The organism is Anaerobacillus sp. (genome assembly GCF_046314235.1).
In the GTDB taxonomy this organism is placed as follows: domain Bacteria; phylum Bacillota; class Bacilli; order Bacillales; family Anaerobacillaceae; genus Anaerobacillus.
The window spans coordinates 230,686-288,356 of sequence record NZ_JBKBWN010000005.1 but is presented as its reverse complement, the minus strand read 5'-3'; the positions used below and the strand labels follow the sequence as shown (position 1 = coordinate 288,356).

58 protein-coding genes (2 of these 58 only partly in view) are annotated in these 57,671 nt (G+C 36.0%); 52 read left to right on the top strand and 6 right to left on the bottom strand.

Annotated elements, in window-relative coordinates; genetic code table 11:
• The 4 genes from ACK4M9_RS09370 to pyc all read left to right on the top strand — a co-directional run.
• Window positions 1-520, top strand: partial view of a PhoH family protein gene (locus ACK4M9_RS09370; protein ID WP_409849689.1) — the end only. The gene continues 809 nt to the left of window position 1, outside the view; only the last 520 of its 1,329 coding nucleotides appear in the window; its start codon lies beyond the left edge, outside the window; the stop codon is at window positions 518-520.
• A gap of 149 nt (window positions 521-669) precedes the next feature.
• Window positions 670-1,602, top strand: coding sequence for a glutaminase A (gene glsA / locus ACK4M9_RS09365; protein WP_409849687.1), 933 nt, complete (start codon window positions 670-672; stop codon window positions 1,600-1,602).
• Window positions 1,603-1,814: 212 nt separating this feature from the next.
• Entirely contained in the window at window positions 1,815-2,099 is a 285-nt protein-coding gene (locus ACK4M9_RS09360) for an Fpa/YlaN family protein (protein WP_409849685.1), read from the top strand.
• A 316-nt stretch (window positions 2,100-2,415) separates the two neighbouring features.
• Complete coding sequence (pyc, locus tag ACK4M9_RS09355; RefSeq protein ID WP_409849683.1) at window positions 2,416-5,868, top strand: pyruvate carboxylase; 3,453 nt, start codon at window positions 2,416-2,418, stop codon at window positions 5,866-5,868.
• Window positions 5,869-6,046: 178 nt separating this feature from the next.
• Here pyc and ACK4M9_RS09350 read toward each other — a convergent pair whose 3' ends face one another.
• Window positions 6,047-6,952 carry a COX15/CtaA family protein gene (locus ACK4M9_RS09350; protein WP_409849681.1) on the bottom strand — a complete coding sequence of 302 codons (906 nt, stop codon included), beginning with the start codon at window positions 6,950-6,952 and terminating at the stop codon, window positions 6,047-6,049.
• Window positions 6,953-7,252: 300 nt separating this feature from the next.
• On the opposite strand from ACK4M9_RS09350, the gene cyoE reads away from it, so the two are divergent.
• The 6 genes from cyoE to ACK4M9_RS09320 all read left to right on the top strand — a co-directional run bounded on the left by cyoE (window position 7,253) and on the right by ACK4M9_RS09320 (window position 12,749).
• Entirely contained in the window at window positions 7,253-8,221 is a 969-nt protein-coding gene (gene cyoE, locus ACK4M9_RS09345; RefSeq protein WP_409849866.1) for a heme o synthase, read from the top strand.
• 46 nt (window positions 8,222-8,267) lie between these two features.
• Window positions 8,268-9,275: a cytochrome c oxidase subunit II gene (gene coxB, locus ACK4M9_RS09340; RefSeq protein ID WP_409849864.1), complete on the top strand. Its 1,008-nt coding sequence runs from the start codon at window positions 8,268-8,270 to the stop codon at window positions 9,273-9,275.
• 24 nt (window positions 9,276-9,299) lie between these two features.
• Window positions 9,300-11,132, top strand: coding sequence for a cytochrome c oxidase subunit I (gene ctaD / locus ACK4M9_RS09335; RefSeq protein WP_409849679.1), 1,833 nt, complete (start codon window positions 9,300-9,302; stop codon window positions 11,130-11,132).
• A 1-nt stretch (window position 11,133) separates the two neighbouring features.
• Window positions 11,134-11,751: a cytochrome (ubi)quinol oxidase subunit III gene (locus tag ACK4M9_RS09330; RefSeq protein ID WP_409849677.1), complete on the top strand. Its 618-nt coding sequence runs from the start codon at window positions 11,134-11,136 to the stop codon at window positions 11,749-11,751.
• Between the two features lie 4 nt (window positions 11,752-11,755).
• On the top strand, window positions 11,756-12,100 hold the full coding sequence (locus ACK4M9_RS09325) for a cytochrome C oxidase subunit IV family protein (RefSeq protein WP_409849675.1): 345 nt from the start codon (window positions 11,756-11,758) through the stop codon (window positions 12,098-12,100).
• A gap of 199 nt (window positions 12,101-12,299) precedes the next feature.
• On the top strand, window positions 12,300-12,749 hold the full coding sequence (locus ACK4M9_RS09320; RefSeq protein ID WP_409849673.1) for a DUF420 domain-containing protein: 450 nt from the start codon (window positions 12,300-12,302) through the stop codon (window positions 12,747-12,749).
• Window positions 12,750-12,855: 106 nt separating this feature from the next.
• Here the strand turns inward: ACK4M9_RS09320 and ytvI are convergent, their stop codons facing one another.
• Window positions 12,856-13,914 carry a sporulation integral membrane protein YtvI gene (gene ytvI, locus ACK4M9_RS09315; RefSeq protein ID WP_409849671.1) on the bottom strand — a complete coding sequence of 353 codons (1,059 nt, stop codon included), beginning with the start codon at window positions 13,912-13,914 and terminating at the stop codon, window positions 12,856-12,858.
• Window positions 13,915-14,028: 114 nt separating this feature from the next.
• Between ytvI and ACK4M9_RS09310 the strand changes: the two genes are divergently transcribed.
• On the top strand, window positions 14,029-14,370 hold the full coding sequence (locus ACK4M9_RS09310) for an Asp23/Gls24 family envelope stress response protein (RefSeq protein ID WP_409849669.1): 342 nt from the start codon (window positions 14,029-14,031) through the stop codon (window positions 14,368-14,370).
• Between the two features lie 92 nt (window positions 14,371-14,462).
• Here the strand turns inward: ACK4M9_RS09310 and ACK4M9_RS09305 are convergent, their stop codons facing one another.
• Window positions 14,463-14,813, bottom strand: coding sequence for a YugN family protein (locus tag ACK4M9_RS09305; protein ID WP_409849667.1), 351 nt, complete (start codon window positions 14,811-14,813; stop codon window positions 14,463-14,465).
• Between the two features lie 115 nt (window positions 14,814-14,928).
• Here ACK4M9_RS09305 and ACK4M9_RS09300 point away from each other — a divergent pair, with 115 nt between their 5' ends.
• The 14 genes from ACK4M9_RS09300 to coaD all read left to right on the top strand — a co-directional run bounded on the left by ACK4M9_RS09300 (window position 14,929) and on the right by coaD (window position 26,541).
• Entirely contained in the window at window positions 14,929-16,095 is a 1,167-nt protein-coding gene (locus ACK4M9_RS09300) for an alanyl-tRNA editing protein (RefSeq protein WP_409849665.1), read from the top strand.
• A gap of 170 nt (window positions 16,096-16,265) precedes the next feature.
• Window positions 16,266-16,694 carry a CBS domain-containing protein gene (locus ACK4M9_RS09295; protein WP_409849663.1) on the top strand — a complete coding sequence of 143 codons (429 nt, stop codon included), beginning with the start codon at window positions 16,266-16,268 and terminating at the stop codon, window positions 16,692-16,694.
• A gap of 389 nt (window positions 16,695-17,083) precedes the next feature.
• Complete coding sequence (locus ACK4M9_RS09290; protein WP_409849661.1) at window positions 17,084-18,157, top strand: CAP domain-containing protein; 1,074 nt, start codon at window positions 17,084-17,086, stop codon at window positions 18,155-18,157.
• A 249-nt stretch (window positions 18,158-18,406) separates the two neighbouring features.
• Entirely contained in the window at window positions 18,407-18,853 is a 447-nt protein-coding gene (gene ylbD / locus ACK4M9_RS09285; protein ID WP_409849659.1) for a spore coat protein YlbD, read from the top strand.
• 52 nt (window positions 18,854-18,905) lie between these two features.
• Complete coding sequence (locus tag ACK4M9_RS09280) at window positions 18,906-19,145, top strand: YlbE-like family protein (protein ID WP_409849657.1); 240 nt, start codon at window positions 18,906-18,908, stop codon at window positions 19,143-19,145.
• A gap of 179 nt (window positions 19,146-19,324) precedes the next feature.
• On the top strand, window positions 19,325-19,753 hold the full coding sequence (locus tag ACK4M9_RS09275; RefSeq protein WP_409849655.1) for a hypothetical protein: 429 nt from the start codon (window positions 19,325-19,327) through the stop codon (window positions 19,751-19,753).
• Between the two features lie 25 nt (window positions 19,754-19,778).
• On the top strand, window positions 19,779-21,428 hold the full coding sequence (locus ACK4M9_RS09270) for a DNA repair helicase XPB (protein ID WP_409849653.1): 1,650 nt from the start codon (window positions 19,779-19,781) through the stop codon (window positions 21,426-21,428).
• Complete coding sequence (locus ACK4M9_RS09265; protein ID WP_409849651.1) at window positions 21,416-23,104, top strand: hypothetical protein; 1,689 nt, start codon at window positions 21,416-21,418, stop codon at window positions 23,102-23,104. Before ACK4M9_RS09270 ends, ACK4M9_RS09265 begins: the two co-directional genes overlap by 13 nt.
• A 27-nt stretch (window positions 23,105-23,131) precedes the next feature.
• Complete coding sequence (gene uvsE, locus ACK4M9_RS09260) at window positions 23,132-24,103, top strand: UV DNA damage repair endonuclease UvsE (protein ID WP_409849649.1); 972 nt, start codon at window positions 23,132-23,134, stop codon at window positions 24,101-24,103.
• 58 nt (window positions 24,104-24,161) lie between these two features.
• Window positions 24,162-24,602 carry a YlbF/YmcA family competence regulator gene (locus ACK4M9_RS09255; protein ID WP_409849647.1) on the top strand — a complete coding sequence of 147 codons (441 nt, stop codon included), beginning with the start codon at window positions 24,162-24,164 and terminating at the stop codon, window positions 24,600-24,602.
• Between the two features lie 153 nt (window positions 24,603-24,755).
• Window positions 24,756-25,031, top strand: a complete 276-nt coding sequence (locus ACK4M9_RS09250; RefSeq protein WP_409849645.1) for a YlbG family protein — start codon at window positions 24,756-24,758, stop codon at window positions 25,029-25,031.
• 171 nt (window positions 25,032-25,202) lie between these two features.
• Window positions 25,203-25,325, top strand: a complete 123-nt coding sequence (locus tag ACK4M9_RS09245) for a hypothetical protein (RefSeq protein ID WP_409849643.1) — start codon at window positions 25,203-25,205, stop codon at window positions 25,323-25,325.
• Window positions 25,326-25,448: 123 nt separating this feature from the next.
• Entirely contained in the window at window positions 25,449-26,006 is a 558-nt protein-coding gene (gene rsmD, locus ACK4M9_RS09240; protein ID WP_409849641.1) for a 16S rRNA (guanine(966)-N(2))-methyltransferase RsmD, read from the top strand.
• Window positions 26,007-26,058: 52 nt separating this feature from the next.
• Window positions 26,059-26,541 (top strand): pantetheine-phosphate adenylyltransferase, encoded by a 483-nt coding sequence (coaD, locus tag ACK4M9_RS09235; RefSeq protein ID WP_409849639.1) that lies wholly within the window; start codon window positions 26,059-26,061, stop codon window positions 26,539-26,541.
• Window positions 26,542-26,582: 41 nt separating this feature from the next.
• Here coaD and ylbJ read toward each other — a convergent pair whose 3' ends face one another.
• Complete coding sequence (gene ylbJ / locus ACK4M9_RS09230; RefSeq protein WP_409849638.1) at window positions 26,583-27,800, bottom strand: sporulation integral membrane protein YlbJ; 1,218 nt, start codon at window positions 27,798-27,800, stop codon at window positions 26,583-26,585.
• Window positions 27,801-28,053: 253 nt separating this feature from the next.
• Here ylbJ and ACK4M9_RS09225 point away from each other — a divergent pair, with 253 nt between their 5' ends.
• Together ACK4M9_RS09225 and ACK4M9_RS09220 are read left to right on the top strand one after the other, a co-directional pair.
• Complete coding sequence (locus ACK4M9_RS09225) at window positions 28,054-28,836, top strand: patatin-like phospholipase family protein (protein WP_409849636.1); 783 nt, start codon at window positions 28,054-28,056, stop codon at window positions 28,834-28,836.
• Window position 28,837: 1 nt separating this feature from the next.
• The gene (locus ACK4M9_RS09220) at window positions 28,838-29,884 is read left to right on the top strand and encodes a SepM family pheromone-processing serine protease (protein ID WP_409849634.1); all 1,047 of its coding nucleotides are present in this window, start codon (window positions 28,838-28,840) and stop codon (window positions 29,882-29,884) included.
• A gap of 63 nt (window positions 29,885-29,947) precedes the next feature.
• Here the strand turns inward: ACK4M9_RS09220 and ACK4M9_RS09215 are convergent, their stop codons facing one another.
• The gene (locus ACK4M9_RS09215) at window positions 29,948-31,159 is read right to left on the bottom strand and encodes a nucleotidyltransferase (protein ID WP_409849632.1); all 1,212 of its coding nucleotides are present in this window, start codon (window positions 31,157-31,159) and stop codon (window positions 29,948-29,950) included.
• 275 nt (window positions 31,160-31,434) lie between these two features.
• On the opposite strand from ACK4M9_RS09215, the gene ACK4M9_RS09210 reads away from it, so the two are divergent.
• The 4 genes from ACK4M9_RS09210 to ACK4M9_RS09195 all read left to right on the top strand — a co-directional run bounded on the left by ACK4M9_RS09210 (window position 31,435) and on the right by ACK4M9_RS09195 (window position 33,766).
• Complete coding sequence (locus tag ACK4M9_RS09210) at window positions 31,435-31,944, top strand: YceD family protein (RefSeq protein ID WP_409849630.1); 510 nt, start codon at window positions 31,435-31,437, stop codon at window positions 31,942-31,944.
• Window positions 31,945-32,020: 76 nt separating this feature from the next.
• Entirely contained in the window at window positions 32,021-32,194 is a 174-nt protein-coding gene (gene rpmF, locus ACK4M9_RS09205; RefSeq protein WP_071316558.1) for a 50S ribosomal protein L32, read from the top strand.
• Between the two features lie 95 nt (window positions 32,195-32,289).
• Window positions 32,290-33,036, top strand: a complete 747-nt coding sequence (locus tag ACK4M9_RS09200) for an enoyl-CoA hydratase/isomerase family protein (RefSeq protein ID WP_409849627.1) — start codon at window positions 32,290-32,292, stop codon at window positions 33,034-33,036.
• Between the two features lie 136 nt (window positions 33,037-33,172).
• Window positions 33,173-33,766 (top strand): RsfA family transcriptional regulator, encoded by a 594-nt coding sequence (locus tag ACK4M9_RS09195; protein WP_409849625.1) that lies wholly within the window; start codon window positions 33,173-33,175, stop codon window positions 33,764-33,766.
• Between the two features lie 107 nt (window positions 33,767-33,873).
• Here ACK4M9_RS09195 and ACK4M9_RS09190 read toward each other — a convergent pair whose 3' ends face one another.
• Entirely contained in the window at window positions 33,874-34,347 is a 474-nt protein-coding gene (locus ACK4M9_RS09190) for an N-acetyltransferase (protein ID WP_409849623.1), read from the bottom strand.
• A gap of 248 nt (window positions 34,348-34,595) precedes the next feature.
• On the opposite strand from ACK4M9_RS09190, the gene ACK4M9_RS09185 reads away from it, so the two are divergent.
• The 21 genes from ACK4M9_RS09185 to ftsZ form a co-directional block, all read left to right on the top strand.
• On the top strand, window positions 34,596-35,516 hold the full coding sequence (locus tag ACK4M9_RS09185; RefSeq protein WP_409849621.1) for a 2-dehydropantoate 2-reductase: 921 nt from the start codon (window positions 34,596-34,598) through the stop codon (window positions 35,514-35,516).
• Entirely contained in the window at window positions 35,509-35,895 is a 387-nt protein-coding gene (locus tag ACK4M9_RS09180) for a DUF3397 domain-containing protein (RefSeq protein WP_409849619.1), read from the top strand. Before ACK4M9_RS09185 ends, ACK4M9_RS09180 begins: the two co-directional genes overlap by 8 nt.
• Before the next feature lie 89 nt (window positions 35,896-35,984).
• Entirely contained in the window at window positions 35,985-37,610 is a 1,626-nt protein-coding gene (gene bshC / locus ACK4M9_RS09175; RefSeq protein WP_409849617.1) for a bacillithiol biosynthesis cysteine-adding enzyme BshC, read from the top strand.
• A gap of 155 nt (window positions 37,611-37,765) precedes the next feature.
• Window positions 37,766-38,197, top strand: a complete 432-nt coding sequence (gene mraZ / locus ACK4M9_RS09170) for a division/cell wall cluster transcriptional repressor MraZ (RefSeq protein WP_409849615.1) — start codon at window positions 37,766-37,768, stop codon at window positions 38,195-38,197.
• A gap of 86 nt (window positions 38,198-38,283) precedes the next feature.
• Complete coding sequence (gene rsmH, locus ACK4M9_RS09165; protein WP_409849613.1) at window positions 38,284-39,237, top strand: 16S rRNA (cytosine(1402)-N(4))-methyltransferase RsmH; 954 nt, start codon at window positions 38,284-38,286, stop codon at window positions 39,235-39,237.
• Complete coding sequence (ftsL, locus tag ACK4M9_RS09160) at window positions 39,230-39,592, top strand: cell division protein FtsL (RefSeq protein ID WP_409849611.1); 363 nt, start codon at window positions 39,230-39,232, stop codon at window positions 39,590-39,592. Before rsmH ends, ftsL begins: the two co-directional genes overlap by 8 nt.
• A 42-nt stretch (window positions 39,593-39,634) precedes the next feature.
• Window positions 39,635-41,824: a penicillin-binding protein gene (locus ACK4M9_RS09155; RefSeq protein ID WP_409849609.1), complete on the top strand. Its 2,190-nt coding sequence runs from the start codon at window positions 39,635-39,637 to the stop codon at window positions 41,822-41,824.
• A gap of 86 nt (window positions 41,825-41,910) precedes the next feature.
• Window positions 41,911-43,845 carry a stage V sporulation protein D gene (locus ACK4M9_RS09150; RefSeq protein ID WP_409849607.1) on the top strand — a complete coding sequence of 645 codons (1,935 nt, stop codon included), beginning with the start codon at window positions 41,911-41,913 and terminating at the stop codon, window positions 43,843-43,845.
• Window positions 43,846-44,146: 301 nt separating this feature from the next.
• Window positions 44,147-45,619: a UDP-N-acetylmuramoyl-L-alanyl-D-glutamate--2,6-diaminopimelate ligase gene (locus tag ACK4M9_RS09145; protein ID WP_409849605.1), complete on the top strand. Its 1,473-nt coding sequence runs from the start codon at window positions 44,147-44,149 to the stop codon at window positions 45,617-45,619.
• On the top strand, window positions 45,616-46,977 hold the full coding sequence (locus ACK4M9_RS09140; protein WP_409849603.1) for a UDP-N-acetylmuramoyl-tripeptide--D-alanyl-D-alanine ligase: 1,362 nt from the start codon (window positions 45,616-45,618) through the stop codon (window positions 46,975-46,977). Before ACK4M9_RS09145 ends, ACK4M9_RS09140 begins: the two co-directional genes overlap by 4 nt.
• A 19-nt stretch (window positions 46,978-46,996) precedes the next feature.
• Complete coding sequence (mraY, locus tag ACK4M9_RS09135) at window positions 46,997-47,971, top strand: phospho-N-acetylmuramoyl-pentapeptide-transferase (protein WP_409849601.1); 975 nt, start codon at window positions 46,997-46,999, stop codon at window positions 47,969-47,971.
• A 1-nt stretch (window position 47,972) separates the two neighbouring features.
• Window positions 47,973-49,328: a UDP-N-acetylmuramoyl-L-alanine--D-glutamate ligase gene (gene murD / locus ACK4M9_RS09130; protein WP_409849599.1), complete on the top strand. Its 1,356-nt coding sequence runs from the start codon at window positions 47,973-47,975 to the stop codon at window positions 49,326-49,328.
• Window positions 49,329-49,415: 87 nt separating this feature from the next.
• The gene (gene spoVE / locus ACK4M9_RS09125) at window positions 49,416-50,516 is read left to right on the top strand and encodes a stage V sporulation protein E (RefSeq protein WP_409849597.1); all 1,101 of its coding nucleotides are present in this window, start codon (window positions 49,416-49,418) and stop codon (window positions 50,514-50,516) included.
• A 146-nt stretch (window positions 50,517-50,662) separates the two neighbouring features.
• Window positions 50,663-51,754 carry an undecaprenyldiphospho-muramoylpentapeptide beta-N-acetylglucosaminyltransferase gene (murG, locus tag ACK4M9_RS09120; protein WP_409849595.1) on the top strand — a complete coding sequence of 364 codons (1,092 nt, stop codon included), beginning with the start codon at window positions 50,663-50,665 and terminating at the stop codon, window positions 51,752-51,754.
• An 18-nt stretch (window positions 51,755-51,772) separates the two neighbouring features.
• Entirely contained in the window at window positions 51,773-52,681 is a 909-nt protein-coding gene (gene murB / locus ACK4M9_RS09115) for a UDP-N-acetylmuramate dehydrogenase (protein ID WP_409849593.1), read from the top strand.
• Window positions 52,682-52,949: 268 nt separating this feature from the next.
• Entirely contained in the window at window positions 52,950-53,732 is a 783-nt protein-coding gene (locus tag ACK4M9_RS09110; protein ID WP_409849591.1) for a cell division protein FtsQ/DivIB, read from the top strand.
• A complete protein-coding gene (locus tag ACK4M9_RS09105) occupies window positions 53,722-54,417 on the top strand; it encodes a DUF881 domain-containing protein (RefSeq protein WP_409849862.1) in 696 nt (231 codons plus the stop codon). The genes ACK4M9_RS09110 and ACK4M9_RS09105 overlap by 11 nt, the downstream gene beginning before the upstream one ends.
• A 5-nt stretch (window positions 54,418-54,422) precedes the next feature.
• Entirely contained in the window at window positions 54,423-55,115 is a 693-nt protein-coding gene (locus ACK4M9_RS09100) for a DUF881 domain-containing protein (RefSeq protein ID WP_409849589.1), read from the top strand.
• Window positions 55,116-55,481, top strand: coding sequence for a small basic family protein (locus tag ACK4M9_RS09095; protein ID WP_409849587.1), 366 nt, complete (start codon window positions 55,116-55,118; stop codon window positions 55,479-55,481). It begins immediately after the preceding gene.
• A gap of 257 nt (window positions 55,482-55,738) precedes the next feature.
• Entirely contained in the window at window positions 55,739-57,019 is a 1,281-nt protein-coding gene (gene ftsA / locus ACK4M9_RS09090) for a cell division protein FtsA (protein WP_409849585.1), read from the top strand.
• A 50-nt stretch (window positions 57,020-57,069) separates the two neighbouring features.
• On the top strand, window positions 57,070-57,671 hold the 5' portion of the coding sequence (gene ftsZ / locus ACK4M9_RS09085) for a cell division protein FtsZ (protein WP_409849583.1). The gene runs 547 nt beyond the window's last position; only the first 602 of its 1,149 coding nucleotides appear in the window; it begins with the start codon at window positions 57,070-57,072; its stop codon lies beyond the right edge, outside the window.

Below are 57,671 nucleotides of genomic sequence, written 5' to 3'. Positions count from 1 at the left end.
AGCTGCAGGTCTTTTGCAAACAGAGGATCTCCATGAGTATAAGAAGCTATTAGTAGCAAGACCAGTTGTCCCAGTTGGAAAAGACCTTGGTTATTTACCTGGTGAAAAAGAAGAGAAGCTTAGACCGTGGATGCAACCGATTTATGATAATTTAGATTATTTATTTAATACGAAGAAACCTGGGGAGCTAGATCAAATACTAGCAGGTATGGCATCAATCCAGGTCGAAGCATTAACGTATATTCGCGGGAGAAGTATTCCAGACCAATTTATTATTATTGATGAGGCTCAAAACTTAACGAAACATGAAGTAAAAACAATCTTAACAAGAGTTGGTGAAGGAAGTAAAATCGTATTAATGGGGGATCCACAGCAAATTGATCACCCTTATTTAGATGAGTATAATAATGGACTTACCTATGTTGTTGAAAAGTTTAAAGGGGAAAAAATTAGTGGGCATGTAAAATTAGAAAAAGGCGAACGGTCAGGGCTTGCTCAGTTAGCAGCAGATATACTATAAGCTGGTAATGTTAATTCATATGCGTAGTAAAAAATGAATGAAGGCTAACGCTGTAATAGGTGTCTAGCCTTTTTTTACGTTTATTTCTTATTAATTGATTTAGTACGGGCTATTCTACTATTATAGAGAGAATAGAAGGGGTTGTTAATATGAAACAAAGCTTGGATGTAGAAACGCTAAACACAATGGTGGTTGAAGCAAAAAAATACACCAAAGAAGGCGTAGTTGCTGACTATATACCAGCGTTAGGTGAGGCAAATCCTGAAACACTTTCAATAGCGATATATCGTGGAAAGGGTGACTGCATTGCAGCAGGAAACATACGTGAAAAGTTTACATTACAAAGTATATCGAAAGTAATCACACTTGCTGTAGCACTTATGGACCATGGGGAGGAATATGTGTTTTCAAAGGTAGGGATGGAGCCGACTGGAGATCCTTTTAATTCAATTGCTAAATTAGAATCTAATGTACCCTCTAAACCTCTAAATCCTATGATTAATGCAGGAGCACTAGCTGTAACAAACATGATTATTGGTGAAACAATTGATGAAAAATTGGGAAGGATTTTGAGCCTAGTTCATGAAATGACATGTAATCCCGAGATTACCTATTGTGAGCGTGTAGCTAAATCTGAATTAGATACAGCGTTTTTGAACCGTTCTCTTTGTTATTTTATGAAGCAACATGGCGTTGTTAAAGGCGTGGTAGAGGAACTGCTAAATCTTTATACGAAGCAATGTGCCATACAAGTCGATTGTTATGATTTGGCAAAATTAGGCTATGTGATTGCAAATGACGGTAAAAATCCGAATACAGAACGTCAAATTATCCCATTACATATAGCGAGAATATTAAAAACATTTATGGTTACATGCGGAATGTATAATTCTTCAGGAGAATTTGCTATTAAAGTCGGCATACCAGCAAAAAGTGGCGTTTCAGGAGCAATAATGGGTTCAGTGCCGCATGGAATTGGGGTAGGGATTTACGGACCGGCTCTAGATGACAGAGGAAATAGTGTTGCTGGTATGAAATTATTAGAAAGTTTATCGAGTAGGTATGATCTCAGCATATTTTGATAGGAAGGGAATTAGCGATGTTAGAAATAGACTGTTTTTATTTAAAATATAAAATGTATTTTGAAGGTTAGCAACGAGTCGTTTTATAGGCGTTCTAGTTTTTGGGATAATAATTCTATAAATACTTCTAATATATTGCATTTTCTTACTATAAAAGCTATCATAGTGACATAAGGGACAGTGATAGGACTCGGGTATGGGAGGGAATAAACATGTCTAAAGAAGCTGTAACGGGACATTCTGAAAAAGCGTACGCCCTTCTTAAAGCGGATGCAAATAAGATCTTAAAGCTTATTGATGTTCAGATGACGAATTTAACAATGCCGCAATGCCCTCTTTATGAAGAGGTTTTAGATACACAAATGTTTGGTTTGTCGAGAGAAATTGATTTTGCAATTCGACTTGAGTTAATTGAAGAAGAATTGGGCAAGCAATTATTATCTGAACTAGAACGTGAATTAGCAGCTCTTCATGAAGCTTCAACAAAACGATTATAATGATTAAAAAAGGTGACTCAATGTATTGATTTCTCATATCTCCTAATAATTATCTTAAGGGGATTTGTTAAAATACAGAGTCATTTTTTTTTTTTTAGTACTGCTTATTGCTTTTTTAAGAAACTAAAAATTAAAAAGTCTAAAGTTTTAAAAAATTCTATTTTTTGTAATGATACACTTTAAATCTATTAACAAAAAATGATATGATAAGTATTAAGTTCAATTTAAGAGATAATCATCAGCTCATCAGATGGTTTAATTATGAGTTTAGGCGACATATTTCGACTGAAATATGATTTAGATAAGGAGGAGTAACATGAATAGGTTAACAAAGATTAAGAAAGTATTAGTAGCAAATCGAGGTGAAATCGCTATTCGTATTTTTCGAGCCTGTACAGAATTACATATCCGCACTGTAGCTATTTATTCAAAGGAAGATACAGGAGCCTATCACCGTTATAAAGCTGATGAAGCGTATTTAATAGGTGAAGGAAAAAAACCGATAGACGCATACTTAGACATAGATGGCATTATTGACTTAGCGAAAAGATATGATGTCGATGCCATTCACCCAGGATACGGCTTTCTATCAGAGAATATCCACTTTGCAAAACGTTGCGAAGAAGAAGGTATCATTTTTATTGGTCCGAAATCTGAACATTTGCATATGTTTGGTGATAAAGTTCAGGCTAGAACACAAGCAATAAAAGCCGGCTTGCCAGTTATTCCAGGAAGTGATGGACCAGTCGAATCTGTTGAAGAAGTTGAAACTTTTGCTATAGATCATGGTTTCCCTTTCATTATTAAAGCCTCCTTAGGTGGTGGCGGTCGTGGAATGAGAATTGTCCGTTCGAAAGAAGAACTACATGAAGCTTACAATCGCGCAAAATCAGAAGCTAAATCAGCATTTGGTAATGATGAGGTATATGTAGAAAAATTTATAGAAAATCCAAAACATATTGAAGTGCAAATACTAGGTGACCAAAGTGGTAATATTATTCACTTGTATGATCGCGATTGCTCTGTTCAGCGTCGGCATCAAAAGGTAGTTGAAATTGCGCCAAGTGTATCGTTGTCTAAAGAGGTTCGTGAGCAAATATGTCTTGCTGCAGTTCAATTAATGGAGAAGGTCAACTATATTAATGCCGGTACTGTTGAATTTTTAGTTACTGACTCGGGCGAATTTTACTTCATTGAAGTAAATCCGCGTGTGCAAGTAGAGCATACAATAACTGAGATGGTTACTGGAGTTGATATTGTCCAAGCGCAAATTTATATTGCAGATGGTGAAGAAATTCATGGTAAAAAGCTAAACATCCCAATGCAGGATAAAATTATATGCCATGGTTATGCTATTCAGTCGCGAGTAACGACAGAGGATCCAAGTAATAATTTTATGCCGGATACCGGTAAGATTATGGTTTACCGTTCAGGCGGTGGTTTTGGTGTTCGGCTTGATGCGGGTAATGGATTTCAAGGTTCAGTTATCTCACCATATTATGATTCACTGTTAGTGAAGCTATCAACATGGGCCCTAAGTTTTGAGGATGCAGCTTCAAAAATGTTAAGAAACCTAAGGGAGTTTCGTATTCGTGGTATCAAAACAAATATCGCCTTTCTAGAAAATGTTGTGCAGCATGAAAAGTTTTTAAATGGTGAATACAACACTTCTTTTATTGATACTACACCTGAATTGTTTGTCTTTCCAAAACGAAAAGATAGAGGAACGAAAATGCTTTCGTTTATTGGAGAAACAACAATCAATGGCTATCCAGGGCTAGAGAAGATGAAAAAGCCTGTATTCGATGAGCCGATTATTCCTAAATTTAAGCTATCTGAGCCCTTTCCAAATGGTACAAAACAAATTTTAGAGGAAAAAGGTGCTGAGGGCGTTGCCAAATGGGTGAGCGAACAGAAAGAAGTATTATTAACTGATACAACTTTTCGAGACGCGCATCAATCATTGTTGGCAACCCGAGTGAGAACCCATGACTTAAAAAAAATAGCTGAACCAACAGCAAGAATGCTACCAAATCTTTTCTCTTCGGAAATGTGGGGGGGAGCTACATTTGATGTTGCAATGAGGTTTTTGCATGAAGACCCTTGGGACCGACTGTTAACTTTAAGAAAGAGAATGCCTAACCTTCTTCTACAAATGCTCTTTCGTTCATCGAATGCTGTAGGCTATACGAATTACCCTGACAATGTAATTAAAGAATTTGTTCAAAAATCAGCTGAAGCTGGAATTGATGTGTTCCGGATTTTTGATTCGTTGAATTGGGTTCCCGGAATGAGATTATCGATTGACGCGGTTCGTGGAACAGGCAAAATCGCCGAGGCGACAATGTGCTACACTGGTGATATTTTAGACCCGAACCGATCAAAATATGATTTGATTTATTATAAAAATTTAGCAAAAGAATTAGAGCGCTCAGGGGCTCATATACTAGGAATTAAAGATATGGCGGGTCTATTAAAGCCAGAAGCTGCTTACCGATTAGTTTCCAGTTTAAAAGAGATACTATCAATCCCAATTCATCTGCATACTCACGATACAAGTGGCAATGGAATTTACACATATGCTAGAGCCATCGAAGCAGGTGTTGATATTGTTGATGTAGCAGTAGGTTCAATGGCTGGTCTTACATCTCAACCAAGTGCAAATAGTTTAATTTATGCCCTAGCAGGTAGTGAGCGTCAACCAAAGGTAAATATTGATGCTATCGAAAAATTAGGGATCTACTGGGAAGATACGAGAAAATTTTATCAAGGCTTTGAAAGTGGCATGCTTTCTCCGCACTCTGAGGTGTATGAGCATGAAATGCCAGGTGGACAATATAGCAATTTACAACAACAGGCAAAAGCGGTAGGTCTAAAGAGTCGTTGGGATGACGTGAAAAAAATGTACCGTACTGTAAATGACATGTTTGGAGATGTTGTAAAAGTAACTCCTTCGTCTAAGATTGTTGGTGACATGGCGTTATTTATGGTACAAAACAATTTAACAGAGGCAGATGTCTATGAGAAAGGTTCATCACTTGATTTTCCAGATTCAGTTGTTGAATTTTTCCAAGGTTACTTAGGGCAACCATATAAAGGATTCCCAGTAAAACTACAAGAGATTATCTTAAAAGGCAAACAAGCAATTACTGGAAGGCCTGGTGAAAGCTTACCAGCAGTAGATTTTGAAGTCGTTAAAAAGGAATTATTTGAGAAGTTGAACCGTCAAGTTACTGATTTTGATATGCTTTCTTATGCTATATACCCGAAAGTCTACTTAGATCATCAACGTTTTTATGAGCAATTTGGTGATGTTTCCGTTCTTGATACACCAACATTTTTATACGGTCTTCGTCTTGGGGAGGAAATCGAAGTTGAAATTGAACAAGGAAAAACCCTGATCGTAAAGCTCGTGTCTGTTGGTGAAGCTCAAAAGGATGGAACGCGTGTCGTTTACTTTGAATTAAATGGTCAACCGCGCGAATTAGTGATTAAAGATCAAAATGTAGAAACGACAGTTATTGCAAAAACGAAAGCTGATAAAGAAAATCCTAATCATATTGCTGCAACAATGCCTGGAACGGTTGTTAAAACACTAGTCGAAAACGGAGATAAGGTCAAAAAAGGTGATCATCTGATGATCACTGAAGCAATGAAGATGGAAACGACTGTCCAAGCTCCATTTAACGGAGTGGTGTCTCGTCTCTATATTCAAAATGGAGAAGCAATTCAGACCGGTGATTTATTAGTTGAACTGAAAAATGAATAAAATGTAAGAGAGGGGGATTCCCTTTCTTTTTTTTACACATTTTCCAACATTTCAAAGCATAAGATTTTTAATAGAACAAGAAAAGAAGCTCTCCCATAAGGGAAAGCTTCTTTTCTTTAACTGACTATTTTTACTAGACTAATGACGGTCGTGTTACCGCGGCTGTGACTTGGCAATCTTACTTTGCTCTAGTTGCTAACATGACTAAATAGCTTATCGTACCGAACAGACAAGTAATAATAAATGCATGAAGCATTGAAGAAAGCAGACTTAATTGTGTAAAGACTACGTACGCACCACTTAATACTTGAATTGAAACAAGGATTAAGGAGATGACAACTGTATAGCGAAGGGTAATTTCGTCTTTATAATAACGGTAAACATGTATGACTAAAGCTATAATAACAATGAACATTAACGCTGCTGCAACACGGTGACCAAACTGAACCGCAATGTTAGCCTTTAACGGGGGGATAATTTGACCGTTGCAAAGTGGCCAACCAGCACAAGCAAGACTTGAACCTGTATGCCGGACAAGGGCACCCGTATAAACGACTAAATATAAATAAGTAAATACGAAGTAGATAAACCACTTAAAACTTAACGATATACGAGGTGATCTAACCTGTGGTCCTTTATCTTCCTCAAAAACTAGTATTGTCAGTAATAGAACGCTAGCAAATGAGACGAGTGAAAATCCAAAATGTAGAGCTAAAACAGCTGATGATTGTCCCCACATCACCGCTGCGGCACCTAATAACCCTTGAAATATAATAAATAATATCGCAATTATCGCAAGCAATTTTGTCTCACGTACATGAGGCAGTTTTTTCCACATCCAAATTGCTAGAATAATAACCATGATGCCAAGAATTGCAGAAACCGCTCGGTGACTATATTCAATAATTGTTTCTAGTGTATTAATCGTTTCTGGAATTACTTGTCCATGGCAAAGTGGCCATGAATCACCGCAGCCTTGACCTGATTCGGTTTTTGTAACTAAGGCACCTTGTAGTAATACAATAATCATGCCAATGGTGGTTAGTATCGAAAATAGTTTAAGCCGTTTATTCAAATTGTTCACCTAACCTTTATAAAGATACGTCTATTATAACTTTTTTGAGTCCTTATCATTTTAAGAACAAATTCGAGAAATGTCAATTTCAATGAGTAAGCATATTATTACCATTATTAAATTAAAAATGTTATTATCTACGTATCAAAATAAAAATGGAAAATATAAGTGATGAAAATCACTGCATTATCATTTATAATGTGAGTATTAAGTTGTTTTGCACTAAGTAAATGTTATTAAACTAGTTTATAGTACAAAAGAAAAATGCTATAATAACAACTTGTCATTAATAACTTAATAGTCTCATAGATTACGGAGGTGAAGATATTGAATAAAACCGTTTTAGAGGGTGCAGAAATTTTGGAGTCATCAATAACTAATTCGAAAACGAATACTAATAATTCAAACGTAACATGGAGAGATTTTCTTGCCTTAACAAAAGTTGGCATCGTAATGTCTAATATGATTACTGCTTTTGCGGGAATGTTTCTGGCTGCTTACTATTTGGATATTCAATTATTCTCAAGTTCACATTTACATCTTGTTATTTTTGGTCTTCTTGGATCGGCGCTTGTCATGGCAGGTGGGTGTAGTTTAAATAACTATATAGATAGAGATATCGACCATTTAATGGAGAGAACTAATGAAAGACCAACTGTAACAGGTAAAATTCCAGAAAAACAAGTGTTACTATTTGGTTTATTCTTATCAGCACTAGGAACCTTTTTTTTACTGCTAGCTTCCCTAAGTGCAGCAGTACTAGGAATTGTGGGACTTGTCTTTTACGTAGTTATCTACACGATGTGGACAAAAAGAACAACATCATTAAATACAATTGTTGGTAGTGTTTCAGGAGCAGTTCCGCCACTTATTGGTTGGGCAGCAATTGATCCTGGCTTACATCCGGTTGCGTGGGTATTGTTTCTTATCATGTTTATCTGGCAACCACCTCATTTTTTAGCTTTAGCAATGAAGCGTTGTGAGGAATATCGAAATGCAGGCATTCCGATGCTTCCTGTCGTATCAGGTTTTTCTGTTACTAAACGTCAAATGGTTTTATATGTTGCAGCACTTATACCTATTTCACTGCTCTTATCACCGATGTTTGGTCCAGTTTACACTACAATTGCAGCAATATTAGGGTTTGGTTGGTTAGCTCTTGGTATTGCTGGGTTTGTGATGGAAGATGATATGAAATGGGCTAGATTAATGTTTGTATATTCACTTAACTACTTGACAATAATTTTTATTCTGATGGTTGTTATCCATATTGTTTAGAAATAAATCAATTATAAATATAAAAAAGGGGAGGTTTACAGCTTTGATGAAACTACTTAGCAGACTACTCCCGTTAACAGCACTTATGTTGTTGCTTGCGGGCTGTGGTGAAGCGAATTTAACGGCCCTTGATCCACAAGGACCGGTTGCAGAAATGCAGTTATCTCTTATCAAGCTTAGTCTTTATGTCATGATTTTTGTCATTGTAGTCGTATTTGCCATTTTTGCATTTGTGCTATGGCGATATCGAGAAAAGCCAGGTGACAAGCATATCCCGAAACAGGTTGAAGGGAATCACACACTAGAACTTATTTGGACAACAGTCCCAATTCTTTTACTAATTATCCTTGCTATTCCTAATGTCATGGATACGTTTACATTGGCGAATGTTGAAGCAGACGAAAACTCGATTACCGTAAAAGTAACAGGACATCAATTTTGGTGGGAATTTGAATATCCAGACCACGACATAGTAGCAGGTCAAGATATGTACATTCCTACAAATACGAAAATAATTGTTCAACTAGAAGCTGCTGATGTTATGCACTCATTTTGGGTTCCTGCTTTAGCAGGTAAGCAAGATAATGTTCCTGGTATTACAAATGATATGTGGATTAAAGCAGAAAATCCTGGGATCTATAAAGGGAAATGTACCGAGCTTTGTGGTGAAGCCCATTGGTTGATGGACTTTAAAGTTGTTGCTGTTGAACCAGAAGTATTCGAAAAGTGGGTAGCAAACATGAATCAAGAAGCTGAACCGGTTTCTGAACTAGCCGAAGCAGGTCGTGAGGTCTTCCAAGCGAGTTGTATTGGTTGCCATGCTGTTGGTGGTGTAGGTGGAAATCCTGTGATGGGTGGACCTGACTTAACAAACTTTGGTGAAAGAACGGTATATGCAGGATTTTTAGAGCCGACTGATGAAAATTTAGAAGAATGGCTTCGTAATCCATCTGGTGTAAAACCCGGTAATAAAATGCCAGCGTTTAATCATCTTAATGATGATGATATGAAAGCATTAATCGAATACATGAAGGGCTTAAAAGTCCTAGACTAACCGAAAGAAAAGGAGGAAGCTTCATTGTCAAACTCAGTGGCTAATAATAAAAGTACACTTTGGGATTGGCTAACGACGGTAGACCATAAGAAAATTGGGATTATGTATTTGGTTGCCGGTGCGTTTTTCTTCGTGTTAGGTGGATTAGAAGCCATGTTAATACGAGTACAGCTAATGTTTCCAGAGTCAAACTTTGTAAGTGCGCAAGCTTTTAACGAATTAATTACAATGCATGGTACAACGATGATCTTCTTAGCAGCTATGCCGTTATTATTTGGATTTATGAACTTTATTGTCCCATTACAAATTGGTGCAAGGGATGTTGCATTCCCGTTCTTAAACTCATTAGGATTTTGGTTATTTTTATCTGGTGGAATTTTACTTAACCTCAGTTGGTTCTTTGGGGGAGCCCCTGATGCAGGTTGGACAGCGTACGTTCCATTATCAAGTGCAGCATATGCAAGTACAGGATTAGACTATTATGTTTTAGGATTGCAAATTAGTGGTGCAGGAACTTTAATTGGAGGAATTAACTTCCTCGTAACGATTATTACAATGAGAGCACCAGGGATGACAATGATGAAGATGCCTTTATTTACATGGAGTACATTTGTTGCATCTGCATTAATTTTATTTGCTTTTCCTGCCTTAACTGTAGGTCTTTTCCTACTAATGTTTGAACGTCTATTCGGAGCAAACTACTTTATAGTCGAAGCAGGCGGTAACGTTGTTATTTGGCAACATTTATTCTGGATATTTGGGCATCCAGAAGTTTATATTCTAGTTCTACCGGCATTCGGTATTTTCTCAGAAGTACTATCAACATTTTCGAAAAAGCGTTTGTTTGGTTATAGTGCAATGGTATTTGCAACTTTAATCATTGGTTTCTTAGGCTTCATGGTGTGGGCGCACCATATGTTTACAGTTGGAATGGGGCCAGTTGCAAATGCAATTTTCGCTGTTGCAACAATGGCGATTGCAGTTCCAACAGGAATTAAAATCTTTAACTGGTTACTTACACTATGGGGTGGAAGAATTAGATTTACAACAGCAAACCTGTTTGCCTTAGGGTTTATTCCTTCATTCGTATTAGGTGGAGTCACTGGAGTAATGCTTGCAACATCTGCAGCTAACTATCAGTTCCATGATACGTACTTTGTTGTAGCTCACTTTCACTATGTAATCATCGGTGGGGTAGTGTTTGGTTTATTTGCTGGTACATTCTACTGGTGGCCAAAAATATTCGGAACGATGTTAAACGAAACATTGGGGAAATGGTTTTTCTGGTTATTCTTTATTGGTTTCCACTTAACCTTCTTCGTTCAGCATTTCCTAGGCTTAATGGGTATGCCGAGACGTGTAGCTTCTTACTTAGAGGGGCAAGGTCTAGATAATTTAAACTTTATTAGTACAATTGGTGCTTTCTTTATGGCGGTTGCATTCATCATTCTTCTAGCTAACATTTTTGTTTCAAGAAATGAGAAAGCAGTTAGCGATCCTTGGGATGGTCGTACGCTTGAGTGGGCAACTTCCACTCCAGTCAAAGAGTACAATTTTGCACAAACACCAGTTGTTCGTGAGTTAGATGCATTATGGTATGAGAAGATGAAAGGCAATAAGAGATTACCTGTAGCAGAACCGCTAGGTGAAATTCATATGCCAAACGGATCGATTTTACCATTAATTATGTCTATCGGCTTATTCATTGCTAGTTTTGGCTTTATTTATCACACGTATGTGATTTCTATTATCGGAATTGGTATAACTTTAGGTTGTATGATTATCAGATCTGTAAAAGAAGATCACGGCTATCATATTCCAATTGATCAGATCGAGCAAGATAAGGAGGTTGGATAATATGGGTCACGCACACCATAACACTGGCACACTGCCTCCAAATCCTGAAAAAGCAACACTTGAAGGTAAGAATAAATTTCTAGCGTTTTGGTTTTTTCTAGGAGGAGAAACGGTTCTTTTTGCTAGTCTTTTCGGAACGTATTTAGGACTTAGAAATGGAACTGCAGGAGGTCCTACTGCTGCTGAACTATTCCATTTACCACTAGTTTTTGTCGCAACAATGATTCTTTTAACTAGTAGTTTAACAAGTGTATTTGCAATGATTGCGATGAAAAAGGGTAATTACAAAGGAATGCTCACTTGGATGTGGGTAACAGTTGGCTTTGGCTTATCATTCTTAGTTCTTGAAATCTATGAATTTTATGATTACCTTAGTAATGGCTTAGGATTTACAACAAGTGCCTTTGGTTCAGCGTTTTACACGTTAGTAGGCTTCCACGGAGCCCACGTTGCATTTGGTATTGGCTGGATTGTAACCTTATTACTTCGTTACCGTAAAGGCGGTTTAACATTAACAAATGCACCTAAGTTTTATCTAGCTAGTCTTTATTGGCACTTTATCGACGTAGTATGGGTGTTTATCTTTACAGTTGTTTATTTAATGGGAATAGGAGGATAGATGCATGGAACCAAATCTGAATAGAAATGAACCGCAAATAAAGCTTTCTACAAAAGAAAAGTTAAAGCTGGACCGTGAATTAAGACATCAAATTGTCACGTTTGCCTTAATGATCTTCTTCACAGCATTAGCGTTTTTATCTGTTGCAAGTGATCTAATTCCAGCATCATTCGCGCTTCCATTTATCTTAATTCTTGCAGTAGTTCAAGTAATTTTACAATTATACTATTTCATGCACTTAAATCAGAAAGAACATGAATGGCCAAATGCTTTCATGTTGTCTGGAATAGTTATTGTTATTCCAATGATTGCTGCATTAATGCTTCTTTTAGGGGTAGTTAAATACTAAACTCTAATACAATAACGAAAGCTGACTGCATCTTAAATGAGTCAGCTTTCGTTATGTATTAATTGTGCCTTTAGCTTGGAAAGAGTTAGAAGGCTCGATCGGGAAATTGTTGCATTTATGTCAATTTCTATAGCTACACACAGTAAAGTCACATGGTAAAATAGCAGGATAGGATTATATTTCAAAAGGAGGAGTTTTGTTGTTACCTTTAATTAGTACTATTTTTATCATTATTAGTGCGATTTTTGTTGCAATCGGCTGGTTTGTCATAGCAAAAGGAAATAAAGAGCTCCATAAAAAAATGATGTTTTTAGGTGCCTTATTTGCAATCGTATTTTTTATTACGTATGTTTGGAAAACCGTTTTTATTGGTAGTACTGCTTTTGGTGGTCCTGAAGAAATCAAGCTGTATTATACGATCTTCCTAATATTCCATATCACTTTAGCGACTACTGCTGCTGTTTTAGGAATTATTGCTCTAATTTCAGGATATAAAAATAACTTGAAGCTTCATCGAAAGCTAGGTCCGATAACTTCGATTATTTGGTTTTTCAGTGCTTCTTCAGGGGTGGCTGTCTACTATTTATTGTATGTAAAATACCCACCAGGAGAAGTAACGAACGTTTTCAGAGCAATTTGGGGGTTCTAATTCTACCTTTAATTTTATCTCCTAAGGTGGGTCTTGAGACAAGTATTTTCAAGGCCCATTTTTCTATTTAGTCTAGGAAAAAAGGTCTGGCAGCTGCCAGACCTTTTTAAAGTTTGAAGTTCAATTTAATAATCCCAGCTTCTTTAGCGGATGTAAATAAAATAACTATAAGAGGGCCAACGATAAAACCAAGGACGCCGATTAATTTTAAGCCAATATACATGGCTATCAATGTTGCAAGCGGCGATAGGCCAATTTGATGCCCCATTACTTTGGGTTCTACTGTTCTTCTAATGACCAATAAAATAGCTGCAAGGATAAATAATTTAGTTGCTAGCGTCATATCGCCAGCAATGAGATGGTAAATAGCCCACGGTGCTAAAATTGCAATAGAACCGATAAGAGGAATAAAGTCAATTATCCAAATGATAAACGCCATTAATAATGCAACTTCAGGAACGATTAACAATAGTCCAATTAGTGAAACGATAAATATAATTATACTAACAAGAAATTGTGCTTTTATAAAACCGAAGATGACATAGGAAAGTCTTGAAGTCATAAATTGCACTTTATCTTTCGTTTTATCAGTAAAATGGGAGAAAATTTGTTCCTTTAGTTTCGGTAGTTCTAATAAAAATAAATATAGCGAAATTAGGTAAACAAGAAATGAGACTAAGTAAGCTGGGATTTTAGTTACTAGAGAAGTTACATCGCTTATTAAGTTCCTACTGCTGACCGTACTTCTCAGCGTTTGTAATGATTGTTCTACATAGAGACCAGTTTCTTTTAGTAAGTCTTGTGGTACATCCTCAAATTTGGCATATAAAGTTTTTTCGAAATTTGACCAGGCATACGTAATATCCGTGATATATGAAGGTAAATTTTTCACAAAATGGTCAGCTTGGATAATAGCTTTTGTCGTAATAAAGTAACCAGTCAAGCCTATGAAGCATAAAAATATCATAAACACAATAAAGACAGCTAAGCTTCTTTTTACTTTGTTGTTCATTTCGATAATTTTGACGACAGGAGCAAGAAGCATCGCTGTAACTAAGGCTGCGATAATTGGTACCGATACTGGTAAGATAAAGTAGCCGAGGATCACGACTAGTACAATGGTGATTAAAATTAAAATGTTTCTCTTAGATATTAAAGCAGACATTTCGAACTCCTCTCATAAGAACATAATTTTATTATAGTATTTATTTCACTAAAATTACAGTGAAATGTGTAACAAAAGAGTGTATTTATGAACTTATTGTTAAGGAGGGGTACTATGTTACAAAAAAAAGTTAAAAAAAATGACTTAACTATTTTTGAGGATGTCATTTTGATTATAACTGAGATGGCGCTGACAGAGTTGGATGGAGTTACGATTAGCTCTAAGCTAATAAAAGGAGGATTACTTGAAAAGTTACAAAAGAAAAAGTGTATTAAGGTTGTCTCTGTTGATGATAAATTAACAATACATTTAAAAGTAGCGATCGTTTACGGAACCAAAAATATAGAAACAATTATTAAGCTTCAGCGTCTAATAAAAAAACATGTGGAGTTGTTTACTGGTTTTCCTGTTTTGGATGTTCATGTGATCATAGACCAAGTTATAACAGAAGCATAAAAAAGCGTATGAACTATGTTTAGCTCATACGCCTTTTTTGAAGGTTTTAAATGCTGAAAAAGCCAGACTCCTTATTGTTTCAGCACTTCTGCTTATTTTAATAAAGTAGAAATATGCTCAAGTTTTTTGTTGCATTTATCCAAAATATGTTTCGGGAATGTTTCATCGGAATATTCTACACCGTGTGGGTAGTAATGCTTTCCTAAGATAGGGTCTAAAAATTTGATCACACTGTATGGTGATGGAATTTCACCTTTTACTGCATAGGCTTGAACTCTTAAGTAATATACATCCTCATTTACTTGGTCATCAAATTTATAGTCAAATGTTACACGCTCATAGTCCCACTGTCCTGCATGAACAAAGCCTGCTTCACCAAGCACGTGCTCTGCTACAGAAAATTCAACTTCTTTACCTGTTATATCAGTTCCTTCGAATTTCATATTTAACCCTCCTATTATGTAAGCTAGCTTCATTTAATTATGATAGTATGAAAAGAAAGAAGATGCAATTAAAATAACTGGAAACTAGAAAATGAAGATAAAAAGGGGAAGAATCATGACAAAAAAAGTGTTTGAGAATGATCCTTATATTAAAGAGTATACTGCAGAAGTAATCAGCACAAAAATCATTAACGGGTCAACATGGGTGAAGTTAGATCAAACAATCTTTTATCCAGAAGGTGGTGGACAACCTTCTGATCTTGGCTTTATTGATGGTAAACCTGTATTGGATGTTCAAATAATTGATAGCGAAATAGTACATAAAATTGATGGGTCAATCGATAAAAATCGTGTAAAATTAGCCATTGATTTCGAGCGTCGTTTTGATCATATGCAACAGCATACGGGGCAACATCTTTTATCAGCAGTTTGGCAACAATTATACGGAATTGAAACACTCTCCTTTCATTTAGGAAAAGATGTTTGTACGATTGATTTAGCTACATCTGAACTTGATACAGAGAAGATTCGTAGCGTAGAATTAAAGCTAGCTCAATATATATTTGAAAATAGAAGAATTGAAAGTTATCTCCTCCCTTATGAAGAAGTTGATCAAGAATATTTATCGAAATTAAAGGAAACGCCTCAGGTTGTCCGTATTGTAGAAATTGAAGGAGTAAATACTTCTGCTTGCTGTGGTACTCATGTAACGATGTTAGGTGAGTTGGGATTACTAAAAATAATAGGATGGGAAAAATATAAACAAAATGTTCGTTTGTCCTTTATTAGTGGAGGAAGGGCATTTGCTTATTTTCAAGAAATTTTTATAGCGATAAACGAAGTAAGCAAGAAATTAAACATAGCACCATCACTAGTAACAGAGCGATTTCCGATGTTTTATGAACGCCATCAAGATTTAAAAAAGAATTACCAAAACTTGTATGAAAAAGAAATTCATTATGAGGCTGCAGATTTGATTAACCAAAAGAAAAATAACCTAATTGAACATAGTTGGGAAGACAGACCCCTGCAAGAAATGAAGGATTTGGCAAAAATTATTATTGAGGCAGGAGATAAGGTAGTCATCTTTCAAAATAAGAGCCAAAAAACATGGATATTCGCCGCATCTAGCTCACAATTGTTTAACGTATCTAAATGTATACAAACTTTAAAAGAACACTTCGGAGGCAAAGGTGGTGGCAATTCTGTTTTTGGGCAATGGATTGGTACCATCGATGAAAGTCATTGGTTAGAGTATAAAAATAATCTCTTAAATACCTAAATTTGAAGCTGTCCGATAAGTTTCAGATCACCCCTAATAGATGTGGTTATCCAATCTACTTTGAAGACGAGGCAAATGATACCTTACTTTTTGGATGGCTTCAGTATTTTCTTATAAAAATTAATTGAACGGACATATTAATAATGTATTACTATAAAGGAGGTATTAAAATGGACCATGTTCGTGATGTGATGACTTCAAGCGTTGAATATTGTACACCATTGGATAATGTTTTTGAGGTCGCAGTAAAGATGAAAGAACTCAATGTCGGTGCGATTCCAATTTGTGAGAATGATCACCTGTTAGGAATGATAACAGATCGCGATATCGTTATCAGAGGAGTAGCAGAGAAACGCCCTAATTCTACAAGAGTCACTGATATTATGAGTGAGCATCTAATTACTGCTGACCCAGGTATGAGTATCGAAGAGGCAGCTAAGTTAATGGCTAAAAATCAAATAAGACGCTTACCTATTGTTGAAAACAACCGTTTGGTTGGTATTTGTTCTTTAGGAGATTTGGCTGTTAATGAGGGTTCAGACGATGAAGCTGGATATGCTTTGTCTGAGATTTCAGAAAGTCCGCAAGTGCATCACTAAAATTCCAATTACTGAGGCTGTCCCGTTAGCGTGTATCTGTCGTCTCGAAGATTTAAATTGATTGTGTCCAAACATACACAGCTTTTTAGAGTTTATCTTCGAGGTGTACTGATACTGCTGGGACAGGCTTTTTTATTTTCTGAGAAAAATCCCGAATTATCAAATTTTTTAGCATAATTCATTTGCAGGAGAATACATATAAAGAAAGAACCTTGTTTATAGAGAAATAAATACATAAATGAGTGAATTTCATAATTACCTTAATCGAGCTATATCAATCTTAATGTAGTTGCGAATGGTTTCTACGCAAATACATATAGAACTTTACAGCGAAAATTTAATTATGAAATTCGTTAAAAAATAAAATTTTTCATAGAGAGGAGAAATACATGAAAAAATTAGGGTGTGGAGTGCTTTTTGTCTGTTTAGGCATGCTCATATTGATTACATATTTAATGGACAACCTTCCTGACAATAAAAATGAGCAGATGTCACTCACTGGGCAATCTGAAGTTGAAAAATCAATATTCTATGAAGAAAGGCCTGTGTTAAATAGAAAACCGTCAACTCCTTCGCTAAAAGAAGATGGGCTTCATAACTTAATTGGCGAACCTGTTACTGCTCTTGAGGAAGTTTTCGGTGAACCTAGCCGAATCGATAAGTCTGCTTATGATTATGATTGGTGGGTTTATCCTAATAGTGAAAGCTACATACAAATCGGCGTTGAAAACGATCAAGTAGTAACGGTTTATTTTATTGGGGAAGAGAATGAGTTAACATTTCCTTTTTATATTGGACAATTATACGAGGACATAAATAATGAATTTACATTTACTGAGCAAATATCTTTTAATTTACAGGCAAATTCTTTTCAGTTTAATCTAACAGAAGAGGAGCTTCTCACACGGCCACTTTTAAAAATCGATGATGTTTTTATTCAATTGTATTTCGATACATTTACAAAGAGTTTGTCAGGAATTCGTTATCTTGATGGTAAGACATTAGTAAAACATCGTCCATATTCTGTCGTTTATCGAGGTGAGTTAATTGAAGCTAAAAAGCTTACAGCAGAAGAGTGGAGCGAAGTTGAAAAAGGTGCTGCATTGCAAATCTTAGATATTACTAATGAAATTCGTAAAAGACATCAACTTAATGAACTCCAGTGGGATGAAGAAACATCGATTGTTGCTTTTCATCATAGTGAGGACATGAAGCTAAATGAATATTTTTCACATACATCACCTGCGTATGGAGAGCTTAAAGATCGTTTAAAAAAACAAGGGATTTTCTATCAATTAGCAGGAGAAAATATAGCAGCAAAATATGTTGATGCAATCGCTGTAGTTGAAGGCTGGTTGAACAGTGAAGGACATCGAGTAAATTTATTACACGAAGATTTTACCCATTTAGGGGTAGGTGTTTATGAACTGTATTATACTCAAAATTTCATCACGCCTTGGTAAAAATTTGGAGGCTGTCCCAATAAAAGCATTAGTCACCTCGATCACTAATATAGAGTGTGTACAAACATACACTTCTATAAATAGTGGAACAGCGAGGTGTGCTGACACTTTTGGAACAGCCTCCACTTTTTATTGGAGATCAAATTTTTTTAAAAATAGGCGCACACATAGCTAGGCGGATTTGTATGATGTAATAGGGATAATTAGTTGAAGGAGCTAATGTCATTTGTATTTTTAGGAGGTGTTTTTATGAGTAAAAAAACTAAATTGCATCCATCTGTACAACAGTTTAAACAATTTGTAATGGAACACCCACTATTAGTCAAAGAAGTTAGGGATGGCAAAAAAACTTGGCAAGACCTTTTTGAGGAATGGACGATATTGGGTGAAAAAGATGAAATTTGGGAGAAATATCAAAAAGTAAGCAATGCCGAAGAAGATGACGAATCGAATGAGGAAACAGAAGCTAATAATGAACCAAAGGGACCTCAAATGGCTGATCTTTTGTCAATGTTAAAATCGATTAACCTAAATGATATACAAGGGCACGTGAAAAATTTAAGCGGAATGATGGCTACTGTTCAAGGTCTATTGCAGTCATTTCAATCAAATCCATCCAATCAGAGTGGGCAAGACCAACAGGCACAACAAAGTCAACAAAATCAACAATCTCCTTTTAACTTTCGTCAATTTTAGTGAATGATCTCCTGTTTAATTACTTTCTTCAATAAAAAAGGGGGTTAACTTGATGAGAAAAGAAATTCATGAATATATGAAGCAACGACCAGACCTAAAACAATTTATTCGGCATAACCCTATTTGGTATCGTTATCTATCGAGAGATCCACACTCGTTATCACAATTAGAAAATGAAGTAAAGGTATATACTGGTAAGACAATTCCGCAAAAGCTAGATCGCTTCCAGTCGAATTTGAATATGGCAATGATGCTTTTAGATATGGTTCGCGGTTTTGGAGCAGAAAAATAGGTAGGTGAATTTATTTCATCTGTCTATTTTTTTCTTTTACGTTGACCACATATCTTTTAGAGAAAAAAATAAGTGGAGTAAACCTATTTATAAAACTAATTTTAATACAATTCCAAATGGATAATTGAGGATGTTTTCGGCAAAACTTTAGCTATGAAATTGGAAAGGGTTTGGTTTTAGTGGTTCATTTAATAATTCCTATATTGATGTTAACTCTTAGTTTTTCGAACGGTTACATTAGCAATGGTGAAGTAAATAGTACTAGTACATTGAAAGCAATTCCATTTGATAATGAATATAGCAAAGAGGTAGCAAATCTTGAAGAAGATGAACGGATGATTATCAAGTATGAAGTGAAAGACGAAGACATTTATGTAGAATGCTTTGTGAAAGAATTCTCGTTTAATAAAGAAGGGGCAGGTCAGTTAAAGCAAGATGGTGAAGGACATGTTCAACTATATATTAATGGGAATAAAGTAGATTCGATTTTTACACCATCTTTTATTATCAAAGCTTTGCCAGTCGGCACATACAATATTAAAGTCGAACTCGTTCATAACGACTATACACCATACGGAATTTCTAAGGAATTTGAAGTGAAATTGTAGAAAAAGAAATAAGGAGGGCCTTCTTATGCTTTTCAATCATGATAATCCATTAGTTGTACAAAAGGATGGGACAATTATAGTTGAAGCGAATCATAGCCAATTCCCAATCATCCAACCAATGCTATCACAAATGGCGATATTAGAGAAGGCGACTCTAACTACTCATACATATAAGCTCTCACCATATTCGATTTGGTCCGCCCAATCACAAGGAATCCAAGTAACAGAAATGATAAATTTTTTAAATGAATATTGTAAGTTTCCGCTTGCAAGAACTGTTGTTGAATACGTTGAAGATCATTACCAGAAGGTTAATTCTATTGTTATGGAAAAAATTGTAGAGGACTGTGTACTAACATTTAAGGATGAAGCAGCTCAACAATTAGTATTAAAAGATAATGAAATTAAAAAGCTGTTGATAAAACGAGATAAGCATTGGCACTTTAGTGAGACTGATCGAGGGTTATTAAAAACGCTTTGTTTAAGCTATGGATATTTCATCAATGATCTAATTGGCTATGAAAAAGGTCGGCAACTACAAATACATTTTTTGGATCATGTAAAAGTAAGACCTTACCAAAAAGAAGCTATTAAACAGTTTCATAAAGATGGGAAAACATTTGGGGGTAATGGCATTATTGTCATGCCTTGTGGCTCAGGAAAAACAATTGTAGGTTTAGGTGTAATGGAAAAAGTGAAAGAAGAAGTATTAATTATTACCTCAAGTGAAACATCAATGAAACAATGGCAAAGAGAGATCATAGAAAAAACATCAGTTAAATCTGAAGATGTTGGACTATATAGCAGTTCTTTAAAAGAAGTGAAACCAGTTACAATTGCATCGTACCAAATGTTAATCTATAAAAATCAGGATACAAAACAATTTATTCATTTGCCATTGTTCAACATGCGAAAGTGGGGCCTAATCATTTACGATGAAGTTCATTTACTTCCGGCTCCGGTGTTTCGAACAACTGCTGGAATTCAGGGAAAAAAAAGATTAGGATTAACGGCTACACTTGTAAGGGAGGATGGAAAAGAAGAAGAAGTCTATAGCCTTATTGGTCCTAAGCAACATGAGGTCGCTTGGAAGGGTTTAGAGAATAATGGTTGGATTGCTAAAACGTTGTGCAAGGAGATTCGCATTGAGTTGCCAGAGCGAGAGCTTCAACAGTATGTTGAAAGTAATCAACAGCAGCAATTTAAAATTGCCTCGATGAATGTTTTGAAGATAGAGGTTATTAAGACGTTATTAGAGCAGCATAAAAATCAGCCCACACTAATCATTGGACAATATATTGATCAATTAGTAGACGTCTCTAAAAAACTGAAGTTGCCAATGATTACTGGGAAAACTCCCCAATCCGAAAGAGAGTTACTTTACGATAAGTTTAGGCAAGGGGAACTATCTGTTCTTGTTGTAAGTAAAGTCGCTAACTTTGCTGTAGATTTACCAGATGCAGAAGTTGCGATTCAAATTTCAGGGGCATTTGGTTCTAGACAAGAGGAAGCGCAAAGAGTTGGAAGAGTGTTGCGACCAAAAAAAGAAAATAATGAAGCCTTTTTCTATTCGATTGTTACTAGGAATACAAAAGAGGAGCAATATTCTGGGCATCGACAACTTTTTATGTTGGAGCAAGGCTATATGTATGAGGTGGAAGAGTGGTTATCATAAGCTTAGAAGAATGTCTGAATCAATTACAACCCACAGTAAAGGAAAAGATTATTCAAAAGCAAAATGAAGTTATGTTAAATGATCACAGGAACGATTTACGAGAGCGGCTATCCGACAGCGAATTCAAAAAGAAACTGCTCAGTAGCTTAAGTGAAAACGAAAAAAAATATTTTATCGAATCATTAGTAAAATATAGTTTCTATTTGAATAATAGTAGCGTTGAAGAGCAACCAACTTCTATCGAAGAGAAACTTGCTCTTCTTTTGTTACGTCAAAAGGGAATTGTGTACAAACTTGATGACAAAAAGCACAAACAGCAATTTATTGTTCCGGTTGAGTTTATTGAAACATATTTTCAATTATCATTTTTGACAGAAATGAAGCAGCGACGACCGCTTATTTATTCAAAAAAGTATTATCTCTATTATTTACTTGAGACAATTTGCCTAATTAAAGATAAGGTAATTCAAAATGTATCGGATTTAGATTTATTAGAGGAGAAATTTTCAAATTTAATAAAGTGGGAATGGTTACTAGATTATTTAGTTGGTGAAGGCTTAATCAAATACTTTAATAATGACCTGGTTGTTATTAATGAAAATTGTCAGCGCTTTTTTCAACTTCCAAATAAAGAAATTCAAAAGCGAATAATGATGTTCATTTTAGCGACTTACTATAAAGAAAATCCCTTTACTAGTCACCTTTTATTATGGTGTTTATTTTCTAAAGAAGTGGGGATTAATCGAGCTGACATCACTCAGTATGCAAAAAGGCACGAAAGCTTCTGTGAAACTGAGTTTAATAATGTACTGCAGAAGTTGTCAATTTTAGACATACTTTCAATTAGCGAAGATGATGTCATCTTTTTGGCAGACGCAACAACTGATCCTGGTATATGTGGGATGGAGGCAGGAATATTAGAATTCCTTGTACCAGTATCAATAAACAATCTTACGCTATGGACATTTAGGTGCTGGGGCAAAATTTCACAATGGGATTTCATGACTCATATTACATTGACAAAGGAAACGGTTAGTCAAGCGCTAATAGAGGGACGCGATGCCGGAGCTTTAGACTACTATTTGCAAAGTTACCTTTCAAAGGACATTTATAGCCGTTGGAAACCTACGCTCAAACAGTGGCTTGAAGAGGGTGCGCCAATTACAAAAAAAGATCAGCTCGTATTTTACTCAATTCCAAATAAGTTACATCGGAAATATGTAGAGGAGCATTGGCATGGATGGTGGGAGCAAACGAGTAATGGCATAGTAATTGAGAACAGTTCTACAGATGTATTTGAAAAGCTACTTCGTAAACTTTCATTAAATGTCATGATTCCTAAGAAAGATGACTGTGATCAGTTAGAGAAACTTGAAGTTGTCATTAATAATGAATTTCCTCATGAAACCACAGTTATTCCTGAAGTAGCAAGATTACCTAAACAATGGTTTGTATTAACAAGATATGAGGAAAGAATAATCCAACGAATTGTAAAGCAAGCGATTGTCTTAGAACTTTGGTTACAAGTAGAAACAACAGAAAATGAAATAATAAAGCTACTTCCAATGAGAATTGCTAACAAAAATGGTACATATGAGATTATTACGAATGAAAAAAGACGATTGAGTTTGTCAGAAATAGTGAAACTTGCTGTGATCCATCCATTAAAAAGTTAGTTTTGAAGAAGGGAAAAGATATAAATTATGATCGTTCGATTTGGATATGTTGCAATGAGTGTTCAGTTAAAAAATGCATCACCCTCACAAACAATGACTGTTAAGCAATTTGAACAAATTAAAGATAAAGAGGCAGCGATTAGGAAATTAGAAAGGATTGCTTATTCAAATTTAGAAAACTGTTTTCGACTTCTAAAACATAACTTGGCCCACGATATTACTTTTTTTCGGCTTTCTTCAAAGCTTGTACCGTTAGTTAATCATCCATACACTGAAGGCTGGAAATATGAAGATGCAATTGCGTCAATTTTAAAAGAGATTGGAGAGTTTATTAAAAAACATCAAATGCGTGTCGGTTTTCATCCCGATCATTTTGTTGTTTTAAATAATCTAAATGAAGATTTATTAAAACGGTCATTACAAACACTTGTCTATCATTATAAGCTGTTAACTAGAATGAATATTGATCCTGTTCATCGCTGTGTGCTTCACGTTGGTGGAGCGAAAAATGGGATCGTTAGTGGGCTAGAGGATTTTCTTGAAAATTTTGAGAAGATCCCAAGCGTAATTCAACAAATGCTCATCCTAGAAAATGATGATACCGTTTTCCATATTGAAGATGTACTTTATTTAGGTGAAAAGTTACAAATTCCTGTTGTGCTTGATATACACCATCATGATATTCATCAACCGGAAACATTTAATTTCTTAAATGTATGGAACCGTGTTGTTGAAACATGGAAGCATAGTCCACTTCCAGTAAAAATACATGTCTCATCACCGAAAGAAGAAGCAAATGATAAACGTCATCATGATTATATTGATGTAGATAGGTTAATGGCATTTTTACAAGAAATAAAAGGAACAGTAAGTCAGCTAGATGTCATGATTGAAGCGAAAATGAAAGACGAAGCACTTATAAGACTAATGAAACAGTTGGAAGAACAAAAAGATATTTTTGTATTGGATGGAGCTAGTATACAGTTTAAAGAGAACTGATAAAATTCGCATTCGCACTGCGCCCGTGGTATAATCAAATTCTTGAGGAGGGATTACTATGTTTAAAACTGTTACGCACACAGACATTTTATCTAATTCACTGACTTTAGCAGAAATGATCATAAAATCACAGCAATTTCACCAATATGAAACTGCTAAAAGCACTCTCCGTAGAGATATTAATGCTCAAGAAATGATTTGGGATTTTAATAAACGAAAAGATGACTTTGAAGAAGTTCAGAGATTTGGGAAATACCATCCAGATTACAGTCAAGTCTCAAAGGAAGTCCGTGAACTTAAGCGGAAGCTAGACTTGTATGAGCCAATTGCTCAATTTAAAAAAGCTGAAAAGGAACTTGAGGAACTATTAAACGAAGTTAGTTTGATTGTCGCCCATGCAGTTTCTAAATCAATAAAAGTACCAACAGGAAATCCGTTTTTTGATGCTATGTCATGCAGTGGTGGTTGTGGCTCTGGCGGCGGCTGTGGCTGTAAATAGCTTAATATAGTTACTGGAATAGTCATTGGTTTATACAACTTTCATATAAGAGATGATGAAAATGTACAAACGTATCGGAAGATCATATTGAAGTATTTGAAGTGGCATGTTAGACTTAAATTGGTTAATGTGAGAAAAAAGGAGAAAATGGAAATGATAGGGAACCGAATCGGTCTAGCAGTTTGGTTACACTCTTTAAAATATGTAAGACAAATGAGGAAATACGGCAATGTGCATTACGCATCAAAGCGTATGAAGTATGTTGTTTTATATTGTGATGAAACAACTAGTGACGAAACGATAGAACGTCTCGAATCATTACATTATGTTAAGTTAGTCAGCAAATCAATGCGCCCATATTTAAAAACAGAATTTCAAAATGCTCGTCCTGATAAAGCGAAAGAATATGATTATAAAATGGGAATCTAATAAAAGTAAGGCTGACCAGATGTGAAAATCTAGGTCAGCCTCTATTTGTGTTTATTTAGATAAAAAATCCTCGTAGGATTACCTACGAGGTGCCTAACGGCAAAAACAAAAACAGATTCAGTTTCGTTTTTGCACAAGGCTATGGGAGAGGAGAAACCGGAGGAAGAACTTATGGGGAAACGTAAGTCTTCTCCGCGGTTGTCAGCAACACGAGATATTCATGTTGCTATTTTTATTATGACCATTGATAGTTGTTCTATACATTATGTTAAGTTATTTCTAATTTTCAAATAATTTAATCGTATCTAGGTAAAATAGTTAAGCTTTTTCATCTTTTGTGATAGGATAGGAAAAGATATTTGTAAGATAAAAAAAGATAGGGCGCTTTCGCTTTTCTAAAAGGTGAGTGAAGATTATATGCGAGTAATTTCAGGTACATGTAAAGGACGACCTTTAAAGCCGGTACCAGGCCAAACAACTCGTCCAACAACTGATAAAGTAAAAGAGGCAATTTTCAATATCATTGGTCCTTTTTTTGAAGGTGGACAAGGCCTAGATCTTTATGCCGGAAGTGGTGGGCTTGGAATAGAAGCTCTAAGTAGAGGAATGGAAAAAATGGTTTTTGTTGATCAAAACCCAAAAGCAATTGAAGTTGTTAAATTAAACTTAAGTGCTTGTCGGTTTGAAGGCAATGCTGAGTTATATCGGAATGATGCAAAACGAGCATTAAAGGCTGTTGTTAAAAGGGAGATTAAATTTGATGTAATTTTTTTAGACCCGCCGTATGCCAAACAACGACTCGAAGAAGAAATTGCTTTTATTGCTGAGAATGAATTATTATCAGAGGGTGGGATTATCGTCACTGAGCATGATGCTTCTATTCATTTAGGACAATCTATTGAAGGGATGATCTGTACAAGACGAGAGAAATATGGGGATACTGGAATTTCAATTTATTCACATAGTCACCAATAAATATAGAGGGAAGAATATACTGTTAATAGATATATATAAGGGGGATTTTGCAATGGCGAGTATCGCGGTATGCCCAGGTAGTTTTGACCCAGTAACTTTAGGGCACATTGACATTATTACAAGAGGAGCTAAGGTTTTTGACAAAGTGATTGTGGCGGTTTTAAACAATCGGAGTAAACAACCTCTTTTTACTGTTGAAGAAAGAGTCCAATTACTAAAAGAGGTAACGAAAGACTTACATAATGTTGAGATCGATTCTTTTAATGGTTTATTAATTGATTATGTGAAAGAAAAAGAAGCAAGTGCGATTATTAAAGGATTAAGAGCAGTTTCTGATTTTGAGTATGAAATGCAAATGGCTTCAATTAACCGCAAGTTAGATGAGAATGTTGAAACATTTTTTATGATGACAAATAATAAATTTTCGTATTTAAGTTCTAGTATCGTTAAGGAAATTGCTAAGTACAACGCACCAGTAGGAGACCTTGTTCCTGAAGTGGTAGAAAACGCATTAAAAGAAAAATTTAAAAAATAACCTAAAAAGAGGCGACAATTTCAATATGTCTACCTCTTTTTTTAGTTTGATAGTTTTTTAAAAAATAGGATGACATAAATCATTAAAGCTAACAAGGTAAAGAGAGGGCCGAATTTAAGTAACAATTGCCAAAGTTGCTCGAAGATCGAGTAAGTTTCAATTTGAAAAAAGACAGGGACTGCATTACTGTCTTTATCTAATAATTGTTGATTTTCATACAACGGCTTCCAAAGTATTACTGTAAAACAGGAGGCGAAAATCCCATGAGCTATCCTAGCGAAGAAAAACGGTTTAAAACTAATGTCGGTTTCTGCTAGAATACTAGCTACTTGAGCTTGAACAGAAAAACCGCTAAAGGCTAAAATAAAGCTAGTAATCACAACTTGTTGGAACAGTGTGGCGGTATGAGTTTGACTTGCCATTTGCCCCCCTAATGTAATTTCAAAAAGGCCAGATAGAAAAGGTAGGCTAAGTTCACTTGGGATATGTAGAAAGCCTAAAATCACTGTCACTAGTATAGAAAGGAAAGCGGTAATTTCTAATAAACTAAGTAATCGATTTAGGACTGAAAATAAAATGATAAATCCACCAATCATTAGTAATGTGGAGACCGATGATTGTACTGCATCACCTAATATTTTCCCGATAGGTCTACCGTCTTTTAATCGCTCCTGATGGAGCATATGAAGAGCCGTTTTTAAAGAAAGTTTATTTTTTTTATCTTTTTTGGTTGGTTGTTCCTTCTTGATACCATGGAATCTCATCATTAACCCAACGCACAAATTTCCTAAATAGTGTGAAAGCGCTAAAATGATGCCAAGAGCTGGATTGTGGAAAAAGCCAACTGCAATAGCTCCAAAAATAAATAAAGGATTAGAAGAGTTTGTGAAGGAAACTAGCCTTTCTGCTTCAATCACTGTTAACTTGTCTTCCTGTCTCAATCTAGCTGTTAGTTTAGCCCCGGCAGGGTAACCAGATGCTAGCCCCATTGCCCAAACAAAGCCACCAACCCCTGGGACCCTGAATAGAGGACGCATTAATGGCTCAAGTAGACTACCAAGAAAACTAACAACTCCAAACCCGATTAAAAATTCTGATACGATAAAGAACGGCAATAAAGATGGAAAAACGACTTCCCACCACATATTAAGGCCGCGCATTGAAGCTTCAAAAGATTCCTTTGGAAAAATCATTAACGAAGCAGCCATGATAGTTGCGCTTAATGCAAGAATGATTGTTTTTAGTTTCGAGGCGTTCAATGGCCTTGCCTCCCTTGAAAATTAAAAATGTTTAAGAATTCTTCATACCGATTTACCCATTAAGTACTTCCTTCTAGCTAATCTTTTTTCTAAATGCAAATGATCCAATGACAGTTTTTATAGAGAAACATGTCCTATTATTCAATATACGTATACAAGAATAAATTAGACCATATGATTTTAGAAGGTAGCTACTTTCTCAAAAGAACTATAGACATGTAGATAACTGGAGAGAATAATAGGGGGGAGAGCTGTGAGGGAGCCGAAAATTGGTTTAGCATTAGGATCTGGTGGGGCAAGGGGGTTTGCTCATATTGGAGTAATAAAAGTTCTTGAAGAAGCCAATATACCAATTCATTGTATTTCAGGTAGTAGTATGGGTGCTCTTGTAGGGGCATTTTATGGTGCTGGCTATACACCAAAGCAAATGGCAACTATGGCACTTCATTTTCAAAGGAAATATTATTTAGACTTCACAGTTCCAAAAATGGGCTTTATTACAGGAGATAAAGTAAAACAACTGATTAAAATATTGACGAAGGGCAAAAGCATTGAGGATCTTGATCCAATTGTAAGTATCGTTGCCACAGACCTTCTAAAGGGAGAAAAGGTAGTTTTTAAAAAGGGGGATCTTTCGACAGCTATAAGAGCAAGTATCTCAATTCCTGGCATTTTTGTTCCTCATGAAGTTGACGGAAGGCTATTAGTAGACGGTGCAGTCGTTGATCGAGTTCCTGTTTCAGAAGTGAAAAAAATGAACGCAGATATTGTAATTGCCGTTGATGTGTCTTACTTTGAAGTTGAGCCACAAATAAATTCTATTTTTGATGTCATTATGCAGAGCATGGACATAATGGAGAGAGAAATGATTCGCTTTCATGAAATAGAAAGTGATATCATGATAAAACCAATGATAAATCATTATAGTTCTACAGCATTTAAAAATATAGATAAAATCATTCAGTATGGGGAAGTTGCAGCACGAGATAAATTAGCCGAACTTCAGCTGGTGGTGAAAAACTGGAAGGAGAAGTAAGATGGCCTTTATGAAAAAATTTCCACTCAGTAAAAAGCGTTGGATCTTTCTAATTATTTTTGTAATTATCATTAATTTTTATCAATTACCTTATTATTTTACAAAACCAGGTGATGCGAAAATTTTACATACAGTTATTGAGGTAGAAGGTGGTTATGAAGACAGAGGGACATTTATGCTGACTACAGTTCGTATGGGCAAGGCAAATATTATTAACTATCTATGGGCAAAGCTTAGTGATGCGAGAGAACTTATTCACGAGGATTTCATAAGACGTGGTGAAGAAACTGATGAAGAGTACCATCATCGGCAATTAATGATGATGAGTACATCACAAGACCTAGCAACGATTGTCGCTTACAATAAAGCTGGTAAAGAAGCGAATTATACAAACTTTGGTGTTATTGTTACTGGAACGATTGAGGAAATGCCGGCCTTTGAGTTGTTAGAGCTCGGAGATTTGATTGTAGCTGTTGACCAAACAGAAATTACAACTGTTGATGAGCTGCTGGCGCAGATTGGCGGTAAACAAAAAGATGCAGCAGTCTCATTAACAATTGTCCGAGCAGGTGTTAAAAAAGATATTGAACTATCTGTAACTTCGTTTCCTACGGAAATGGATCCTTCGGGGGAGAAGGTTGGAATTGGCATTACGAGTCCGGTAACGAAACGAGAGTTGTCAGTCTCTCCTAATATCAGCATAGATACTAATAAAATTGGTGGACCTTCTGCAGGCCTTATGTTTAGTCTTGAAATATATAATCAGCTTGTCGAGGAAGATATTACTAAGGGGTACCACATAGCTGGAACAGGGTCGATTAATGAAGAGGGCGAAGTAGGTCGTATTGGTGGAGTTAAGCAAAAAGTAATTGCAGCCGAGCGAGCAGGTGCTGATTTCTTCTTTGCACCTAATGAGTTTGACTCTAAGACCTCAAACTATGTCGATGCTTTGCAACAGGCTAAAACGATGAATGCAAAAATGAAGATTATTCCGATTGATACATTCGAAGATGCACTAATTTTTTTACAAGACTTAGAACCGAAATAAGGCTAAGAAAAAAGTAGAGTGGAAATGGCAGCCATGGTGCTTATTGTGCCACACATTTTCACTCTACAAGATGATTGGTGGGTGTGCATATTCTTCTTTCATTAATTTATTTTGGATTACAGGGCTAAACCCAAGCGCATAGCAGGTTGTGGCTCTCTTTTCTATTTCAATAAACGGATGTTTATGTTTAGAGATTGTGGAGATAAGTGGAACCTCTATTTGCTTCTTTTTGCTATTGACATACTCTCGCCCGATATCGTTCATTCCTAGTACCCGAATATACGGACAAGGCAACGTTACACCACGCATTTCGACTTTCGTAGTATTTGTTAGAATATGTAAACAAAGGCGTTGCAGTCTAGTCCATGTATAACGCTTTGTTTTTAACTTTTCCATGAAGTCTATAAAAGAAGTGGCTTCCTTAATGATTTGTGAAATCCGGTTTTCTAAGCCTTCTTCTGCCTCATAAATAGTTGCTAACTGTTCGTGCGTGGCTGTTAATACTTTATATTTTAAAAATGGAAATAGACGTTCCCAGTGTTGGAAGGCGGAATAACTTTCATGATAATTTTTTAGTTCATCATAAGTAAATGACGGCACAACATGTTCAATTGCCTTTAAGTCTTTTTTCTGTTTAATTAGTGATTCGCGGATGCTAGTCGCGCTAGCAATGGCATCGACTGAAATAGTCTTATCATGATATTGGGCTTTTGTGCGTTCAATAGTATAAGGTGTTATGTTTGCACCTTGCTCGTCAATGGCTTTCATATAATGGTAACCTAAGATATTATTAGGTTTTGATAGATCAAGAAATTGATCACTGTTTTCGATTTTTTTAAAAGCTAATGCTAATGCTTTTGGATAGCTATTTCCCTTTTTTAAGGCTTCTTGAAGGTGTAAGCTATAGGTGGTTTCATTTGCCTTTATAAATGAAACTAAGCGTGAAAATTGTTTAATATCACCAGATTCACTACCGAAACAAAGAGCGTTAGCACCGAAACTGTTTAGTATCGAGATTGACCCTTGGGCAAAAATTTCTGCATGTTGTGTTGCGAATACATAGGGTAATTCTAAGACAATATCGATTCCATTTGCCAAAGCCATTTTTGTGCGGGACCATTTGGAGACAAGAGCTGGTTCACCTCGCTGAAGGAAGTTACCGCTCATTACCGCGACTACAAGATCAGCCTTTGTTTGTCTTTTGGATTCGTTGAGATGTAGGGCATGACCATTATGAAACGGATTATATTCTACAACTATACCAGTGACATTCATGTTAAACCCCCAAAATATTTAGTATGAAGAGATTATACAAAAAGTAATAGGTGAAAGTCTAATAAATCTCTTTCATTTAAAGATTATAATGTGGTAGAATTCACTTTATCTAGTTTCCTCGTCGATGAATGTTGCAAACGAATCTTTATTTGATAAAACTTGAATAAGAAACAGAAAAAAATATCATAAATAAAGAGAAACCGTGTAAAGAAGAAAGCTTGACAAAATATAATTCGAAGGCTATAATTACCTTTGTTGTCTTGAGGTGTGAAAAAATGAAATGGTCAGTTCAGCAACTTAATACGTTAAAGAGTAAGGGAATTAAAATTGATGAAATGGTTGACGTTAGTGATCTAATAAAGCTTAACCATGATATTCGAGATATTTCACTAGTGCATGTGAAAGGTGAGGGAACGTTTTCTAATCACTCAATAACATTTTCACTTGAAATTAAGGGCGAAATGGTCTTGCCTTGTTCAAGAACACTAGCAGATGTGTCTTATCCTTTTCAAATTGAAACAGCTGAAATGTTTAAGCTACATGATTGGATAGGGTTTGATGATCTGGATGATGAAATCCATCATCTTGAAAATGATACATTAGATTTAATCCCTTATATTAAACAAGTAATTCTCTTAGAAATTCCTATGCAAATTTTTTGTGAAGATATGCAGGGAAAAGCACTCCCAAAGGGTAATGATTGGGAACTACTAACAGAAGAAAACAAAAAAGGACGAATTGATCCGCGTTTAGCCGATTTATCAAAGTTCTTTGATGACAAGTAATGTGTTTAAAAATGTAAGTACGGCATTCCGGCCTTCATTTTAACATATTTTATCACAGTTGAAGGAGGTGGGAATCATGGCAGTACCTTTTCGTAGAACGTCGAAAACTCGTAAAAACAAGCGTCGTACACACTATAAGTTAATGGTACCAGGAATGGTAAAATGCCCAGAATGCGGCGAATTAAAGCTTGCTCACCGTGTATGTAAAGAGTGTGGGTCTTATAAAGGAAATGAAGTAGTAAGCAAATAATGTTATGAAAAACAGGAAGGAAACCCCTTCCTGTTTTTTTATTTATCCACTATTATTATATAATTAAGAAAAGTCTGAAGCGAGGTGTCGAATTGATGGAGAAAGTTTTATTGAACATCGAAAATGAACAAGCTTGGCTAATACTAAATCGACCAGAGAAAAGAAATGCGATTGATTACGAGGTAATTGAGCTACTTAATCAAAAGCTGGACATCATTCAATCGAGACAAGATGTGAAAATCGTGATTATAACTGGTGCCGGGGAAACTGCTTTTTGTTCTGGTGGTGATTTGTCTGTCTTTCATTTAATACATACGAAAAAAGAAGCCAAAGAAATGCTTTTAAAAATGGCGAAAGTTCTTGAAAGAGTCTTCTTCTTGCCGATACCAACTGTTGCCTATTTGAATGGTACGGCTGTCGGAGGTGGTTGTGAAATAGCTACTGCCTGCGATTTCCGTATAGCCAAAAGAAATATAATGCTAGGTTTTATTCAGGGTAAGCTTGGAATAACGACCGGATGGGGTGGAGCGACGTACTTATTGGAGAGGATGAGCCAACAAGAAGCTTTTCAGCTTCTAATGTCTGCAGATCGTTTTGATGCAATTGAAGGTTTGAAAAAAGGCTTTATTCAAAGTATTCAAGATCGAGAAGGTTTTTTAGAGTGGCTTGCAACGTTTACAAGGCAACCGTTAGGAGTGTTATTGGCTTATAAACAGAGGGTGTTAGCGCAACATGATCGAATGGTTTTAAATAAGCGCGTACTAGAGGAAATAGAAGATTGTTCGACATTATGGGAAACTCCTCTGCATCATGAAGCGGTGCAACGCTTCATAGACAAGTAATTATCCACTCTAGTCTAAGTTCTGAAGTGAATAAATAGCAATAAATAGGTAATAATTCCTTAATAGATCAAAAGAGTCTATCTTTTCTAGTAATTGCATAAAGATAGTAAAAAAGGATTTTTATTGGAGGGATTAGATGTCTATCGTTCGTCAAGATGCTTGGACTAATGATGAGGATTTAGTATTAGCTGAAGTCGTTTTAAGGCATATACGTGAAGGGAGTACACAATTAGCTGCTTTTGATGAAGTTGGGGAACGTTTATCGAGAACTTCTGCGGCTTGCGGATTTAGATGGAATTCCAGCATTCGTAAAAAATATGAAGCTGCGATTGCAATAGCTAAAAAACAACGAAAAAATTTAAAGAAAACGAAGTTTGAAGATGAGAGTAAGAACTCCCAATTTGAATTGGCAACTGAAATTACAGAAGATGTTAAACCAAAGCTAGAAATTGTTAAAGAAGTTGTACCTATAGCTGAAAAGCCGCAAGTGACGATCGATAATGTGATTGAGTTTTTAGTCGCTAAAAGAGAAGAGTTGACTTCAAACAACAATTTAGTTAGTAAGAACGAAGAAATGTTAGAAACGATTGTCGCGCTAACCGCAGAAAATGAAAGATTGGTAAAAGAACTTTCAGCACTACAAAATAATTTCGAAGTTATAAAAAATGATTATAAATTACTTATTGACATTATGGATCGAGCGAAACAAATGTCCGTAGCAAGTAATTAACTCTATCTAAATAACGAAAAAGGATTGGCGCCTTGGAACAGTGCCGATCCTTTTAGTTGTTTGAAGAACTATAGATTTCAATGCTAATACAGCAGATTGTTTTTTCCTTATTCTTGCTCCGTTACACCTTCTGGAAACCAAACATATGGGTTCTCGCCGCGATCTCTATCCTGATGGTACGTTAAGGCATTGAAGCCCATTTTCGTCCAAAACTCATCAGAACGTTGACGAGCATTCGTTTTCACGGGTAAATTAAAATTTTTTGCATAATTAACGAGAGCCTCACCTAAACCCTTTCCACGATAAGGTTCAAGTACTTCTAGTTTCCATAGCTCGTAATAATCTTGAGTTGGTTCGAAATAAACGTCGTATTTTTTTTCGATACGGTATAAGCTCATTCTAGCAACAAGTTTATTGCCATAATAAATTCCATAAAAAGGAGATTCGCTATCATCTTCAATGATATTTGCACGTAGATCTTCTTTCATAGATAATTCTTGTGAACCATATTCTCTAAAGTTCTCAAATTCTTCAAGTGTCTTATAATTAACAAGTAAGCGCTTAACTTCAATGTTTTCCATAAAATACCTCCATACCATTGTAAAGTATTTGCCAAGAACTATTGTACACTTTATTTTACTATAAAATTAAGGGGAATTATCTATAAATTTTTATTTATTAAAAAATTTATTTGAAGATACCTATTTTTCATTAGTTGCGGTTTAAAATTGACTACATGGAGACAACTTTCTGAACCAAACGACATTTTTTGGTTCGTTCTTGTCGCTACGTGTGCTACTATTTAATAAAAGACTAAAGGAGTAGTTTTATGGTAGAAATTGGCGTAATTGGAGGAGGATCAATAGGACTTCTTCTGGCAGGGTACTTATGCAAGGCGGGGTTTAATGTTACGATTTATACAACTACAAAAGAGCAAGCTATGCAGTTAAACAGAAATGGTTTAACGATACAAATCGGCAGAGAAAATTTGAATTATTCCATTAAAGGTATCCCATATTCAGAAGTGAAGCAGTTTAACGACGATTACCTTTTTATTGCAGTAAAGCAATACCATCTAAAACAAGTAATTCCTAGTCTTGGTCTTCGCCTTGGAAAAGTAACTTCAATTATTTTTATGCAAAATGGAATGGGACATTTAAAGTACTTTGACAAACTTCGCCCGAAAGTGAAAAATGTTTTGGTGGCAATTGTTGAACATGGTGCCTTAAAACAAGCTGCTAGTATTGTCAGGCATACAGGCGTTGGAGAAATGAAAATTGGATACGTACAAAACGGTGAACATGATTCCGAGGCTGTTTGGGACAGCCTAACAGCTATAGGTTTTCTGACAAATGTATATGGAGATTGGCTTGAGATAATGGAGAGAAAGCTCCTTGTTAATGCTGTTATAAACCCACTTACAGCTATTTTTAAGGTACGGAATGGAATGCTAGTGGAAAACAAGTATTATCTTCAATTAATGCGACAGTTATTTGATGAGATTTCATGCGTCATTAAATGCAATAATTCAGATTGGAAGCGGATTATTGAGATATGTAAACAAACTCGAGCAAATCGTTCGTCTATGCTTAGAGATATCGAAGAGGGAAGAGTCACAGAAATAGACGCAATTACAGGAATTATTTTAGAAAAGGGAAAGATACAGAAACAATCATTACCATTAAATGACTTTATATTGAAAAGTGTCAAAGGAATGGAAAACGAGGAAAGGAGGGGAACTAGTGAGTGACGCTATAGCTTGGGTAGTAGCTACTTTCGTAACTTTACCAATTTTTGCTTTTTACCTTATTTATCTAGTTAGTGTTAAAACAACGAAAAATAAAAGGAAATCAATCAAACTTGCCGTAGATACCTCTGCAATTCTTTTTATCATTGCGGTTTACTTTATTTCCTACGAAATTTGGTCTCAATCTTTGTTGTGGTTAATCATCACATTAATCATTGTTGTGGCGATGATTTTTACAATTATCCATTGGAAAGTATCAGAAGATATTCAATTAGACAAACTGTTAAAAGGCTTCTGGCGTTTTAATTTTCTGCTATTCGTTTTTATGTATCTAATCCTTAGTTTTTATGGATTAGTTATTCGAATTTATTTAGTGACTTAAGGAATCTCAATTGTTGGCGCAAACGTAGGGAGTCTGCTATACTCTAAGTTATTTGAGTCTAAAGATTTTCTAGAGGAGGTGTATGCAGATTGCAAATAAAAGAATGTCGTTTAAATCAATCAAAGTTAATCAACGATTACATTGAAGAAAAGCAACCACTTCGAGACTTTTTTGATTATAATCACCAAAGGCAAAGTGACTACATTGAAAGACAGAAGGAATTAAGTGGACGAAACTTCCAAAGAGAGGCTCTCGCTCTGCATTTATTAAATTTTAATAAAAAATACGGTTGTTCTTCAGAAACCGTGATGAATATTGAAAAATTATTAGATGAAAATTCCGTTGTTGTTGTTGGTGGGCAGCAGTCTGGGATTTTAACAGGTCCTCTTTATACAATACATAAAATTATTACTATTATAAAGCTAGCAAAAGCTCAGGAAACCAAGCTATCTGTTCCTGTTGTACCAGTGTTTTGGATTGCCGGTGAGGATCATGATTTTGAAGAGATTAACCATGTCTATAGTATTGGCAGATCGAAAATTCAAAAACGGAAAGTTAATCAGCAGAATAATAGGAAAAAGGCTGTAACCGACCTTGAATTAGATAAAGAAGCTTTAACGAGTTTCGTTATCGATGTTTTTCGTGATAATCATGAAACAAGTCATACGAGCACTTTGTTAGAAGAGATTAAAAACTATATCTCGATTAGCAATAATTATGTCGATTTTTTCAGTTTCTTCATTCACAAATTATTTAAGGATAGCGGGATTGTTTTACTTGATTCACATAACAAAGAGCTTAGAAAATTAGAAGTTCCTTTCCTAAAGAAACTTATTGAAGAAAATGAGGTATTGCATCAAAAATTCCTACATAGAGCAAATGAGCTTTCGGAAAATGGCTATGGCGAACCTATAGAGCGTTCAGAAAATAATGCTCATTTGTTTATACATTTTGAAGGAACAAGGTTGTTGTTAGAAAGAGAAAATAGTAGCATGTTTACCGATAAACGATGCTTATGTTCATATACTAAAGAGGAATTAGTTTCATTGGTTGAAAGAGAACCAGAAAAATTTAGTAATAATGTCGTGACAAGACCTTTGATGCAGGAATATTTATTGCCTGTTCTAGCCTTTGTTGGTGGTCCGGGTGAAATTGCCTACTGGGCCTCCTTAAAAGAAGTGTTTCATTTGTTTAAATTTAAAGTTCCTCCAGTAGTTCCAAGGCTTTCGATGACATTTGTTGAACCACATATTGCAAAATTGCTTGAAAAAGATGATTTGTCGATAAAAGAAATAATTTTAAATGGTACAAAAAGCTCTCGCAATCAATTAACGTACTGGGAAGAGAAAAGCAAAGTTGAAGCAGTTTTAGAGAATGCTTTAACGGAGCTTGAAAAAGTCCATAGACCATTGAAGGACCTTGTAAATCAGTATGATAAAGGGTTAGAAAGGCTCGCAAATAAGAATCAGCTCATTATTAAAAAAGAACTTTCATTTTTAGCACAAAAGATTGAAGACAGTATCCGACAAAAGTATGACGATGAATGGTTAAAGTTAGATATGATTGAGGCGAATATTCGGCCGAATGATGGACTCCAAGAGCGTAGTTTGAATATTATAAAATATATAAATGAGTATGGTTTTGATTTTGTTCATCATTTAATTGAATTACCATACGAGCTAAATGACAAACATAAATTGATTTATTTGAAATGACAACTTGTATGGCTTAGACCGACATTTATAGTAATCTGTTGAAAAATCCTGTAATGATAGCAGGATTTTTTTTGTTATTATTATAAAAAAAAGTGGTAGAAAGTGGGGGGATGTGGTATTTTAGATGTATAAAGTGGGGAGAGGGGGAACTTCACATGTTCATGGGGGAATATCATCACACAATTGATGAAAAAGGAAGGATGATTATTCCTGCCAAGTTTCGTGAAGAATTAGGCTCCAACTTTGTGATAACAAGAGGATTAGACAGGTGTTTATTCGTCTATCCTGATAGTGAATGGAAACTCCTAGAGGATAAATTAAAAGCTTTACCGTTTACGAAGAAAGACGCAAGAGCGTTCACACGGTTCTTCTTTTCGGGAGCGACAGAATGTGAATTAGATAAGCAAGGAAGAGTTCTAGTTTCATCTCCATTGCGACAGTACGCCGAGCTTGAAAAGGAATGTGTTGTTATTGGTGTCTCTAATCGAGTTGAAGTGTGGAGTAAATCAACATGGGACGACTACTTTGCTCAGTCGGAAGATTCTTTTAGTGAAATTGCTGAAGGAATTGTTGATTTTGATTTATAATTTGTTACCTGAAACCCATATTAGCGGATAAACGGCGCTCAATTGTAACAACATAGAAAAAGTACATATTTAAGAAGGTGTTTATTATGTTCGATCACATCACTGTTTTAAAAGAAGAAGCCGTAGCTGGTTTAAATATTAAAAAAGATGGTATTTATGTTGACTGTACACTTGGAGGTGCGGGACACTCTCAATTGATTTTGTCTCAACTGTCAAGCGAAGGTCATTTATATGCGTTTGATCAAGATGACATTGCTATTGCCCATGCGAAAGAAAAACTAAAAGAGTACGATGGACGATATACAATTATAAAAAGTAATTTTCGATTTTTAGCTGAACAATTGGCTAACAGAGGGATTTACAAGGTAGATGGTATCCTATTTGATTTAGGCGTGTCATCGCCACAACTAGACGAAGCTGAGCGAGGCTTTAGTTATCATCACGATGCGCCCCTAGATATGAGAATGGACCAATCATCGTCATTAACTGCAGAAGAAATCGTTAATGAATGGTCATTTCATGACATTATGCGGATTGTATCAAAATATGGTGAAGAACGTTTTGCTAAGCAAATTGCCAGGAAAATCGAAGCCTACAGAGCTACTAAGCGAATTGAAACAACTGGGGAGTTAGTTGAAATTGTCAAGGACGCTATTCCAGCTCCTGCAAGGCGAACTGGGGGGCATCCTGCAAAAAGGACCTTTCAGGCGATTCGAATTGCGGTTAATGATGAACTTCAAGCTTTCGAGGATGCAGTTAATGGTGCCATCGAAATTGTAAAGATTGGTGGACGTGTCGCTGTTATCACGTTTCATTCATTAGAAGACCGTATTTGCAAAACTATTTTTAAAAAGCTGAGCACAGGGCCTGAGTTACCGCGAAATTTGCCAGTAATTCCAGAAGGTTATGAACCGGTGCTTAAATTAATTACAAGAAAGCCTATTTTGCCATCTGATGATGAAGTTGGTGCTAATAAGCGATCTCGTTCTGCAAAGTTACGTGTTGCTGAAAAACAAAAGGAGGTTTCATTGAGTGAGTAATCTTGCCAGACAATTAGAAAGAAAGCAAATTCAGGAATCGGTCAGTAAGGAACTGAATAATCCGCTGAAAAAAGTAAAAAGTAAAATCTCTAATGGAGAGAAATTTTTGTATTTTACAACTTTAGTGGGGGTAGTTTTTGCAACTTATTTAGTCATTTCTACGTATGCTGCGATTTATATCACAAATAACGAAGTTCACGCCCTAGAAAGAACGATTAAGAACCAAACAACGAACAATGAAGCACTTCAATTACAAGTAACAGAACTTTCAGCCCCAGATAGAATTTTAAAAATCGCAACAGAAAAGCTTGGGATGACATTGAACGATAAAAACGTAAAGGTTGTAAAAAACTAGTTCAATTTTGGACTAGTTTTTCACATATAGAAGGTGATCATCTTGGCAACTTTTAAACTTAATAAAATGAATGTGAGAGCGGTAGTATTATTATTAGTTTTTATGTTACTATTCTCACTTTTATTTACTAGAATTGGATATATCCAGGTGAATAAAACTGTAAACGGTCAGGAACTACAAACAATTGCTGAAGATCGTTGGACTAGAAAGCAAACTGTAGAAGGTCGACGTGGAACGATTTATGATCGGTTTGGTGATGCTCTTGCACAAGAAATTCCATCATATACTATAGAAGCAATTTTAGACGAAAATTCTAGAAATCGTGTTGAAGATCCAAAAATGACCGCTCAAAAACTAGCACCAATTGTCGAAAGGGATGCTGATGATTTGGAACGGCTGCTTTCTGCCGAAGGACGTTTTCAAGTAGAGCTTGGAATAGGTACGAAAAACTTAAGCCTAGAAAAAAAACGGGAAATAGAAGAATTAGGACTAAAAGGAATCGTCTTTCGAAAAGAGGCACGTCGTTATTACCCAAAACAAAATTTTGCCTCACATGTGATTGGCTATACAGAACGTGATATGTCGAAGGCTAGGATGGGGTTAGAAAGCAGTTTAAATGATTACTTAGTAAAAGAGGATGGTTTTGTTCAATATTTTAGTGATCGGAAAGGTATCAAGTTACCAAATCTTGAGGAAATCATTGAAAAACCTAAAAATGGGTTTGACGTATATTTAACGCTCGATGCTAACATTCAAATGGCTTTAGAACAAATCATGTCTCAGGTTGAAGAACAGTATGAGCCAGAGCGGATGATGGCAATTGTTGCAGATCCAAAAACAGGTCAAATTTTAGCTATGAGCAACAGACCTAGCTTTAACCCTAATTTTTATGAAGAAATCACTAATTATACAAATTATACAGTCTCTTCTCGTTTTGAGCCCGGTTCAACAATGAAGATGTTTACGTTAGCAGCAGCGATTGAAGAAGGGGTTTATAATGGTGAAGAAATTTATCAATCAGGGAGTTATCAAATTGGCGGAAGAAGAGTTAGTGACCATAATCAAGGCTTAGGTTGGGGAAAAATTTCTTTTGATGAAGGCTTCCAACGTTCATCTAATGTTGCTTATTCAATTCTTGCATTGGAAAGACTAGGTCCTGAGCGATTATATAATTACTTAGATAAGTTTGGTTTCCGTAGTCCAACTGGTATTGAACTTCCTAATGAGGCTAGTAGCTCAATTGCTGATTCATATCGGGTCGATGCTGCTACAACTGCCTTTGGGCAAGGTTCAGCAGTTACTCCTATTCAGCAGATACAAGCTGCAACGGCGATAGCCAATGGCGGTAAGATGATGAAACCTTATGTGATTGATAAAATTGTCAATCCTTATACAGATGAAGTAATAGAACGAGGGGAGCCAACTGTTGTTGGGGAACCAATTTCAGAAAAAACGGCAAATCAAGTTCTTGATTTAATGGAAACTGTTGTTACTTCCACAGCAGGTACTGGGAAACCATATTTTGTTGAAGGTTTTGATATTGCAGGTAAAACTGGGACTGCTCAAATATCAGATCCGAATGGTCGTGGCTATTTAACTGGTCACGGTCAGCATATTTATTCGTTTATGGGAGTTGCTCCTAAATCTAATCCGCAATTAATCGTCTATGTCGCAGTAGATCGACCCAAAATTGATATTTATGAACAAGGTTCGGCTCCAGTATCACAAATATTTACATCGGTGATGAAACATAGTCTCCAATATTTGAATATTGCTCCAAGCGCACGTTCTAGCAAAAATGCGTTTATAGATGAAGGGTTCCTTATTGGTGATTATATTGGTAAAAATGTTGAAAAAGCTAAATCTATTTTAGAAGAAGCGGGTTTAGATGTCCAAGTGATTGGTACTGGTATTAATATAGAAGCGCAAATCCCAACTAGTGGATCGATGCTTTTGTTTGGTGAGAAAGTAATTTTAAAAACTGAAGGATCTTCATTTACGATGCCTAACATCGTTGGTTGGTCTTTGCGTGACGTTATGAAACTAGCTTATATCATTAATCTAAATGCAAATTTAATAGGTTCAGGTTTTGTAATCGAGCAAAGTATTGCTCCAAATAGCGAGTTGAAAAATGGTGATTATATTGTCATTGAATTAGCGCTACCTCATGATGTTGAGGAATCTGAACACCCTACTGATGAGGATGAACCTGAAATCATAACAATGGATTAATAGAGGACAAGTGGTCTTTTTTTCGTCGTACAAGCATAAATTTGAAACGAGCCTACAATGTTACCTAAGATAAGGGGGATAAGTGTGTGCGTGTTTCAAATGTTACTGTACGAAGACGCTTAGTTTTCGTTTTCACTTTCGGTTTACTGTTCTTTTTCGTTATTATTTTAAGGCTTGGATACGTTCAATTTGCGTTAGGAAATGATTTGACCGATCGAGCTGAGGATTTGTGGAGTAGAAATATTCCTTTTGAGGCAAAAAGAGGAGAAATTCTAGATAGAAATGGGATTCCTCTAGCAACAAATATTAGTGCACCTTCCGTCTTAATTGTACCGAGGCAAATTAAAAACCCTGCAGAGGACGCAGAGAGGTTAGCAAGTGTACTAAGAATGGATCATAAAAAAGTCTATGGGTTATTAACGAAAAAAGAATCGATTGTTCGGATTAATCCAGAAGGAAGAAAGATTAGTAATCAACTCGCAAGTGAGGTTCGAGATTTAGAAATTCCTGGGGTCTATATTGCGGAAGACAATAAGCGCCATTACCCATTCGGGAATTACTTATCACACGTTCTCGGATTTGCTGGAATTGATAATCAAGGTTTAACAGGAATCGAACTTTATTATGAAGATAAATTAAGTGGGCAAAAAGGTCATGTATCATTTTTCTCTGATGCTAAAGGGCGTCGAATGCCTAATTTGGCTGATGAATACACACAGCCAGTAGACGGGTTAAACTTGAAATTAACCATTGACACAAATGTCCAAACAATTATTGAACGTGAACTTGATATTGCCGAAGCGATCTACAAACCAGACGGAGCGATAGCTATTGCTATGAATCCAAATACAGGTGAGATTTTAGGGATGTCGAGTAGACCTGACTATGATCCTGAAAACTTCAGAAATGTCCCGCCTGAAGTTTATAATCAAAACAAACCTGTCTGGATGCAATATGAACCTGGATCAACGTTTAAAATTATTACCCTTGCTGCAGCATTAGAGGAAGGGGAAGTAGATCTTGAGAAAGATACGTTTAATGATCCGGGTTTTATTGAAGTTTCCGGACATAGACTTCGTTGTTGGAAAAAAGGTGGCCATGGTCACCAGACGTTTTTAGAGGTTGTCCAAAATTCGTGTAACCCTGGCTTTGTTGTCTTAGGCGAACGTCTTGGTAAGGAACGTTTGTTTGATTATATAGAGAATTTTGGTTTTGGGCAAAAAACTGGAATTGATTTGCAAGGTGAAGGAAAAGGAATATTATTTAGTCGTGACCGTGTCGGACCGCTAGAGCAAGCAACGACAGCGTTTGGTCAAGGAGTTGCGGTCACACCGCTACAACAAGTTACCGCAGTTTCAGCAGCGATAAATGGTGGCTATTTATATACACCGTTTATTGCAAAGGAATGGCTAGACCCAATGACTGGAGAAACATTAAATTTTACGCAACCAGTATCTAAGCGCCGTGTAATCTCAGAGGATACGAGTTCCAAAGTTCGGTATGCTCTTGAGAATGTAGTTGCAAGAGGTACAGGTAAAGGGGCATTTGTCGAAGGTTACCGGGTTGGCGGGAAAACTGGAACAGCGCAAAAAGCCCAAGGTGGTCGTTATTTAGAGAATAACCATATCGTTTCGTTTATTGGTTTTGCACCTGCTGACGATCCTCAAATTGTTGTTTATGTTGCTATTGATAATCCAAAGGAAACGGTTCAGTTTGGTGGAGTTGTTGCAGCGCCTATCGTAGGTAAAATTATTGGAGATAGTTTGAGAGCAATGGGTGTTGAGAAACGAACAAATCAAATTGAGAAAGAACGAATTTGGTCAGATGAGCCGTTAGTTAAAGTTCCAGACTTAGTTGGTAGGACGAAGCGAGAAATCAACGAATCTTACTATGAACTAAAATTAGATGTGAGTGGAGAAGGGAATATGGTGCTTGCCCAATCTCCTGAACCAGGAATGAAAGTGAAACAATACTCGACAATACGTATTTTGCTAGGTGACAAAACTGAGAGTGACGATTAAAATAAGTCTATGTGTTTAAAAACTATAGCCTACTAATTGACTTGATGGTAAACTATAAACTCCAAATCAAGAAGTGTAATCTTTAAATAAAGGTGGGATAGCGCTTTTGACTGCTGAAGTAGCTATCCCATTATTAGGGTAATTTACTTTTAGAGTTTACAACTTGAATGCTGAATTTTGAAGTTTTGACAAAGGAGGGACACGTCAAAATTATAAATTCAACATTTAAACAAAAGGAGTTTAAAAAATCCTTTTATAAGCTACGATAGTATAGTAAGTAAATGATTGTGAGGTAAGGACTATGAAAAAATTGGATGAGCTCATTTGCAGTTTATATGAATATAAAAAGATTGGCTCTACAAATCCCGTTATTAAGTCAATTGAAATGGACTCCCGACTGGTGCAAGACGGTAGTCTATTTATTTGTATAGAAGGATACACGGTAGATGGACATGATTATGCAATGCAAGCGATAGGAAATGGTGCAGTGGCACTTATTTCGGAAAAATCGTTAAGTGTAGATGTTCCAGTTATTTTAGTGAAGGATACGAAACGAGCGATGGCTATTTTAGCCAATGTTTTTTACGATCATCCGACTACAAAATTTTCCCTCATCGGTGTGACTGGGACAAATGGCAAAACAACTACTACTCATTTAATTGAAAAAATACTAAATGACGCTAACAAAAAAACTGGATTAATTGGAACAATGTATATGAAGATTGCTGATCAGACGCTCGAAACAAAAAATACCACTCCTGAATCGTTATCTCTGCAACAGATTTTTGCCGAGATGGTTGAACAAAAGGTAGAAACGGCAATTATGGAAGTATCAAGCCATGCCCTTCATCTTGGAAGAGTGAGAGGTTGTGATTTTAACATCGCTGTTTTTACAAATCTTACTCAAGATCATCTTGATTATCACGAGACGATGGAAGCGTATCGAAACGCAAAGGGCTTATTGTTTGCTCAACTAGGTAATACATATTGCAGTAATACCGTTAAAATTGCTGTTTTAAATGGTGATGACCTAGCTTCAAAAGAGTATGAAAAAATGACGTCAGCCCAAATTGTTACATACGGTATTGAAAACAAATGTGACGTTAGCGCAACGAATATTCAAATTACGGCTCAAGGAACATCTTTTGAAGTGAGTGCTCAGGGGAAAAAAGCGACAGTTCAACTAAAAATGATTGGGAAATTTAGTGTCTATAACGCTTTAGCAGCAATGACCGCTTGTCTAGTAGATGGTATTTCTCTTGATTCTATAATTAGCTCGCTAGAATCAGTAGAAGGGGTTTCAGGGCGTTTTGAACCTGTTGACGCTGGCCAACCCTTTACCGTTATTGTTGATTATGCTCACACTCCTGATAGTTTAGAGAACGTTTTAAAAACAGTTAAGGAGTTTGCCCAAGGGGAAATTCACGTTATTGTAGGTTGTGGTGGTGACCGTGATAAGACGAAACGACCATTGATGGCGAAGATTGCAAATGAACTTGGTGATTACGTTATTCTGACATCTGATAATCCACGAAGTGAAGATCCTATGCAAATTATTTTTGATATGGAAAAAGGCTTAAGTAAGCAGAGTGGTCACGTTTCGATTGTCGATCGAAAAGAGGCAATTATTTATGCGATTGAGAAGGCGAAGGTAAAGGATGTCATCGTGATTGCTGGTAAAGGTCATGAAACATATCAAATAATTGGAAAAGAAACGATCTTCTTTGATGATCGAATTATCGCCGCAAATGCAATAAAGGAGATGTTGAAGTGAGCTTTAATATCCAAATCGTAAATGAAATTTCAATCAAAAGCCAGGGCAATTTCAGTGAGAAAATGTTAATTGAACAAGTCTTTATTGATAGTCGTATTGAAGTAGAGAATGGCCTATTTGTTCCTATTGTTGGTGAGCGTTTTGATGGGCACTCGTTTTTAGAAACTGCAATCAAACAGGGAGCAATTGCTTCATTGTGGGAGGAAGGGAAGGAACTACCTGAGGGGCTTGACGAAAACTTCCCAATTTTTTACGTCAACAGTACGCTGAAAGCACTTGAACAATTAGCAAAGAAGTATTTACGACAAGTCGGCCCTAAAGTCATAGGTGTGACTGGAAGCAACGGAAAAACATCTACTAAAGACATAATCGACGCTGTTTTATCGACAACCTTTAAAACCCACAAAACAGCAGGAAACTATAATAACCATATCGGTTTACCTTTAACGATCCTTGCAATGCCAAATGATTGTGAAGTTGCTATTCTCGAAATGGGGATGAATAACTTCGGGGAGATTTCTTTTCTAAGTAAAATAGCTGAACCGGACATTGCGATTATAACCAACATTGGGGAATCTCATATTGAACAATTAGGTAGTAGGGCAGGAATTTCCAAAGCGAAATTAGAGATTATCGATGGCTTACGAGAAGATGGTATCTTAATTATTGATGGAGACGAGCCGTTATTAAAGCTTAATGGAAATATAAAAACAGTAAATTGTGGCTATGATGATCATAACAACTTCAAAATTTTTGATGTTAATCAAACAGCTGACGTGACAAGTTTTATTATTAATCAGCAATTTCAATTTACGCTCAGGTTATTAGGGAAGCATAATATAAAAAATTCAACATATGCAATTGCCGCAGGAAAATATTTAGGCTTGAATGAGCATACAATTCAAATAGGGCTAGATAATTGTGTCCTAACTGGAATGAGGATGGAAAAGGTGCAGGGTCAAAATGGGGCAACAATTATTAATGACGCGTATAATTCTAGTCCTACTTCTATGAAGGCTGCGATTGAAACAATCAAACAACTTGATGGCTTTAACAAGAGAATTCTCGTCCTTGGGGATATGTATGAATTAGGAAAAGATGAACATGCACTTCACCGTTCAGTAGCCACTGTTATTTCAAAGCCAATCACACACCTATTCACGATTGGTGCCCGAGGTAAATGGATTGCTGAGGCATTATTAGAGCATAACAACGATAAAATAGAAATAAGCTCGTATAGTACTAAAGAAGAGCTAACAGAAAAATTATTACCTTTATTGGATAATGGAAGTATCGTTCTTATTAAAGCTTCAAGAGGAATGAAGTTAGAAACGATCGCCAAAAACCTATATAGCTAGGAAAGGGGGATTGGGTTAAATGCCTGAAAAAATACTGTTTTTTACACTTGTCGTTTCATTTTTAATATCTGTAGTACTATCACCAATTATGATACCCTTTTTACGTCGACTGAAATTTGGTCAAAGTATTAGGGAGGAAGGACCTAAATCCCACCAAAAGAAAAGTGGTACACCAACAATGGGGGGGGTCATGATATTACTCTCCATCGTCATTACAACGGTAATAATGGTAGCTAAATTTAGTGTTATATCTACCGAGATCTATTTATTATTACTAGTAACTGTAGGATTTGGTCTTTTAGGATTTTTAGATGATTTTATTAAGGTGGTTCTAAAACGAAATTTAGGATTAACATCTAAGCAAAAATTAGTGGGGCAGTTAATCATTGCCTCAATCTTCTATATTGTTGTTAAGCAATTAAACTTCTCTACTGTCATTTCAGTGCCAGGTACAGATATAGGTATCGATATCGGTATCTTGTATTTAATCTTAATTATTGTCATGCTTGTTGGAGCATCTAATGCTGTTAATCTGACTGATGGTTTAGATGGTCTACTCGCAGGTACAGCAGCGATTGCTTTTGGGGCCTACGCAATCATTGCTTTTAGCACTGAACAAATGGACATTGCTATGTTCTGTGCAGCGGTAGTTGGTGGAGTACTTGGTTTCTTAGTATTTAATGCTCATCCGGCGAAAGTATTTATGGGAGATACAGGCTCCCTTGCTTTAGGTGGAGCAATTGGAGCAGTCGCTATCTTAACGAAGATGGAAATATTGTTGGTCATCATTGGTGGAGTGTTCGTGATTGAAACGCTTTCTGTTATCATTCAAGTAATTTCCTTTAAGACTACTGGAAAGCGAGTTTTTAAGATGAGTCCTATCCATCATCATTATGAGCTATCTGGATGGTCAGAATGGCGCGTGGTTGTTACTTTTTGGCTAGTCGGTTTAGTATTTGCAATACTAGGAATTTACTTAGAGGTGTTGATGTAAGATGAAAAATATTGATTATTTTAATGGAAAAGTTATTTTGGTTATTGGTCTAGCTAAGAGTGGCTTAGCGGCTGGAAAACTATTACATAAACTAGGAGCAAAAGTGGTTGTAAATGACCAAAAACCGTTAGCTGAAAACCTGCAAGCGCTTGAACTTCAACAGCTAGGTGTTGAAGTTATTTGTGGTGGTCATCCATTATCTATCTTTGAAAGAGATTTTGATCTTGTTGTTAAAAACCCTGGAATACCTTATTCTAATCCATTAATTCAAAAAGCAGTCGAGAAAGGAATTTCAGTTGTTACAGAAATAGAAGTGGCTTCAATTATTTCTGAAGCTGATATGATTGCGATTACGGGATCAAATGGTAAAACAACAACGACTACGCTTATATATGAAATGTTAGAGGGGAGTAACAGAGTGCCTCTAATTGCAGGAAATATCGGCACGGTAGCTTGTGAAGTGGCCGAAAAAGCATCTGTAGAAAATGTTCTTGTCACGGAGGTTTCTAGTTTTCAACTTATGGGTACTCAACAATTTCACCCAAAAATCGCTGTCTTCTTAAATTTATTTGATGCTCATTTAGATTACCATGGCACACGCCAGGATTATGGGATAGCAAAAGCGAAAATATTCGCAAACCTAACTGAAGAGGATTTTTGTGTTGTTAATGCTGACGATTCCGAAGTTATGATGTTAGCTCAAAATATCGTCGGTCAGAAATTATTATTTTCAGTTAAAAATTATGTTGAAAATGGGGCATACATTGAAGATCGCTTTATTTATTTCCAAAACGAAAAAATAATTGCAATCGAGGAGATTGTTCTACCAGGTGCTCATAATTTAGAAAACATCCTTGCAGCCATTTGTGCAGCAAAGTTAGCAGGCGCAACAACAAAGCGAATTGTCGAAGTATTAACGACATTTGCGGGCGTAAAACATCGAACGCAATTTGTAACTACGATTAATAATAGGAAATTTTATAATGACTCAAAAGCTACAAACATGCTAGCAACTAAAGTAGCAGTTTCTGCCTTTGACGAACCCATTATTTTATTAGCAGGAGGATTAGATCGTGGTAATGAATTTGACGAGCTAATTCCTACTCTCAAAAAAGTAAAAGGTGTCGTGTTATATGGTGAAACAGCTTCGAAGTTAGAAAAAGCTGCGAAAGTAGCTGAGGTATCATTCATTAAAATCGTCAACACTGTTACAGAAGCTGTGAGTACTGCGTATGAACATTCGGAGTGCGGCGATGTAATTTTACTTTCCCCTGCTTGTGCTAGTTGGGATCAGTTTAAAACGTTTGAGGAAAGAGGAGAAACCTTTATCAAAGCCGTATATGATTTAGAAAAATAAAAATAAAAGGACATGTTTTCTTAGAGTAGGCATACACATAGGTAATAAGGGCTTGCCCAAATTCAATAATGAATGAGGTGTTCCACATTGCCTAAAACGAAAGCTACACCAGACTTTATATTAATAATGACAACCCTAGCTTTACTGACTGTAGGAATGATTATGGTTTACAGTGCTAGTGCTGTTTGGGCAACATATAAGTTTGATGATGCATTCTTTTTTGCGAAGAGGCAGTTATTTTTTGCTGGTCTTGGTATCATTGCGATGTTTACAATTATGAATGTTGACTACTGGGTATGGCGTAAACACTCGAAACTTATTATAATTATTTGTTTTTTATTGCTTATTGTAGTCTTAATTCCAGGTGTCGGGTTAGTTAGAGGTGGAGCTCGAAGTTGGTTAGGGGTTGGGGCATTCTCGATCCAGCCGTCAGAATTTATGAAGTTTGCAATGATTGCTTTTTTAGCAAAGTACTTATCTGAAAATCAAAAAAATATTACAAAGTTTAAAGAAGGGCTACTACCCTCGCTTTCGTTAGTGCTTGTCGCATTTGGGTTAATCATGCTCCAACCTGATTTAGGTACGGGGGCTGTTATGGTGGGTACTTGTGTTGTAATGATTTACGTATCAGGGGCAAAATTAAGTCATTTTATGGGATTGGCCCTAATTGGTTTAGGAGGTCTTGCCGCGTTAATTATTTCAGCGCCATATCGGATCAAAAGAATTACTTCGTTTTTAGATCCTTGGAGTGATCCTTTAGGAGCCGGATTTCAAATTATTCAATCGCTGTATGCGATTGGTCCTGGTGGGCTAATGGGATTAGGATTGGGAGAAAGTCGCCAAAAGTTTTTTTATCTTCCTGAACCACAAACTGACTTTATCTTTGCAATTCTTTCAGAAGAACTTGGCTTTATCGGTGGGACGTTTGTTATCTTACTTTTTAGTATTTTGCTATGGAGAGGGATTCGAGTGGCCTTAGGAGCACCGGATTTATTTGGAAGTTTACTCGCAATTGGGATCATTGGTATGATCGCCATCCAAGTAATGATTAATATAGGTGTAGTTATTGGGCTTATGCCAGTAACGGGTATAACCTTACCTTTCCTTAGCTATGGTGGATCTTCACTTACATTAATGCTCGTCGCTGTAGGAGTGTTATTAAACGTAAGTAGGTATTCGAGATATTGATAAATATATTGTCGTAAGTTTCTTCAATTACTACATTTGTGGCCTCTTTGTTAGAGGCTTTTTTCGATTTAATAGTGATATTTATAGCCGATTTAAGATATAATGGAGAGATGAAAAGATATCCTTTTCAAATGGAGGTGTGTTTAATGAAAGTGATTGTTAGTGGTGGAGGAACAGGTGGTCATATATATCCTGCATTGGCACTAATTAAGGAAGTTAAAAAACGAGAACCTAATGCAGAGTTTTTATATATAGGAACTGAAAAAGGTTTAGAAAATACTTTAGTTAAACGAGAGGGCATCCCTTTCAAAACGATTGAAATTACAGGTTTCAAACGGAAATTATCAATAGAAAATATAAAAACGGTTATTCGGTTTCTAAAAGGTGTTACTCGCTCTAAAAGATTGATTAAAGAGTTCAAACCAGATATTGTTATTGGTACAGGCGGGTATGTTTGTGGACCTGTCGTTTATGCCGCTACAAAGTTAAAGATTGCAACGATTGTTCACGAACAAAATAGTGTTCCGGGACTAACTAATAAATTTTTAAGTAAATACGTTGATAAAGTCGCTACTTCGTTTAAAGAATCACATTCATTCTTTCCAAAAGATAAAGTGGTTTATACTGGTAATCCAAGAGCAACCGAAGCGGTTTTAGTTGAAGAAGTTGATCGTCTAACTAACATTGGTCTTAATAAACATAAAAAAACGGTGCTGATTGTTGGTGGGAGCAGAGGTGCAAGGCCAATTAATGATGCATTTTTAGAAGTTCTAAAAGTAGCAAGCACGAGAGATTATCAATTCTTATATGTAACTGGTGAAGTCCACTATGATCGTGTAAACGAAAAGGTTCAGGAGCATGGGAATCCCGGCAACATAAAAGTTGAACCATTTATCCATAACATGCCAGAAGTACTTAAAAATGTTGATCTGATCGTGGCTCGGGCAGGAGCAACGACTTTAGCAGAAGTAACAGCAATAGGCTTACCAAGTATTTTAATCCCTAGTCCATATGTAACGAATAATCACCAAGAAAAAAACGCAAGGACATTGAGTGATAATGGTGCGGCCATACTTAAGTTGGAAAAAGAAATGTCTGGGGAGATATTATTAAAAGAAATTGATGATATTTTACTAAACGAAGAAAAGTGGCAACAAATGCATCAAGCAGCCTTGAAACAAGGGATGCCAGAAGCAGGCAAAAATATGTTTGAGCTTATGAAAGAGCTTATTAAATAATGAAATTTGGAGGTTCATATGGATCGACTTATAAAAGAGCTTCAACGAGCAAATATCGGCCAATTGAAAGAGCAAGAACCATTGGCTAATCATACAACCTGGAAAATTGGCGGTCCTGCAAGAGTGTTAGTTATTCCAAAAGATATTGATAGTTTTATTACTACTCTTAAGATTACAAGTGAAGGCAAAGTCCCAGTTTTCATCATTGGCAGGGGATCTAATTTGTTGATTTCAGATGAAGGTCTAGAAGGCGTAGTTATCAAAATCAGTGATTGTTTAGATCATTTAGAGGTAAATGATGAAGAAGTACGTGTCGGAGCGGGCTTTTCATTAATTAAATTGGCTACCATTTTAAGCAAGCAAGGGTTGTCAGGATTAGAGTTTGCTGGGGGAATTCCTGGTTCCGTTGGGGGGGCTGTATTCATGAATGCAGGAGCTCATAAATCAGACATATCAAAGATACTTATGAAAGCAAGAGTTCTTTATCCTGATGGTACGACCCAATGGTATTCTAACGAAGAAATGGAGTTTTCGTATCGAACCTCTAGACTACAAAGGGACAAGGGAATATGTTTAGAAGCGGTCTTTCAAATGAAGAAAGGTGATAGAGAAGAGATTGTTGCTGAAATTCAAAAGAATAAAGAGTACCGGAAAAAGACACAACCTTGGGACTACCCATGTTGCGGTAGCGTATTCCGTAATCCCCTTCCACACCATGCTGGAAAGTTAATTGAAGAGGCAGGTTTAAAAGGGTTTACAATTGGAGGTGCCCAAGTTTCAACAATGCATGCCAATTTCATTGTCAATGTTGGTGGGGCAAAGGCTAGTGATGTATTGCAATTAATTGATCATATTAAGGCGGAAGTTTACCGGAAATTTCAGGTTGAAATGGAAACGGAAGTTGAGTTAGTAAAAAATAGAATTTAAATGTAAAAATTTTGTCATATATGGTACAGTAATAGTATAAAAGGTGTTTTACTAAACGGCATATTTTCGTATGCCGTTTTCAAAATTTCTTTTAAGATTTTTGCTAATTATACTTGTTTACAAAACTAAGAGAAGCTAAGATATTAAGGTATTGCAATTGAGTTACTTGAAAAAAATACTTAAGATTTTTAGATTGTCAAGGTATTTAATAAGGACTTCAGTCTCATTTTTAATCCTTTGACATAGCATACAATGGAGGAAGGTTGTTATGGATCACAAAAAGGTGATACCCCTTGAAGATCGAATTCCAAAGCTTAGAATTCAGAGGAAACAACGATCAAATAGACGTCTAGTTTTTTATTTGTCATTTTTTTTTCTATTATTGCTTACTGTTGTCTATTTTCAATCACCATTAAGTGATGTTAAGAATATTCAGATTGAAGGTAATCGTTATGTATCTGATGAGAAAATTATTAATGTTAGTGGGCTAAATGAAAGGACAAGCTTTTGGGGTGTCAATAAACAATTAATAGTGGGAAAGTTAACCTCGTTACAAGAAATTAGTGAAGTGACTGTAGAACGAGTATTTCCGAACACTCTACAAGTAAAAATAAAAGAATTATCTAGAGTAGCTTATTTAGAAGTTGAGGGAAAATACTATCCGATCTTGGAGTCAGGGAATATCTTAGATGAAGATTCATCTATGCAACGATTTCCAATAGATGCCCCTTTATTAATTGGTTGGAGTACAGATCAGGAACTAGCTGAAATGGCCGCAGAGTTAAGTAACCTTCCGGAAAGCCTTATTAATAGGATTTCTGAAATATACTTTACTCCAGTGTTGGAAGATCCATTAAGAATTACTCTTTACATGAATGATGGATTTGAAGTGAGCTCGACAATCCGCCATTTTTCTGAAAAAATCAGACCATATCAAGCAATAGTTAAGGAACTAGACCCAAATATTAAAGGGATTATCCATATGAAAATGAATCCTTATTTCGAACAATTTGATAATGAGGAGGAAGAAGAAATTGAAAGTGAAGGGTAACCATGTTATTCTCTCTGTAATTTTGATCATTACAGGCTTTATTATTGCATTATCTTATCAATTTGCTAATGAAACGCCTAATAGTCAGGGAATTACTGAGAGGCAATGGAAGAAAGAAGATGAATTAAGAAATCAAGTTTTGTTTGAACAGTCAGTGAATCGGAACTTGTCTGAAGAATTACGCGCAATTCAAGCAGAGATTACTGCAATAGAAGAAGAAATAGCTATTCAAGAGCGAACATACTTTAACTTAGTAGAAGATTTGGACAAGCTTCGAATGGTTACAGGAGCTGTAGCAGTAAAAGGTCCAGGGATTGAAGTAACATTAACAGACGCTCAATATGTACCAGATGGGGAAAATCCAAACTTCTATATTGTTCATGAATTTCATATTCAAAAGGTTATTCATGAATTGCTAGTAACCCAAGCGGAAGCGATTGCGATAAATGGGCAAAGAATTTCAAATCGGTCTTATATACAGTGCGTTGGACCTGTTATTCGTATAGACGGTAACACATCGTTTGCCCCATTTGTAATTACTGCCATCGGTGATGCTACTAAGCTAAATGACTCGCTGCATTTACCAGGAGGAGTAAGAGATCAGCTACTTTCTGACCAAATTGAAGTGAAAATTGAAAAAAAGGATTTAATTATTATGGATCCTTACTTATCAGATAGAGGGTGAGACGAGTGAAGGATCGGATGATCATATTTGCCATTGTTACGACAATTATTGGTTTCATGGTCGCGATTCAGTTTAAAACGACCAAGGAACCAGTAGTTAGAGATACACGCGACATTTTGCAGTTGCGACAAGATTTACGTATCGAAAAAGAAAGACAACAAGAATTAAATCAAGAAATTGAAAAGCAGTTGTTATTATTAAATCAACTTCAAGAAAAGGAAGATATTGAGGATGTTATGATACAGGCCTTAAATGATTTGAAAAACCGGGCTGGATTAACCCCTGAAAGTGGGGAAGGTATTATTTTAGAAATTAAGCCAATGTATAGTGATTTTGGCTACGTTCCTCAAACGGTTCCACCGCACTTATTAAGATTTCTAATTAATGAACTAAACATTTACCAAGCAAGAGATATAGCAGTTGGCAGTCAGCGAATTATTTCTACTTCGGCAATTCGAGATGTAAACGGAGTAACTCATGTAAACGCTAGAAGAATTCCAAATTTACCATTGAAAATAAAGGTGCTTGCAAATGATGCTGAAAAGTTACATCATGAGATGATTGTATCTCAATCTGTAGAATATTTTGCCATTGAAAATTTAAGCCTGACATCAACACCGATTAACTTTACAACGTTACCCGGTTATGACCAGTCGCTTAGAGTCCGATATTTACAGCCAATAAAGGAGGAATCATAAATGTGGTTACCAATTATTGGGCTACTTATAGGTCTGCTCCTTGGTTTTTGGACCGAGTTTAGAATACCAGATGCATATACTAGTTATTTATCAATTGCTGTCTTAGCTGCTCTTGATACGCTATTTGGGGGAATTAGGGCTCACCTGCAAAATACATTTGAAGAAAATGTTTTTGTTACGGGTTTTTTCTCAAATATACTTTTAGCTGCAAGTTTAGCTTTTCTAGGGGTTCATCTTGGTGTAGACTTATATTTAGCAGCAATTTTTGCCTTTGGGGTTCGTTTGTTTAATAATATTGCAGTAATTAGACGAATTCTCCTCTCAAAATGGGCAGCAAGACAAGAGAAAAAGGAAAATGAAGTGTAAAAGTTTAAAAACTGAAGAATTTTATACTAAAAAAAAGGAAATGAAAAGTATTTGTTGAATATTAACATATTAGTTATAAAAAGCTACATAGTTAATTTTCGACAACTTTTTTCTAACCTTCTCTTATCATATTCATTTTCTCGATATTGTAACAAAACCCCTAATTTTTTCTAACATTTACTAAAGCTAAGTATGAAAAATTAGGGTAATATTGAAGTATTATAGACAAGCTTATTTATTGAAGGAGGTGCCAAAGAATGAACAACAAGGAGACTTATGTTAGTTTAGACATCGGTACATCCAATGTTCGAGTAATCATTGGAGATATAGCAAATGGATCTTTAAATATCATTGGTGTGGGGAATTCTAAAGCAGAGGGAATCAAAAAAGGTTCTATCGTGGATATTGATGAAACGGTTCGTTCAATCAAGAGGGCAGTTGAACAAGCTGAACGAATGATTGGCATGTCGATTGAAAATGTAATTGTCGGAGTTTCTGGCAATCATATTCAACTCCAGCCGTGTCACGGTGTTGTTGCAGTTTCAAGTCCGGATCGTGAAATTGGTGAAGAAGATATTGGCAGAGTTATTGATGCTGCACAAGTTTTCTCACTACCACCTGAACGAGAAATCATTGATGTTATCCCAAAGCAATTTATCGTAGATGGACTAGACGAAATAACTGATCCAAGAGGTATGATAGGTGTTCGTTTAGAAATGGAAGGAACAATTATTACAGGCTCAAAAACAGTATTACATAACTTATTACGCTGTGTAGAAAGAGCGGGGTTAAAAATAGCTGATATTTGTTTACAGCCCTTGGCTGCAGGATCTGTTGCCATATCTAAAGACGAAAAGAGTTTAGGAGTTGCACTTATCGATATCGGTGGTGGCTCAATGACTGTCTCTATATTTGAGCAGGGTTCCCTACAAACTACTTCTGTTATTCCAATTGGTGGTGACCATATTACAAATGACATTGCGATTGGGATGCGAATTTCTACTGAAGAAGCAGAACGGGTGAAAATAAAGTATGGTCATGCTCATATTGAATTATCTTCAAAAGATGAAACATTTAAGGTAGCCAAAATTGGTAGTGACTTAAAAGAAGAATTTTCTCAATATGATCTCTCTTTTATTATTGAACCTAGATTAGCTGAGATGTTACAGTTAGTAGAAAACGAGATTTATAGACTTGGGTATGAAGATTTACCAGGGGGCTATGTATTGACAGGTGGTACAGTCAAAATTCCTGGATTACTTGAGTTAGCAAGAGAAATCCTACAAAATAGTGTTAGAGTTGCTATTCCTGATTATATTGGAGTACGTGAACCACAATACACTACTGGCGTTGGGTTGATACAATTTGCTCACCGTAATAGTAAAATTCAAGGCAAGGAAGTGGCTGCTACACTAGGAACGATACAACATGAGGAAAAGCAAGACAGAAAAGAGCCATCTTCAAAAAAGAAGGATTCTTCTCAAGGGAAAGCTGTTAAAAGTAAAGTATCAAATTGGTTTAAAGTTTTCTTCGAATAACCAATAATTATCGGAAATATATCGAGACACGATCGATTGGAGGACCTTACATGTTAGAGTTTGAAATGGATATGGATCAGTTAGCGAAAATTAAAGTCATCGGGGTTGGTGGTGGCGGAAGTAACGCTGTTAACAGAATGATAGAAAACGGTCTGCAAGGTGTGGAGTTTATTGCAGTAAATACGGATGCTCAAGCACTTCACTTATCAAAAGCTGAGCATAAATTACAATTAGGCGGAAAACTAACAAGAGGATTAGGTGCAGGTGCTAATCCTGAAGTTGGTAAAAAGGCTGCTGAAGAAAGCCGTGAACATTTAGAAGGTATCTTGGCAGGAGCTGACATGATATTTATCACTGCTGGTATGGGTGGTGGAACAGGTACAGGAGCTGCACCTGTAATAGCAGAAATTGCAAAAGATATTGGAGCTTTAACAGTTGGAGTTGTTACACGTCCTTTTACCTTTGAGGGTAGAAAGCGGTCGAGTCAAGCAGCTGGTGGAATCGGTGCCTTAAAAGAAAAGGTTGACACATTAATTGTTATTCCTAACGATCGACTACTAGAAATTGTTGATAAAAACACACCAATGCTAGAAGCATTTCGTGAAGCAGATAATGTTCTAAGACAAGGAGTCCAAGGAATTTCTGACTTAAT

Excerpts from the sequence above, each read along its gene's own strand:
- coxB (WP_409849864.1), top strand. The coding sequence starts at position 8,268 with ATGAAACTACTTAGCAGACTACTCCCGTTAACAGCACTTATGTTGTTG.
- ACK4M9_RS09190 (WP_409849623.1), bottom strand. The coding sequence starts at position 34,347 with ATGGAAAACATTGAAGTTAAGCGCTTACTTGTTAATTATAAGACACTT.
- ACK4M9_RS09280 (WP_409849657.1), top strand. The coding sequence starts at position 18,906 with ATGAGAAAAGAAATTCATGAATATATGAAGCAACGACCAGACCTAAAA.
- rpmF (WP_071316558.1), top strand. The coding sequence starts at position 32,021 with ATGGCAGTACCTTTTCGTAGAACGTCGAAAACTCGTAAAAACAAGCGT.
- ACK4M9_RS09110 (WP_409849591.1), top strand. The coding sequence starts at position 52,950 with ATGGATCACAAAAAGGTGATACCCCTTGAAGATCGAATTCCAAAGCTT.
- uvsE (WP_409849649.1), top strand. The coding sequence starts at position 23,132 with ATGATCGTTCGATTTGGATATGTTGCAATGAGTGTTCAGTTAAAAAAT.
- ACK4M9_RS09310 (WP_409849669.1), top strand. The coding sequence starts at position 14,029 with ATGTTACAAAAAAAAGTTAAAAAAAATGACTTAACTATTTTTGAGGAT.
- ACK4M9_RS09215 (WP_409849632.1), bottom strand. The coding sequence starts at position 31,159 with ATGAATGTCACTGGTATAGTTGTAGAATATAATCCGTTTCATAATGGT.
- ACK4M9_RS09360 (WP_409849685.1), top strand. The coding sequence starts at position 1,815 with ATGTCTAAAGAAGCTGTAACGGGACATTCTGAAAAAGCGTACGCCCTT.
- mraZ (WP_409849615.1), top strand. The coding sequence starts at position 37,766 with ATGTTCATGGGGGAATATCATCACACAATTGATGAAAAAGGAAGGATG.
- murB (WP_409849593.1), top strand. The coding sequence starts at position 51,773 with ATGGATCGACTTATAAAAGAGCTTCAACGAGCAAATATCGGCCAATTG.
- ACK4M9_RS09145 (WP_409849605.1), top strand. The coding sequence starts at position 44,147 with ATGAAAAAATTGGATGAGCTCATTTGCAGTTTATATGAATATAAAAAG.
- ACK4M9_RS09330 (WP_409849677.1), top strand. The coding sequence starts at position 11,134 with ATGGGTCACGCACACCATAACACTGGCACACTGCCTCCAAATCCTGAA.
- ACK4M9_RS09305 (WP_409849667.1), bottom strand. The coding sequence starts at position 14,813 with ATGAAATTCGAAGGAACTGATATAACAGGTAAAGAAGTTGAATTTTCT.
- murG (WP_409849595.1), top strand. The coding sequence starts at position 50,663 with ATGAAAGTGATTGTTAGTGGTGGAGGAACAGGTGGTCATATATATCCT.
- ACK4M9_RS09245 (WP_409849643.1), top strand. The coding sequence starts at position 25,203 with ATGGGGAAACGTAAGTCTTCTCCGCGGTTGTCAGCAACACGAGATATT.
- mraY (WP_409849601.1), top strand. The coding sequence starts at position 46,997 with ATGCCTGAAAAAATACTGTTTTTTACACTTGTCGTTTCATTTTTAATA.
- ACK4M9_RS09250 (WP_409849645.1), top strand. The coding sequence starts at position 24,756 with ATGATAGGGAACCGAATCGGTCTAGCAGTTTGGTTACACTCTTTAAAA.
- ACK4M9_RS09200 (WP_409849627.1), top strand. The coding sequence starts at position 32,290 with ATGGAGAAAGTTTTATTGAACATCGAAAATGAACAAGCTTGGCTAATA.
- rsmD (WP_409849641.1), top strand. The coding sequence starts at position 25,449 with ATGCGAGTAATTTCAGGTACATGTAAAGGACGACCTTTAAAGCCGGTA.
- ACK4M9_RS09255 (WP_409849647.1), top strand. The coding sequence starts at position 24,162 with ATGTTTAAAACTGTTACGCACACAGACATTTTATCTAATTCACTGACT.
- ftsA (WP_409849585.1), top strand. The coding sequence starts at position 55,739 with ATGAACAACAAGGAGACTTATGTTAGTTTAGACATCGGTACATCCAAT.
- pyc (WP_409849683.1), top strand. The coding sequence starts at position 2,416 with ATGAATAGGTTAACAAAGATTAAGAAAGTATTAGTAGCAAATCGAGGT.
- ACK4M9_RS09185 (WP_409849621.1), top strand. The coding sequence starts at position 34,596 with ATGGTAGAAATTGGCGTAATTGGAGGAGGATCAATAGGACTTCTTCTG.
- ACK4M9_RS09195 (WP_409849625.1), top strand. The coding sequence starts at position 33,173 with ATGTCTATCGTTCGTCAAGATGCTTGGACTAATGATGAGGATTTAGTA.
- ACK4M9_RS09220 (WP_409849634.1), top strand. The coding sequence starts at position 28,838 with ATGGCCTTTATGAAAAAATTTCCACTCAGTAAAAAGCGTTGGATCTTT.
- ACK4M9_RS09210 (WP_409849630.1), top strand. The coding sequence starts at position 31,435 with ATGAAATGGTCAGTTCAGCAACTTAATACGTTAAAGAGTAAGGGAATT.
- ACK4M9_RS09095 (WP_409849587.1), top strand. The coding sequence starts at position 55,116 with ATGTGGTTACCAATTATTGGGCTACTTATAGGTCTGCTCCTTGGTTTT.
- murD (WP_409849599.1), top strand. The coding sequence starts at position 47,973 with ATGAAAAATATTGATTATTTTAATGGAAAAGTTATTTTGGTTATTGGT.
- coaD (WP_409849639.1), top strand. The coding sequence starts at position 26,059 with ATGGCGAGTATCGCGGTATGCCCAGGTAGTTTTGACCCAGTAACTTTA.
- ACK4M9_RS09270 (WP_409849653.1), top strand. The coding sequence starts at position 19,779 with ATGCTTTTCAATCATGATAATCCATTAGTTGTACAAAAGGATGGGACA.
- ylbD (WP_409849659.1), top strand. The coding sequence starts at position 18,407 with ATGAGTAAAAAAACTAAATTGCATCCATCTGTACAACAGTTTAAACAA.
- ACK4M9_RS09295 (WP_409849663.1), top strand. The coding sequence starts at position 16,266 with ATGGACCATGTTCGTGATGTGATGACTTCAAGCGTTGAATATTGTACA.
- ACK4M9_RS09300 (WP_409849665.1), top strand. The coding sequence starts at position 14,929 with ATGACAAAAAAAGTGTTTGAGAATGATCCTTATATTAAAGAGTATACT.
- glsA (WP_409849687.1), top strand. The coding sequence starts at position 670 with ATGAAACAAAGCTTGGATGTAGAAACGCTAAACACAATGGTGGTTGAA.
- ACK4M9_RS09290 (WP_409849661.1), top strand. The coding sequence starts at position 17,084 with ATGAAAAAATTAGGGTGTGGAGTGCTTTTTGTCTGTTTAGGCATGCTC.
- ACK4M9_RS09325 (WP_409849675.1), top strand. The coding sequence starts at position 11,756 with ATGGAACCAAATCTGAATAGAAATGAACCGCAAATAAAGCTTTCTACA.
- rsmH (WP_409849613.1), top strand. The coding sequence starts at position 38,284 with ATGTTCGATCACATCACTGTTTTAAAAGAAGAAGCCGTAGCTGGTTTA.
- ytvI (WP_409849671.1), bottom strand. The coding sequence starts at position 13,914 with ATGTCTGCTTTAATATCTAAGAGAAACATTTTAATTTTAATCACCATT.